Origin of the sequence: Paenibacillus sp. MAEPY2, from assembly GCF_000499205.1 — a bacterium.
GTDB lineage: Bacteria > Bacillota > Bacilli > Paenibacillales > Paenibacillaceae > Paenibacillus > Paenibacillus vandeheii.
In genome coordinates, this window is sequence record NZ_AWUK01000024.1 from 1 (window position 1) to 57,671 (window position 57,671).

Annotated in this window: 43 protein-coding genes (1 of these 43 running past the window's edge); 8 read left to right on the forward strand and 35 right to left on the reverse strand. The window is 46.3% G+C overall.

Going from position 1 to position 57,671, the window contains the following annotated elements; all coding sequences use genetic code 11:
• From P364_RS35460 to P364_RS0118445, 6 genes are all read right to left on the reverse strand, one after another.
• The coding region (locus tag P364_RS35460) for a hypothetical protein (protein ID WP_036694898.1) at positions 1-428 on the reverse strand (428 nt) is incomplete at its 3' end.
• A gap of 11 nt (positions 429-439) precedes the next feature.
• Positions 440-973: a hypothetical protein gene (locus P364_RS0118425; protein WP_024631553.1), complete on the reverse strand. Its 534-nt coding sequence runs from the start codon at positions 971-973 to the stop codon at positions 440-442.
• Positions 945-2,081: an acyltransferase family protein gene (locus tag P364_RS0118430; RefSeq protein ID WP_024631554.1), complete on the reverse strand. Its 1,137-nt coding sequence runs from the start codon at positions 2,079-2,081 to the stop codon at positions 945-947. The genes P364_RS0118425 and P364_RS0118430 overlap by 29 nt, the downstream gene beginning before the upstream one ends.
• Before the next feature lie 119 nt (positions 2,082-2,200).
• Positions 2,201-3,709 carry a class I SAM-dependent methyltransferase gene (locus P364_RS0118435; RefSeq protein WP_024634552.1) on the reverse strand — a complete coding sequence of 503 codons (1,509 nt, stop codon included), beginning with the start codon at positions 3,707-3,709 and terminating at the stop codon, positions 2,201-2,203.
• A 5-nt stretch (positions 3,710-3,714) separates the two neighbouring features.
• Positions 3,715-4,908: an ABC transporter ATP-binding protein gene (locus P364_RS0118440; protein ID WP_024631556.1), complete on the reverse strand. Its 1,194-nt coding sequence runs from the start codon at positions 4,906-4,908 to the stop codon at positions 3,715-3,717.
• Positions 4,898-5,677, reverse strand: a complete 780-nt coding sequence (locus tag P364_RS0118445) for an ABC transporter permease (RefSeq protein WP_024631557.1) — start codon at positions 5,675-5,677, stop codon at positions 4,898-4,900. The genes P364_RS0118440 and P364_RS0118445 overlap by 11 nt, the downstream gene beginning before the upstream one ends.
• 181 nt (positions 5,678-5,858) lie before the next feature.
• Here P364_RS0118445 and P364_RS0118450 point away from each other — a divergent pair, with 181 nt between their 5' ends.
• Positions 5,859-8,327, forward strand: a complete 2,469-nt coding sequence (locus P364_RS0118450; protein ID WP_024631558.1) for an O-antigen ligase family protein — start codon at positions 5,859-5,861, stop codon at positions 8,325-8,327.
• A gap of 104 nt (positions 8,328-8,431) precedes the next feature.
• Here the strand turns inward: P364_RS0118450 and galU are convergent, their stop codons facing one another.
• The 9 genes from galU to uvrB all read right to left on the reverse strand — a co-directional run bounded on the left by galU (position 8,432) and on the right by uvrB (position 26,109).
• A complete protein-coding gene (gene galU, locus P364_RS0118455; protein WP_024631559.1) occupies positions 8,432-9,310 on the reverse strand; it encodes a UTP--glucose-1-phosphate uridylyltransferase GalU in 879 nt (292 codons plus the stop codon).
• A 275-nt stretch (positions 9,311-9,585) separates the two neighbouring features.
• Positions 9,586-13,275, reverse strand: a complete 3,690-nt coding sequence (locus P364_RS36945; RefSeq protein WP_024631560.1) for a DEAD/DEAH box helicase — start codon at positions 13,273-13,275, stop codon at positions 9,586-9,588.
• A 175-nt stretch (positions 13,276-13,450) separates the two neighbouring features.
• Complete coding sequence (locus P364_RS0118465; RefSeq protein ID WP_024631561.1) at positions 13,451-15,964, reverse strand: U32 family peptidase; 2,514 nt, start codon at positions 15,962-15,964, stop codon at positions 13,451-13,453.
• Between the two features lie 578 nt (positions 15,965-16,542).
• A complete protein-coding gene (locus tag P364_RS0118470) occupies positions 16,543-18,441 on the reverse strand; it encodes a stalk domain-containing protein (RefSeq protein ID WP_328285963.1) in 1,899 nt (632 codons plus the stop codon).
• A 43-nt stretch (positions 18,442-18,484) separates the two neighbouring features.
• A complete protein-coding gene (locus P364_RS0118475; RefSeq protein WP_024631563.1) occupies positions 18,485-19,651 on the reverse strand; it encodes a S1C family serine protease in 1,167 nt (388 codons plus the stop codon).
• A 274-nt stretch (positions 19,652-19,925) separates the two neighbouring features.
• Entirely contained in the window at positions 19,926-20,138 is a 213-nt protein-coding gene (locus tag P364_RS0118480; RefSeq protein WP_024631564.1) for a hypothetical protein, read from the reverse strand.
• A 526-nt stretch (positions 20,139-20,664) separates the two neighbouring features.
• Positions 20,665-23,523, reverse strand: a complete 2,859-nt coding sequence (uvrA, locus tag P364_RS0118490; RefSeq protein WP_024631566.1) for an excinuclease ABC subunit UvrA — start codon at positions 23,521-23,523, stop codon at positions 20,665-20,667.
• Between the two features lie 148 nt (positions 23,524-23,671).
• Positions 23,672-23,887, reverse strand: a complete 216-nt coding sequence (locus P364_RS0118495) for a hypothetical protein (protein ID WP_152532722.1) — start codon at positions 23,885-23,887, stop codon at positions 23,672-23,674.
• 230 nt (positions 23,888-24,117) lie between these two features.
• On the reverse strand, positions 24,118-26,109 hold the full coding sequence (uvrB, locus tag P364_RS0118500; RefSeq protein WP_024631568.1) for an excinuclease ABC subunit UvrB: 1,992 nt from the start codon (positions 26,107-26,109) through the stop codon (positions 24,118-24,120).
• Positions 26,110-26,278: 169 nt separating this feature from the next.
• On the opposite strand from uvrB, the gene P364_RS0118505 reads away from it, so the two are divergent.
• Both P364_RS0118505 and P364_RS0118510 read left to right on the forward strand, forming a co-directional pair.
• Complete coding sequence (locus P364_RS0118505; protein WP_024631569.1) at positions 26,279-27,076, forward strand: flagellar motor protein; 798 nt, start codon at positions 26,279-26,281, stop codon at positions 27,074-27,076.
• A complete protein-coding gene (locus tag P364_RS0118510) occupies positions 27,060-27,902 on the forward strand; it encodes a flagellar motor protein MotB (protein ID WP_024631570.1) in 843 nt (280 codons plus the stop codon). Before P364_RS0118505 ends, P364_RS0118510 begins: the two co-directional genes overlap by 17 nt.
• Positions 27,903-28,089: 187 nt before the next feature.
• Here P364_RS0118510 and P364_RS0118515 read toward each other — a convergent pair whose 3' ends face one another.
• Genes P364_RS0118515 through P364_RS0118525 form a run of 3 tightly spaced genes read right to left on the reverse strand, consistent with a single transcriptional unit; the run spans position 28,090 to position 31,398 of the window.
• Complete coding sequence (locus P364_RS0118515; RefSeq protein ID WP_024631571.1) at positions 28,090-29,268, reverse strand: ABC transporter permease; 1,179 nt, start codon at positions 29,266-29,268, stop codon at positions 28,090-28,092.
• Entirely contained in the window at positions 29,261-30,451 is a 1,191-nt protein-coding gene (locus tag P364_RS0118520) for an ABC transporter permease (protein WP_024631572.1), read from the reverse strand. The genes P364_RS0118515 and P364_RS0118520 overlap by 8 nt, the downstream gene beginning before the upstream one ends.
• A gap of 11 nt (positions 30,452-30,462) precedes the next feature.
• On the reverse strand, positions 30,463-31,398 hold the full coding sequence (locus tag P364_RS0118525) for an ABC transporter ATP-binding protein (RefSeq protein WP_024631573.1): 936 nt from the start codon (positions 31,396-31,398) through the stop codon (positions 30,463-30,465).
• 208 nt (positions 31,399-31,606) lie between these two features.
• On the opposite strand from P364_RS0118525, the gene P364_RS0118530 reads away from it, so the two are divergent.
• The gene (locus tag P364_RS0118530) at positions 31,607-32,881 is read left to right on the forward strand and encodes a sensor histidine kinase (protein ID WP_024631574.1); all 1,275 of its coding nucleotides are present in this window, start codon (positions 31,607-31,609) and stop codon (positions 32,879-32,881) included.
• Positions 32,882-32,900: 19 nt separating this feature from the next.
• Positions 32,901-33,593, forward strand: coding sequence for a response regulator (locus tag P364_RS0118535; RefSeq protein WP_052016680.1), 693 nt, complete (start codon positions 32,901-32,903; stop codon positions 33,591-33,593).
• 52 nt (positions 33,594-33,645) lie between these two features.
• Here the strand turns inward: P364_RS0118535 and P364_RS0118540 are convergent, their stop codons facing one another.
• The 5 genes from P364_RS0118540 to ftsE all read right to left on the reverse strand — a co-directional run bounded on the left by P364_RS0118540 (position 33,646) and on the right by ftsE (position 39,673).
• A complete protein-coding gene (locus tag P364_RS0118540) occupies positions 33,646-34,971 on the reverse strand; it encodes a PDZ domain-containing protein (protein WP_024631576.1) in 1,326 nt (441 codons plus the stop codon).
• 64 nt (positions 34,972-35,035) lie between these two features.
• The gene (locus P364_RS0118545; RefSeq protein ID WP_024631577.1) at positions 35,036-36,505 is read right to left on the reverse strand and encodes a S41 family peptidase; all 1,470 of its coding nucleotides are present in this window, start codon (positions 36,503-36,505) and stop codon (positions 35,036-35,038) included.
• 133 nt (positions 36,506-36,638) lie between these two features.
• Positions 36,639-37,925, reverse strand: coding sequence for a murein hydrolase activator EnvC family protein (locus P364_RS0118550; protein WP_024631578.1), 1,287 nt, complete (start codon positions 37,923-37,925; stop codon positions 36,639-36,641).
• Positions 37,926-38,079: 154 nt separating this feature from the next.
• Positions 38,080-38,997 carry a permease-like cell division protein FtsX gene (gene ftsX, locus P364_RS0118560; protein ID WP_024631579.1) on the reverse strand — a complete coding sequence of 306 codons (918 nt, stop codon included), beginning with the start codon at positions 38,995-38,997 and terminating at the stop codon, positions 38,080-38,082.
• Positions 38,987-39,673 carry a cell division ATP-binding protein FtsE gene (gene ftsE, locus P364_RS0118565; protein ID WP_024631580.1) on the reverse strand — a complete coding sequence of 229 codons (687 nt, stop codon included), beginning with the start codon at positions 39,671-39,673 and terminating at the stop codon, positions 38,987-38,989. The genes ftsX and ftsE overlap by 11 nt, the downstream gene beginning before the upstream one ends.
• Positions 39,674-39,925: 252 nt before the next feature.
• Between ftsE and P364_RS0118570 the strand changes: the two genes are divergently transcribed.
• Positions 39,926-41,359 (forward strand): VanW family protein, encoded by a 1,434-nt coding sequence (locus P364_RS0118570; protein ID WP_024631581.1) that lies wholly within the window; start codon positions 39,926-39,928, stop codon positions 41,357-41,359.
• A 182-nt stretch (positions 41,360-41,541) separates the two neighbouring features.
• On the opposite strand, the gene P364_RS0118575 is transcribed toward P364_RS0118570, so the two are convergent.
• The 4 genes from P364_RS0118575 to P364_RS0118590 all read right to left on the reverse strand — a co-directional run bounded on the left by P364_RS0118575 (position 41,542) and on the right by P364_RS0118590 (position 45,266).
• On the reverse strand, positions 41,542-43,101 hold the full coding sequence (locus tag P364_RS0118575) for an MDR family MFS transporter (RefSeq protein ID WP_024631582.1): 1,560 nt from the start codon (positions 43,099-43,101) through the stop codon (positions 41,542-41,544).
• 73 nt (positions 43,102-43,174) lie between these two features.
• Positions 43,175-43,870 carry a hypothetical protein gene (locus tag P364_RS36265; RefSeq protein ID WP_024631583.1) on the reverse strand — a complete coding sequence of 232 codons (696 nt, stop codon included), beginning with the start codon at positions 43,868-43,870 and terminating at the stop codon, positions 43,175-43,177.
• Positions 43,871-43,902: 32 nt separating this feature from the next.
• Positions 43,903-44,628: a polymer-forming cytoskeletal protein gene (locus tag P364_RS0118585; RefSeq protein WP_024631584.1), complete on the reverse strand. Its 726-nt coding sequence runs from the start codon at positions 44,626-44,628 to the stop codon at positions 43,903-43,905.
• Positions 44,629-44,642: 14 nt separating this feature from the next.
• The gene (locus P364_RS0118590) at positions 44,643-45,266 is read right to left on the reverse strand and encodes a YhbD family protein (RefSeq protein ID WP_024631585.1); all 624 of its coding nucleotides are present in this window, start codon (positions 45,264-45,266) and stop codon (positions 44,643-44,645) included.
• Positions 45,267-45,571: 305 nt separating this feature from the next.
• Here P364_RS0118590 and P364_RS0118595 point away from each other — a divergent pair, with 305 nt between their 5' ends.
• Entirely contained in the window at positions 45,572-46,360 is a 789-nt protein-coding gene (locus P364_RS0118595) for an alpha/beta hydrolase (RefSeq protein ID WP_024631586.1), read from the forward strand.
• Between the two features lie 219 nt (positions 46,361-46,579).
• Here P364_RS0118595 and argH read toward each other — a convergent pair whose 3' ends face one another.
• The 7 genes from argH to argC all read right to left on the reverse strand — a co-directional run bounded on the left by argH (position 46,580) and on the right by argC (position 55,658).
• Positions 46,580-47,983: an argininosuccinate lyase gene (argH, locus tag P364_RS0118600; protein ID WP_024631587.1), complete on the reverse strand. Its 1,404-nt coding sequence runs from the start codon at positions 47,981-47,983 to the stop codon at positions 46,580-46,582.
• 104 nt (positions 47,984-48,087) lie between these two features.
• Positions 48,088-49,323, reverse strand: a complete 1,236-nt coding sequence (locus P364_RS0118605) for an argininosuccinate synthase (RefSeq protein ID WP_024631588.1) — start codon at positions 49,321-49,323, stop codon at positions 48,088-48,090.
• An 85-nt stretch (positions 49,324-49,408) separates the two neighbouring features.
• On the reverse strand, positions 49,409-50,377 hold the full coding sequence (gene argF / locus P364_RS0118610) for an ornithine carbamoyltransferase (protein WP_024631589.1): 969 nt from the start codon (positions 50,375-50,377) through the stop codon (positions 49,409-49,411).
• A gap of 192 nt (positions 50,378-50,569) precedes the next feature.
• Entirely contained in the window at positions 50,570-51,826 is a 1,257-nt protein-coding gene (locus tag P364_RS0118615; RefSeq protein WP_024631590.1) for an acetylornithine transaminase, read from the reverse strand.
• Between the two features lie 266 nt (positions 51,827-52,092).
• Positions 52,093-52,932, reverse strand: a complete 840-nt coding sequence (gene argB / locus P364_RS0118620) for an acetylglutamate kinase (protein WP_024631591.1) — start codon at positions 52,930-52,932, stop codon at positions 52,093-52,095.
• Between the two features lie 321 nt (positions 52,933-53,253).
• Positions 53,254-54,492 (reverse strand): bifunctional glutamate N-acetyltransferase/amino-acid acetyltransferase ArgJ, encoded by a 1,239-nt coding sequence (argJ, locus tag P364_RS0118625; protein ID WP_173405234.1) that lies wholly within the window; start codon positions 54,490-54,492, stop codon positions 53,254-53,256.
• Between the two features lie 116 nt (positions 54,493-54,608).
• A complete protein-coding gene (argC, locus tag P364_RS0118630; protein WP_024631593.1) occupies positions 54,609-55,658 on the reverse strand; it encodes an N-acetyl-gamma-glutamyl-phosphate reductase in 1,050 nt (349 codons plus the stop codon).
• 331 nt (positions 55,659-55,989) lie between these two features.
• Here argC and cls point away from each other — a divergent pair, with 331 nt between their 5' ends.
• The gene (gene cls, locus P364_RS0118635) at positions 55,990-57,438 is read left to right on the forward strand and encodes a cardiolipin synthase (protein WP_024631594.1); all 1,449 of its coding nucleotides are present in this window, start codon (positions 55,990-55,992) and stop codon (positions 57,436-57,438) included.
• Positions 57,439-57,659: 221 nt separating this feature from the next.
• Here cls and P364_RS0118640 read toward each other — a convergent pair whose 3' ends face one another.
• On the reverse strand, positions 57,660-57,671 hold the 3' end of the coding sequence (locus P364_RS0118640) for a YitT family protein (RefSeq protein ID WP_024631595.1). 894 nt of this gene lie beyond the right edge of the window; only the last 12 of its 906 coding nucleotides appear in the window; its start codon lies beyond the right edge, outside the window; the stop codon is at positions 57,660-57,662.

Below are 57,671 nucleotides of genomic sequence, written 5' to 3' on the forward strand. Positions count from 1 at the left end.
AAAATCACCTTTGCTTGAAAAGCCCACTGAGAGTATTCATCGGGTTGATACACTTTAACAGAGATGCTATGAGATAATATTGCTATAAATTCGACTAATACTATAAACAAAACAAAAATATATAGGAATATTTCCCTTTTATTCCTAAACAACACACTTTTCTTTATTTTATAAAAAAAATTATTCTTAAGAATGTATCTATTAACAATAATGAGTAACAAACTTCCAACAATAAGAGGGACATAAATAACTGTAAAGCTATAATCGACTTCAAAAATTGATAGCCCCCAACAATATAAGGTTATAACACTTGCCCCTACAGGGAAAGAAAGAGAGGTTATCCCATAATAAGAATTAATTTTAATAAATGATAAAACAGAAAAACCTATCATACTAATTGTCATTACAAACAACAAAAGATTAATCATTCTGTGTTCTCCTATTTCTGAAGTTGAGAGAGCAGGTTAGTAGCTGATTTATTATTAACTTCAATGATTATATCTTCCCTATCTTTATAGTCATCTCCTAAATACTCTAGAATACCATTATTCTTATGAATAAGAATGTAGTCTACGTCAAACTCCTGAATCAATTTCACATATAACTCCTCATTAAAGTCTTCATATCCATAATATTGATATTTTATGCTTTTAAACGGCAATAGGGCATATCTCATTCTGTAATAGTTCATAGTCCCTGCATCATCAGAGAGATCAATATACAAGTAGGTACTATCCCTATCTTTAAATTGAGCTTTAGCCTGTTTAATCAGTGAATCTAATTGTACATCATCTCTAATAACATTTTTATAATTGCTTGAATCAGCACTTGTTATAATTGGTATGCGGTCTGCAATCAAATTTATTTTATCTATGAATGTAGGCACAGCTTGAAAAACAAAAATGCCCATTAGCAGTAATATAGTTGATCGCAAAGAAGTCATTTTAAAAAAACTGATCCAATTTTTTTTCATTTCTCCTCCAAGTAATTCTCTTCAAATAAAGAGCCTTTTTCTCAATGTAATGCCATGAAAAATACGATAATACAAGAGTTATTAACGCACTAAACAAAAAAAAGCTAAAAACATTTAATTTTTCTTTAAATAATAAGACAATAGTTTGTTGAACTGGAAAAGCATAAATGTATAATCCGTATGAAAAATCACCGTACTTACGAAAACTTGATAATTTAAATGATGAACAGAGAGCAAGAGTTATATAAGGAAGTGTCAGAAGCAATATTATGTTTAAGATCCCAGTTTTTAAACCTATCAAAGTAATTAATAGAAAAAATATGATCATACGAGGATGGATTATTATCTTATCTTTATAAAGAAAAAATAATGAGCCGAACAGAAAGTACGCTGCTAGCTTTATAAAATTACTATATTCATTGGAGCTTAGCACCCATAAAAATTTATTACCGCTTGTTATGAGTTGATAACCATATAATATATTTAAGGCACTTAATAAAGTAATGGTTCCTACCAAAAATATCATCATTTTTCTTACTCTCAACACTAAGAAGGCACCTAAAATTGGGAGAGACAAATACATTGCGAACTCATGCTTGAGAGTCCACATTGAACCATTCGCTGAGCCCACAAAAGGGGTGTTTGAAAACAAATCCCTAACTGTCCAAGCATAGCCAAAAAGATTAAAGGTAAGATTAAAAAAAACAAATTCATAGGGACTTCCGCTTTTTGTTGAGAAATATTCAGGAAGAGCATTATTAGTCATTAAAGGTCCAAGAATAAAAGCAATTAATAAAAGAGAAAGAAAAAAGGCTGGAAATATCCTCAGGAATCTATTTAATAAATAATTTAGAAATGACTTTTGAGATATTAAACTTTGAGTAATCAAAAATCCGCTAATTACAAAAAAACAGTTTACCGCAATTGTCCCCGCAGATATCTGATAATTTGTAATATTAATCACCGGATCTCCTTCACTACCGTTCAATAAAACGAATGAATGTGAAAAAATCACAATCAAAGCAAGTATGAACCTCACTATATCAAATGCATTATTTTTAGGATCGTAAATCTTGTCTAGAGATTGAATTCCACTATACTTCCCCATCTTGTTATCTTCTCCTGTATCTCATAAAACAGAGACAATCATTATTTTCATATACATATTTCCCCATATTTAAAAGCAAATCACTTCTATGATTCCTACTGACACGATTAAATTAGATATTATTTAATCGATTTTCTTTTATTTGCAAGATATCGAAAAATGGATGTCGCCCGCCAGGACTTTGAATTTAGTATTTGTGAAAGTGTATGATTTGTTTCCTGTAAGTTTCTTTCAGCTGATAACAAATCATCTTCCAATTTACATATATTTTCTAAAAGTTTTTCTCTTTCAGTATAAAGTTTTTCTTTCACGTCCTTTATTTCATCATTTGTTTGCTCAATGTCATTAAGTAACATTTCATTGTTTCTGCACAGTTCCTCACATTTATGATTAAGTTCATTGATTAAGCTATCTTTTGAAGTGAGCATTTGCTTTTTAGAAAAAACCTCTTTCTTGAGTTGTTCACTCTCATGCGTGAGCAACTCCAAAATATACTCTTTATTGTTGTTTACACTCATCTCAATTTCAAGTGATAAGCCTTGGCTTTTAGTAATACCAGGCATGTGCAGAAGGATACCAGGATCATTATTTATACTTAAAAGCCTTAATTCTTCCTTTCCGTCCAATAGATACATATTATTTTTTGATAGAATTCCATCGAACCCGTTATTCATATCACAATTAAATAGCAATTCGCCTTGATTATTATATATTCTTATATATTTAATCCGAATGATTGCTTGAGAATTACATGGATCAATCCTAATTTCTTCTTCCCTGTAATCTTCCGGCAGTGAGAATTGAATTATTCTCAATTCATTATCGTATTGAATTTTTTCTAACAATGAGTTTACCTCATCAAAAATCCCATCTTTTCTTAAATATATCTGGCAGTGATCTGCATCTAAATAATTTTGGGAATCTCTCTTATCTATACTTACATCTTGGTGAGATTCATGCTTATATTTAGATATAGTTATAAATTGATAAACATCTCCATCCTCTCTCTCTTCCAAGAAATTAGACAATGCAGCTGGAAAATGTTCATACTTTTGCTCAAACTCTGTACTCTCTGGCCTTCTCATTGTTGAGAGCCACTCAATAGGCTTCAAATCACATTTCGCTAAAAGTTCCAGAATACTTTTTTTTGTAAAAAAATGTACGTGCGTGTCGTCTAAAAGACCTGTTGGACGATAGTCAAACCTCCCTTGTAAAAGCTCCATGATCACTGCATTATGAGCAATGTTTGGAACAGAGGTCATAATGGTCCCATTAGTATCCAGAAAGGTAACTGCCCGCCTTAAAACTTCATCAGGATTTCTCAAATGCTCCAAAACATCTGCAAAAAGTATATAATCAAACCGAGATTCGCTTACTTCATTAGACCATGTGTTTAAATCTTCAATATTTGCAACTATCATCTTTTCAGAAAAACCCCTACCTTTATAGGCAGCTTCTGCATCAATTTCAATACAAGTTACATTGCATTTTAATTGTTCTTTCATATACTTTGTCATATAACCTGAAGCAGAACCGAATTCTAGAACTTTAGAACCTGGCTTTACACGCTTTAACATCAAGGCGTGGGAAGTATTTTCGTTTATATCTAAATCCAAATCATACTTCAATAGATTTACCTCACTTCCCATGTATGTGGCAAATAAGAAATTCCTTCTGCCATATATTTATCTGATTGAACATAGAAGGAGGCACCTTTTGTTTTGTAATCATATCTAGCAAGACCTGATGTTTCAAAAAAACCTGCATCAATATAATAAGTACCTGGTAATAAAGTTAAATTCTCATAATTACAAATCAACTTATGATGCCCTAGATCTGAACTTATTGGGAAGTTATCAAGTTTAGTATTCAAACCGCAGATATAAGTATCCCTTTGATCAATTATTGCCAATCCACCTATAATATCGTCAATTTCTTTATGAATAGTATAACCTACCTCAATATTCATTTTTTCTCCATAGTACACATTTTGTACAGGATCACCCTGAACATTCTTCACTATTATGCTATCTATTGTAAGATGGGCATTATTATTCACTTCTTCTTTAGTACTAATTTCTTCTTTGATTTCTTTAGACTTCATGAAATCTTCATATTCATTAGTGACTGACAATACATCACCTCTTCTATATATTGACCCATCTTTTAGCCAGATTGCCTCATCGCAAAAATTTTTCACAGAATATGTGTCATGACTTACAAAGAGAATTGTTTTGCCCGACTCCTTAAACCTCTTCATTTTATCCATGCACTTTAATTGAAATTGCATATCTCCTACTGCGAGTGCCTCATCAACAATCAATATATCCGGGTCAACATTGATCGCACATGCAAATGCCAATCTGACATACATCCCTGATGAATAAAGCTTAACGGGCTGATCGATAAACTCTCCTATCTCTGCAAATTCTTCTATTGTGCTAATTTTCTCATCCATTTCCTTCTTTGAAAGTCCAAGTATACTTCCATTCAGGTATACATTTTCTCTTCCCGTAAACTCCGGGTTAAATCCACTTCCTAATTCTAGTAAGGCAGCAACACGCCCGTTTATACTCACTTCTCCCGAGGAAGGTAGAAGAGTTCCAGTTATAAGCTGCAACAGTGTGCTTTTACCAGAACCATTTTTACCGATTATCCCCACCGTTTTACCTTTAGATATATTAAACGAAATATTGCTCAGAGCAGAAAATTCTCTGTAGTATGACTTATTTTTAAAGAGAAACTGTTTTAATCTATCTTTTGGATTACTATACATCTTGTAAATTTTTGAGATGTTAGTAACTGAAATCGCTTTATCATAGTACATCTGCAAATCCACCTCTAGTTTTTTTAAGCCAATAGAAACCCGAAACCACCATCAACAAACCAATTCCTGTCCCTATTAAAATCCAAGTAAAGTCGGGTAGTTGACCCCATATAATGATCTTTCTCATATCCTCTACAGTATGAGCAATAGGATTTATATTGTAGATAAATCTCAGCTCTACTGGAACAGTATTTACCGAATAAAAAATAGGACTTAAAAACATTAACGCACTTGTAAAAACAGAAATAATATGACTAATATCCCTTACATATACACCTAAAGATGCCAGAAACCAACTTGCACCTAGAGTCATTAATGTAATAGGTAAGCATACCAATGGCAGATAAATCGCACTAAAATGTATCCCATCACCAAAAAACACCAAACCCACAAATAGAATGAACAAACTAATCAGAGCATGTATGAGTGCAGTTAACAGCGCGGAAATAGATAAGAGCTCTAGCGGAAAAACAATTTTCTTCACGTAGTTACTATTCCCTATTATCAATGACGGTGAGCGATTGATGACTTCTGAAAAAAAGTTGAACACAGTAATTCCAGAAAAGATAATTAATGCAAACTCTAAATGATTATTCGATTCGACACTCCATCTTCCTTTAAAGACAACGCTAAAAACAAATGTATATACTACTAACATTAGTATAGGAATAATAAAAGACCATAATATCCCTAGAAAAGAACCTTTATATCGTGAAAATACATCTCTTTTCACAAGTTGTTTTAACAAATACAAATCGCTGCGTTTCATTGTATTGATACTCCCTTATCAAATATTATTGACTCATAATTATATATTAATCATGGGTCTTCTAAATGGTGATTCCATATTAAAATCATAGATTTTCGGATTACCATTATATTGGTTTTGTCTCAACGTTCCATATTATGCTAAACTAATGTCGTATCTACATGCAAAGGAGACTTAAACCTTGTCGAATCCAGTATACGGGAAAGCCAAGAAAACGTCGAGCAAGATTCATTCCAGTTCGACCTCACCGCTACTATGGACTCTTACCATAGGACTCATCTTATTTTTACTCTGGTCCTCTTTCCAAGTTGCGTTATTTAACGGACAATTGCTTCAATTTGAAGGACCCATTTATTGGGCGGTTGCCATTACAACCCTCCTGTTCATTGTGTGGGTTGCTGTTTATTTCAAACAGATTAAGTTAGAAACTCAGCAAGATTGGCTTAAGATCGCGGTGATATTGCTACCACTTACCTATGTCCTGTCACTCATCAGTGCGGCATCTGAATATTTGGCAGTCAACATGATTCTCATCCAGTGCATTTACGCCATGATCTTTATAATGACTATGTACCTGCTGCAAAACAACAAAACCAATCATATCATACAATCTTCCTTAATAGGAATTGCATATGTTACTGTCGGATTTGGTTTGTTAAACTGGCTGGGGGCCTTCAGTTTCGCAGGCAAGCTTGTCGGGTGGTTCTCGGCCGGCGTCGTGAATGGAGTCTATAACCAGGCCATCTGGAACGATTCAAACGGTCCACGGCTTGCATCGGTGTTTCAGTATCCCAATACATACGCCGCTTTCCTGATGGCATTTCTGTTTATTACCATTTTTAGTATGATCCGTTCCAAAAAAGTGTACACGCAGCTACTACATGGTTTCATGCTTGTGCCGATCATCCTATCCCTGCTGCTGACACTCTCCCGGACAGGGCTTGTCATGCTGCCAATTGTGTTTGTCATTCTGTTGCTCCTGTTGAAACCTGCAAAGCAAATTTTGTGGTTTATCTATTGTGGGTTAGCAGGAATCGGTACAATTATCGTTTTAAATCCGATAAATACAGCTGGACTGGAATTACAAAAGCAATACTCTGGCTCACTCGCAGCCAAGGGTTGGATTTACCTGATTGCTGCATCCGTAGTTGTGACATTGTTATGTTGGATTATCCAGCGCTGGGTTGCACCTCGTCTTGAGAGCAAGCTTCAATCCTGGTCTGCTCGGAAAAGATCAAGTTTGTGGATCCCCCTGGGCTCAGTCGTTCTTACGGCCGTTGTTGCCATGCTTCTACTTGGAACAAGTGTGCGAAATATTTTACCGGATAGCATTAGTACACGGCTTGAAAATATCAATTTCCAACAGCACAGTGTGCTAGAACGGATTACATTTTATAAAGATGCTACGAAACTATTTGCAGATTATCCAGTCATTGGTGCGGGCGGTGGCGCCTGGACTGTTTTGTATGAAAAGTACCAAAACAACCCTTATATTAGCGCCCAGGCCCACAACTTCTTCATGCAATATCTGGTTGAGGTCGGGATCATAGGCTTTATCATATTTATGGCATTTATTCTCTTTGTCTTCTATCAATATGTGCGTGCTTACTTAAAACGAAGTGAGGAAGAACGCGAATCGCATTTTGTGTACTTCATTCTATCGATGTCCATTCTGGTATTGAGTCTCCTCGATTTCAATATGAGTTATGTGTTTATCGGAATCTTGGTATTCCTTGGACTCGGTGGTATGGCTGCTGCGATGGACCCGAAGCCGATTTGTCGATTGAAGATGAGTGACTCCACCGCATGCGGAATCTACGGTTCAATTGCGGGAGTAGCGGTAATCGTCCTGCTCATTATGTCTATTCGTTTCCTGCAAGCGAATCATTATGCGTACGAGGCTAAAGAGGTAGCTCAAACCAGCCAAGATTTTCAGGAGATCAAAGCCCCACTGGAGAAAGATCTATCGATTCGCAATACACATTCAGATTCTTTGATGATGCTGGCTTCCCTGTATCAGCAAGGCTATGAGCAAACGAAAGAGGATCAGTTCTACACTGCCTCTGCTCAGTTGCTCCAGCTTGGTCTTGAAGCAGAACCATTTAACAAAGGTATGGTTAAGCAACTCATAAGTCTAGACGAATTGAAGGGTGCGTTTGACCAAGCGTATGCACTTCAAAAAGAATATGCTGCCAATTACGTCTGGGATATGGCTTGGTATGAGACATTGATCAGCCGTTCGTTCGATCTTGGGTACCAAGCACTTGGGCAAGGCGATACGGCTAAGAAGGAATCTTATTTCACTTCAGGTCTCAATGCTTATCAGCACGTTGTAGATGGCGTAGAACATCTGAAGACTCTCCCTGAAGGACAACTTCAAGGACAACCATTCGAGCTCACTCCAACAATGATTCTGAATGCAGGCAAAATGAAATATATGTTAAACGACTCGGCTGGAGCTGCTGCGATCCTGAGAGGTGGAATCGCAGTGGATCTAACCGATGCAACCAACCGTGAAATTGCTCGTTGGTACCTTGCCGCTCTGACGAAGGACGGACAACAGGATCAAGCAACATATGACAAACTGATTGCTGTTGAACCTAATGAAGCGGGAGAGATTAAAAAAATCGCCGAATTGAGTTATAATTAACCCACACTATAATGATTCTTTATACATTAATTCACAACAAAAAGGTTTGTCCCTCATATACACGGGGCAAACCTTTTTTGGTCTATCTATTTCAAACTTATCTGTTAATTTGATGCTACAATCTTCTTGAGATAATCCAACAAATCCTCCCGCAGATCTGGGCGCTGAAGGGCATAATGAATCGTAGTTTCAATGAAGCCAAGCTTCTCCCCGACATCATGACGCAGGCCATCAAAATGATAAGCCAGAATCTGACGTTGTTCATTTAAACGGGACAAGGCATCGGTGAGTTGGATTTCTCCGCCGACGCCTACGGATTGTTGACCTAGAATCTCAAAGATATCCGGCGTGAGAATATAACGACCCATAATGGCTAAATTAGAAGGAGCGTCTTCAGACTTCGGCTTTTCCACCAACCGTTTGGAACGGAATATTCGATCATTCGTTTTCAAAATTTGCTCACCGTCTACAATGCCATAACGGGATACTTCTTTCCAATCAACTGGCTGTACACCTACAATTGGAGATTCGTATTCGTCAAAGACTTCCACCATCTGCTGCAAGCAAGGCTTCTCTGCCTCTACGATGTCGTCTCCAAGCAACACAGCGAAAGGTTCATCACCAATAAACTTGCGCGCACACCAAATCGCATGGCCAAGCCCTTTGGGTTCCTTTTGCCGAATATAATGTATATCTGCCATCTCTGAGGACTTGCGAACCGCATTTAGCAGATCCCACTTCTGTTTGTCAACCAAATTTTGCTCCAGCTCAAAAGAATAATCAAAATGGTCTTCGATTGCCCGCTTGCCTTTACCTGTCACGATAATAATATCCTCGATGCCTGATGCTACAGCCTCTTCAATAATGTACTGGATCGTTGGCTTATCCACGATAGGTAACATTTCCTTGGGCATAGCCTTGGTGGCAGGCAGAAACCGGGTACCGAGCCCTGCTGCTGGAATAATGGCTTTACGAATTCTCATAATTTAAATCTCCCTTATTTTATAAAATTAGATGATATGTAAATACATTCTTTCATTTCATTGAAATTGGAAAATACCATAATCATCAGGATATGTATTTATATAATAATAGTATATCAAATATGTGACTGTATGTTTTGAATGGTTACGACTACTTTACTAGTATTCTATTCATGCTGTATGTACCACGTTGTACTTCTCACCATATCAATCCTTGGTTTTAAAAACATTCGGGTGATACAAATCAAACATTTTGTACCACCCTCCTAGTATATCTATACCATCAACAATTCCCGAATATCCTGCTCGGATAAGGTGGTCGATCCTCCATCTCCGGGTTCAATGACTTCGGCAATCAGATCTTTTTTGCGCTGTTGCAGCTCCAGAATCTTCTCTTCAATCGTCCCTACCGTAACGAGACGAATAACCTGTACGACTTGTTTCTGCCCCATGCGATGGGCACGTCCGATGGCCTGTTCTTCCACGGCGGGATTCCACCACAAATCATATAAAATAACCGTATCTGCACCCGTTAAGTTCAATCCGGTTCCGCCAGCCTTCAACGAGATCAGAAACAGCTCAGCTTCACCCTCGTTGAATCTGCGGCACATTTCCACCCGACTCTGTGCAGGTGTCTGACCATCCAGGTAGAACAAATCTCTACCCTGTGCTGCCAACGTCTGTCGGATCAGATTCAGCATGCTTGCGAACTGGGAGAAAATGAGGATACGTTTACCAGCAGCCAGACAATCCTGAACCGTCTCCAGCAGCTGCTCCATTTTCCCGGAATCACCCTGATAACCCTCCACAAAGAGAGCGGGATGACAGCACAACTGGCGCAGGCGTGTAATGCCAGCCAGTATTTTGATACGGTTCTTCTGAAAACCGTTCTCTTCCATATCCTTGGATGTCTCATCCTGAAGCTGGGACAGATAGGCGGCATACAGTTTCTTCTGTTCGTCCTTCAGCTCGGAGCGCTGTACGGTTTCAATGCGATCCGGCAGTTCTTCCAGTACGTCTTTCTTCAGACGACGGAGAATAAACGGACGGACCATTCGTGCGATTCGCTCAGGCGGCAGATCCCGGAATCTGCGATAGCTAGGGAACAACCCCGGGAATACCGCTTCAAAGATCGACCACAGCTCATCCAATGAGTTCTCCACAGGTGTTCCTGTAAGAGCGAAGCGACGTGGTGCCTGAATCTGTTTAACTGCCTGAGCCGTTTGCGAAGAAGAATTCTTGATCGCCTGGGCTTCATCCAAAATAAGCGTATGAAACGTTCTTCCGAGATATGTGTCCAGATCGCGGCGCAATAGCGGGTAGGAGGTCACAATAACATCTGCCTCATCCATGCCTGAGAGCATACTGGCTCGTTCATCTTTTTGACCTGCTGCAATCAGAACTCGCAAATGCGGGGCAAATCGGGCAAATTCATTCGCCCAGTTGTACGTTAATGAAGCTGGTGCAACGACGAGTACCGGAGGATGAGCAGCTTGTTGGTCCAACAATCCGGCCTGTACTTCATCCGGGATGTTACTCCCGAAAGTTCCACCATCAACAATGTGATTAGCATCATCAAGATTGCTATGGTGCTGTTGCGGCTTTTCTTTCAGTTCTGCCGCGATATAGGCAATACTTTGCAGCGTTTTGCCAAGCCCCATATCATCGGCCAAAATGCCGCCAAATCGGTAAAATGCGAGTGTACGCAGCCACTGATATCCACTAGCCTGATAATCACGCAGCACAGGAGCAAGCGCATCCGGCAGTGCAAAATCCATCCGTTCAGGATCACGAAGGTCATCCAGGAAACGTTTCAGGGAACCGCCCCACTTCACATGTCCCGAAACCTCGTCCCGGCCGGGGAGCTGCAGTGCCCGAACGGCAGGCAGGCGAATATGACTGCTCTTGATGTCGCCCGAAGCAAGTCCAAGCGAATCCGCCATGTGTGCGAAGCTGTCCGCCCCTTCATTTTCGAGAGAGACAAACACACCGCTGCGCAAACGGAAATACGGTTTCTTTTCCACAATATTACGCATCATTTCCTGAAGCTCCTGCTCGTCTACACCTTCCATCTCGAATGAGATCTCCAGCCAGTCCAACCCTTTACCCAGATCTGCCCGCACTTTCGGCGGTGTCGGATAGGATTGCGCCATAGCCTTCACGGCATTCGGGATATAGATATCTACCTGCTTCTCAAGCTCCGGCAGCAGATGATACATCACATCATATATCGCGTCTTCTCGTTCACTTGCCCATACACTTCCATCCCGTTCCAGGAAAGAGCGATCTAGCCGGTCGATCAGGTTACGCTCTGCATGGCGGTCACGTACCAAAATCACCTTTTTTTCTTCTTCATCAATCAAATATTCAGCCAGCGGATTAATCACCATTACACCATAATCAAACTCCAGACGCGCTGTAATCCGTTCCCGGTAGAAATCGATATACAACTTTGGTGCAAGCTCCGGCTCTGCGATTCGTTCTCTCACCTGGGAGTCGATGGACAGATGCCCAAGTGTACGCAGTTCCGGCACAACATGCTGAACGAATTCGTCCACCTGCTGAGCGGAAATATCGATACTTTCCTTGATCCCATAAGAAGTGAGCGCTCTGCTCAGATCCTCCAGACTTCGCATCTGCATCGGCTCCAACATATGCAATTGCCCTTCCACCACGGCAGCATCATAGGCTGGGAGAAGAATCAGCTCACGCAATCCGGAAATTTCAAGCTGATACCCTTCATTAGCGCCCTGAGCAATACGGTAAAATAAAGGCAGTGCCCCCTCACCCAAAGTGAGCGGTCCATTCGCTAACCCCGTTCCCTCCATCCGGCTATCTGCCTGAAGCAGCAAATCCAGTAGAGGCTTCCAGACCAGTGGAGCAATCAATATATCTCTGCCGTCTGAAGCTCCCAAGTAACCCGAGATGGACTCACGGTATGCTTCCTCACTCTGCCTCATCCGAATAAGCATAGACAGGATCGCCTGATCCTGGGGACTAAAATAATGCATTGAAGGATCGTAGAAAAACAGCTTGGTAAACGACATGGGTTCACCATTCTCAATGCAGTTCAGGAATTGCTTCACTTTCTGAACGACATACAGGCGTTTATTTCCGACCTTCAGTTCAAGCGCGAGTTTGGCTCCGCCTTTGTGAACCTGCACAAGCTTGCATATAAATTGGAGCTGCAGCTCCTCCCGCAATGAAGACCGGGTTACAGGCGCAGTGTATTTACGCTCATTTGCATGCAAGGGGCTGCGTTCTTTGGCAAACATGGAAAGAATCTGATCCGCTGTGCGGTACGAAGGTTTATCTGCTGATTTTCCCCATCCAGGGGCAGAACTTGGCCGACCTGCTTGAGCAAAATGAATAGAAGGACGATCCACATCCAAATGGTCATCAAGCTTGGAATCGGAAGGCAAAGGCTCCGTTGCAAAGGCATGAGCAGATGAATTCGAATGAGACCCCACATTCATTACTGAGTCCGTGTTTGAAATAGAGTTTGGGCGCTCCCAAACATTCTCCTCCACCAACGTTCCTACTCTGGAACTGGAGCCACGATCAGGTTTAGATATGGGTTTTAATGACGTTTGAGAACCTGTACGAGAAACAATACTTGCATCCCTCTTGTCGTTCCCTTTAATCCCCTCTTCTCCACTTCCAGACTTACGGTCACGCTGTTCTCCCCATTCATGGATCGCTAGCAGGACTGCAGCGACGTGCTTGCAATAGTCATAATATCTCCCATCGCCCGGACAACTGCATCCGGCAACAACCTCACCTGCATCATCCAGATCAACTGTTACTTTGTATCGTTCTGTACCTCGGACCACAGCTTCGTAATGACGTTCATCCTGACTGGCGACCAGATTAGTCACCCTGCCAGATTGGTTATACGCTTCTCCCCGTTTGAATGCCGTGACTCCGCACAGCAATTTGATATCCATCATCGTGAATGGCGCCACGGTTCTTCGCCTCCTATATTTCTCTGACAACTAAGATACCACATACGAATCTGAACTCGGTATAGTTCAAGTCTCTTTTATAGAAAAAACCCCAAGAGCTCCGTAAAGCAGAGATTGGGGTTACCACATAGTTCATAGTTCATGCTTGTTGCCTGTTTATTTCCGTATCGGTCTATTATTTCACCAGTTGACCACGTGTTACGCCAAGCTGGTTGGTTGCTTTCAGTGTTTTCCATACTTGTGTTCCACTGATCTCGCCACGCAGTGCACGGTTGTACAGATCAATAACCTCGCGCACCTGCTCTGGAGTTTCCTCCAGGAATTCCACACGGTAACGGGATACACCAAGATCCATAAAGTTGGTCAGATATTCAGCACCAGATTGCTCCACCGCATTATACACGGTATTGCGGCAGCCTTCGTCCACACGTACCGGGTGGGACATGCCGATCCGGTCTTGCAAAGAAGCCCGATGATCTTCACATGGACGTCCACAGTTCGTAAAGTCCGTTCCTTCACTCATAAACGTACAATACACACAGTGCTCGGTATGGAACATCGGCAGATGCTGATGAATAACCACTTCGGTCTGACTTGTACGGGAGTGTCCCAGCAAATCAACCATTTGCTGAATGTTCAGGTCATAAGAAGGCGTAATCCAGTCGCAACCCGCTTCCAGGAACAGTTCCACTGCCTTGTGGTTGGCGATGTTCAGTGAGAAGTCACCGATCAATTCCGGGTGCTTCGCATCCGGGTTCTCCATCCGATGGCGCAAGTAGAAGTACAATGCCCCCGTATTACGTACAAGCACAGCATCCGGCTGCAAACGCAGGATGTTGTTGTGATACCCGTTCTCCCCAGGCATATGAATGCGTGGTGTTGCCAACGCAATCTTGCGGCCTGCGGCACGAACGGCTTCCACTGCTGCCGGGAACTGCTTGATAAACTCAAAGTCGGCGTAGATCATGCCGACGCCTGCTTCCAGCGCTGCCTCTACTTGTGGCAGGCTGCGGCAGAGCGCGGTCAGCTCCGCTTGACCGCGAGCGACTGGCGATGCCGGTTTAACCGCATCGCCGTATACTTCCACCGCCCGTTTCACGTAGACGGGCGGTTTAGGGCGCTCACCCGCGAGTTGTTCCACCGCCTGACGGCGAATGTTATTCAACTCGCGCATCGGAATGATGACGTCACCGTGCAGGTTGACGTCCAGCTCTTCCAGCTGGAACACAGTGCCGCCCAGACGTCCGAATTGCTCTTCGAGCAGTTCGTGCGTCATAGGACGCTTCTGGGCAATATCCAGTTCCATCTCGGAATTCACACGGACCGTCGTACCCTTCTGTACGTCCGTCCACCAAGTGCTAAGCGGCTGCCCTGGGCTGCCGATGACTTTCACGTTTACCGGGAAGATACGATAAGGCTTCTCGATTTCAAAGCTCTGACGCAGACGTTTGTCCAGCGCCGGATCATTCGTTTTCCACACTTTGTCGCCAACTTTCACGCGGCGCAGATCCACGTCACTACGTCCTGGTACGACGTCCACAATCCAGCCTTCCTCTCCTTCGCCTTCAAGCTTAACGCCTTTGCGACGAACATCGTAGACACGTCCGCCTTCTTCCTTCTTCGTCGGATCTCCGGCATCAAATACGATTCCGTCTCCACGTTTAACTGGTGCATCCAGCTTCAGGACGACACCATCACGTAATACTTGGTCTACACGACCCAGATAGACGCCACGGCTTTTCGGGAACGTACCGTCAACCAGTTGTTTATTGTTCGTTCCGTCCAGGAAACCGTGCGTGAATCCACGCGAGAAGCTCTGCTGCAATTCACGAACTTCCTCTTTACTCGGCGGAGTGTTATCTCCGTCAAAGTAACGGTCGATCGCTTTGCGATATTTACTAACCACGTTGGCCACGTATTCCGGCGTTTTGAGTCGTCCTTCGATTTTGAAAGAAGTTACGCCCGCTTCGATCAGTTCCGGCATCAAGTCAATCGCAGCCAGATCCTTCGGAGACAGCAGATACGCTACATCGCCCATTGGTTTATGCTCACCATCCACCATCAGGTCGTAAGGCAGACGACAAGCCTGTGCACATTCCCCACGGTTGGCGGAGCGTCCGCCCCACATTTCAGAAGTCAAACATTGCCCGGAATAGGACACACACAGCGCACCGTGCACGAATACTTCCATTGGCAACTTCGCCTGTTCTCCGATCTTCTGAATCTGCTTCAGGTTGTTCTCCCGTCCAAGCACGACACGTTCCATATCAAACGGCTTCGTAAACTCCACCGCTTCCGGTGACGTAATCGTCATTTGGGTTGAACCGTGAATCGGGAAGTCCGGTGAGATCTCGCGGATCATTTTGACCAGACCCAGATCCTGTACAATCACGGCGTCCACACCTGCATCGACACAAGCGTCGATCAGTTCTTTGGCATCCGTCAATTCATTTTCAAAAATCAATATATTAAAGGTCAAAAAACCTTTTACGCCATAACTGTGCAAAAACGCCATAATCTCCGGCAGCTCGTCCATACGGAAATTGTTCGCCCGTGCCCGTGCATTAAATTTTTCGACTCCGAAGAAAATCGCATCCGCGCCGTTGGCTACCGCCGAACGCATACAGTCCCAGTCACCTGCAGGTGCCAGAAGCTCAACGTCTTCTCTTCGTATTGTTGCTGTTTTCATGTGTATCCTCCCCATAACCGGCATAGCCGGATTTCATCCCTATACCCTGTACGTTAAATCCTGGACCTTGATTCCATACGCCTGCATTGTCACTGTATCGCTATATCTATACATTATGTCTGTATTGCCTGATTCCCAAGCCTACAGTCATTCTTATTTTTCAGAACAGCAGTCATAACTCCTGAACTAGTATAGTGTACCACTTCTGCAACGACTCTTCTACGCTTTCCTGAAAAAACCGTTTATCATTTTCATTTCCATCTCTACAACAATAGATGCACACTATATACATTGGTCTAAAAATATTTTACACTCGGCACTCCGATGACAGAACAACCTTCCGATCGCTGTTATCCCCAGATTTTTTTGATTCCTTTTTAAGGTGAAAATCCGGGGATAAAGGCGAGCGCTTATGCTTCTTCAGGTTATTTCTGTCCTCTCCGTTATCGTGTAAATGTTTGGTCCAGTTTACATAGACCACTTCAGTTGAAGGATCTATATAGATATAGAAATCAAATAAACCGGAAGGTCTAATGACCCTCCGGTAACATGTATCTCTGTTATTTCAACATTTTGCATTATTTAATAAATGTAAATGAGTTCACGGCTTTTTCCAGCGCTGCTGCCTGGACTTCCGTCTTGTTGGCGTCATTCAGCCCACTTGTTATCGTATACGTCGTACCGTTCTGTTCAAACACAATCTGACGTCCGGTATATGGCACGCCATTGTCCACTTCATGATAGATGAAGGAAAACGCAGGCACACCGGCAAACGTCATCTCCTCACTGCTAATCAATTTGAAGTTTTTACGTGTTTTGGTTGCTTCCGCATACGCCTCTCGAAGTTGACTGACCGTCATTTCAATCGATTTGTCCTCACTCGCGGCAATGGAGAATTGACCACCTGTGAAGGTATATACGACGGGAGAATATTCAAATCGGTCATTGTACGGCGTCCAGTAACGTGGAATATCCACACTGTAATGATAACGTTTGGATGTTCGTGTGACGGATTTTGTTTTATCTGTCAAATACGGGTCTTCATCCAGCTGTCCGAAATTATCGGCTACCGTATCAAAGTCAATCTCAACACTCTTCATGATACTCTTAAACCATTCACGGTCCTTCGTCTGCTCCTCAGGGAATGTATACTCTGCATAGTAACGATACCCGTTTTTTTGCAAAAGAACATCGAACTCCGTCTGCCATCCATCGCCAAAGTTATAACGGAATTCATTCACCTCGGCAGTCTCGCCTGATACCTCCATCTTGTACGATCCTATCGGCTCATAACTTTCCGGTGTGAACGTCTCACGCATCCACTTGTCCAGTTGGCCGCTCCACTCTTGGACCGTCGCACCCTTCGGTGCAGATGTAACACGCAGCTGCAGATATGCACCATCCTTGGCTTCGTATATCATCTGGGTGCTGTCCATAGACCAGCCTGCTGGAATCTTCAGTTCAATGCCATAATCGTCATTCCAGGTGGAACGCATGCCCTCATCCACGGTTGAAAGATCCTTAATCGTACGATCCGACTGAACATACGTAGGTTGGAAGGAGTTGAGCAGCGCTGCACGTTTGCCCAGATCCTTGTAATTCAGAGCTCCATAATCCGCGAGGTATACATCATATTGGCGACCATCCTTGATATATTGACGCATTTCCCATAAAACACCATCCGCATCTTTAACCACTATCCGGGCATACGGGGTTTTCCCTTTGGCAATCGATTCCCGATCAAGCACTGTATCTCCGGCCTCTTTGGCTTCCTGAACAAGCTGCTGTAACAAATCATCCGAATCCAGATTGACATCCTGGTCACTCACATACACTTCAAGATAATAACTGCTGTCCTCTGCGCCAAAAGTCATCATACGCTCCTGCTCACCCGTTTGCAGAATCATGAGGTCAGATGGATAATTCATGGACCAGCCATAATAACTGTTACCAATTCTTGTTTTGCCTTCATCCAGATTAATGCTGCCCTCGTCGTCATCCGTCGATCCATCCGTTTGCAATAAACGAATGACCATCTCTGCTGAGCTGCTTGGGGCAAGTGTAGCGCCAATCCCCGCAGCTACCGGGCGGAGTGGCACCATGAGCACCCCGTTCATCATTTTTGGGGCTGCGCCCATCTCTTTTTTGACACCATCCACCCAGGCAATCGAACTGCCAATCGTTAAGGTGACGGTATGCGGACCTTCTTTGACTTTGACCACATCATTCTTCTCCAGTCGAATTTCGCTGCCAAAAGCTTTCTTGAATACACCGACGGGAACCATCGTAACCCCTTTGAATTTATATGGTTTAGCGATTGTCTGCTTGCTGCCATTGATGTAGGCACTCGTACTACCTGCGGTGATCCGCAGCTCGCTTGTCGTAAGATCGGATGCCCATGCAGGCAATGCCGCTCCAATACTCAGCATCCCGGCTAACATACCTGTGCTCAGCACACGTAAAAAAGATTTCTTCATTCCGTTCATTCGTCCTCTCTGGATCCGGATTACTCGCCGGGCTTTATTGGTCTTCATCTACAGCGAACTGCTCATCTTCATCGTCTTGGATATCCGCTCGATCAGCAAGGACCACCGTACGAGTGACAATATCACCTTCCGTTTGCATCACCAGTTTGACCTTCTGTCCCGGCACATACTTTTTGAGCAGCTCATTAATATCCACCACAGAGGACACACGTGTGCCTGCCACACTGTATAACACATCCCCCTCTTTGATTTTCGCTTTCTTCGCTTGGGCTGACAGTACGCCGGTAATCGTCAAAGGATCATCTGTAGGCAGGCCCACAATCGCTGACCAGCTCTCTTCCAGTTGCAGGCCAAGGCTTGCACGCTTGATTTTCCCGTATTCAAAGAACTGATTGATAATATATTGAACGGTATCTACTGGAATCGAAAATCCCATACTCTCGATACCCACTGCTGAAAATTTCATAGAGTTAATACCGACGACCTCACCTTTGAGGTTGACCAGTGGTCCGCCGCTGTTGCCTGGGTTTATGGCTGTATCTGTTTGAATTAACCGATAGGTGGCCTCCACTCCCCGATTAAGACCACTGATTACGCCTACTGTCGCCGAGTTACGCAAAGAGAAGGATATCGGTGTACCGATAGCAATAACAGTTTCTCCAACGGTTGTCTGTGAAGCTTTGGCGAAGGTCGCCGGCTTAAGAGACTTGGCATTAATTTTGATCAAAGCGATATCGCTTAACGGGTCACTGTATGTTTTGGTGATTTTATATGTATTGCCATCGGTCGTCACAACCAGCGGATCGGTTAACCCATCAACCACATGGGCATTCGTCACAATCCAGCCGTTGGAGCGGATGATCACGCCAGTACCATGAGCTAGATTATAGCGATCGGATGTGACGCCATCCTGTGATTCAGTAGATTTGCCGATGATGCCTACAACAGACGGAGATACTTTTTCAATTACTTTCGGGACTGCTTCACTGCCCTTATACTGAAACGTTCCGGATTTGGCATCATATTGACCACTTCCTCCGAGTGCTTTGACCAGATCCGTTGAACTAACATATACTTGTCCATCTACCACTTTGGCTTGCATTCCTGATGAAGACTCCGCTGCGCCAGCCGTTGCTGCAACACTGATCGAGAGTACAGCAGCCATCAGCGTGGCTACGCCCTTTTTCCCCAACACTCTCATTCTCTCACCTAACCCTCTCTATATATCTTCCGTTATGCAACCGAACCATATGACTCATTGCTGAATCTCTTTCTCTACCATCTGCAATACCGGTATCCTTCAATTTAACATACAAATTATTCCTGTACAATCGCTTCAAGCCCTATTTTTTAACAGAAAAAACCCGCATATTTCCACACATTCTGTAAACACAAAAAAACACCCTCCTAAACTCCCCTGGAAAGTGTTTGTCTGTTCTTCTATTTGCTGTTTTCAAATAAGTTCAGCGGTGTCTCTACGAACCAAACCAACCGGTAATCATGGCATAGTCGGTCAACAGAAATACCAGCAGACTGACTACTGCAAATCCGATAGCAAATAAATTTTTCTTCGGTGCACGAATAAGGCGTACCACTCCGATGAAAATCAGGATCGTAAATAAGATGACAAAAATATCAAACGCATTAAAATTTGAAGTACTCGCCGTGGCAGCTTCTGCAAACAGCATGGATAGACAGACCTCCTCACCATAGTTGAACATGCATTTTGCAACAACCCAATCATTGAATTCCAATCAGCAGGATGTAAATTGAAATGAGACTCTCATTTACAACTTGTATCCAGAACCGATTCAAGTGATGCAAAATACAGAATGCTAACGCATACCCTAATATCTTCCTCTATGTTATCTGTACCCTGCCTGTAATGCAAGCCCTATCATCCAGAAAAATGAAAAAAATCCAGTTTGGCAGTAGATTGATGGAATGCTTGCTCTATCGCATATGTAAACACTTTCACCGATGTCATATTGAGATTGGCCAAACGCCACAATATCAGAAAACCCTTCTCTTGGGAAGACGAGAACATCAGATGATACATTGATGCCTCACACTTCGCAATAAGAAGGGTTAGATAATATTTTATTCCTATAGCCATACTACATAGCTTTGCAGCTAGTTTGAATGAACCACCACAGATGACTATTCTGAAAAGGTAGATCCATGTCCACTTTCTCAGGATAGCCTTGGGCAGCATTACTCCGTCAATTGTAGCGTCTTGCTTCGTTCTGTATCCCGCTCCAATACTGGCTTCAAGTACTTGCCTGTATAAGAAGCTTCCACTTTAATAATATCCTCTGGCGTACCTGTCGCAACAATGGTTCCACCACCGCTTCCGCCCTCAGGACCCAGATCAATGACATAATCGGCTGTTTTGATTACATCCAGATTATGCTCGATCACCAGTACTGACTCTCCGGAATCCACCAGACGATGCAATACGGTCAGCAGGCGATCAATATCATCGACGTGCAGACCTGTGGTTGGCTCATCCAGAATGTAGATGGTTTTACCCGTACTGCGACGATACAGCTCAGAAGCAAGTTTCACACGTTGTGCTTCACCACCGGACAAGGTTGTTGCAGGCTGCCCAATGTTAATGTAGCCTAGACCCACGTCAAGCAAGGTTTGCATTTTGCGATGAATTTTAGGAATGTTCTCGAAGAATTGTGTTGCATCCTCTACTGTCATTCCCAGCACATCTGCAATATTTTTATTTTTGTATTTGACTTCAAGGGTTTCGCGATTGTACCGTTTGCCTTTGCAGACCTCGCAAGGGACATAGACATCTGGCAGGAAGTGCATTTCGATCTTGATAATGCCGTCCCCGCGACAAGCTTCACAACGTCCACCTTTAATATTGAAACTGAACCGGCCTTTTTTGTATCCGCGCACTTTGGCTTCATTGGTCTGTGCAAACAGATCACGGATGTCATCAAAGACGCCCGTATAGGTAGCCGGGTTGGAACGTGGTGTGCGTCCGATTGGCGACTGGTCAATATCAATGACCTTATCGATATGCTCCAGACCCCGAATCTCCTTGTGCTGACCTGGGCGCACCCGTGCGCGGTTCAAGTCGCGAGCCAGCGTTTTATACAAAATCTCATTAATTAGTGTCGATTTACCTGAGCCGGATACACCCGTTACAGCCGTGAATACACCCACCGGAATTTTTACATTCAGGTTTTTCAGGTTGTTTTCCTTCGCTCCGCGCACTTCCAGCCAGCGGTCCCCGACACTACGGCGCTCGGTACGTACCGGAATAAACTTACGCCCACTCAGATATTGACCTGTTAACGAGTTCTCGTCATTCATGATTTCTTCCGGTGTTCCCTGGGACATCACAGTGCCGCCGTGGATACCTGCACCCGGACCAATATCGATGATATAGTCGGCAGCAAGCATCGTATCTTCATCATGTTCAACCACGATCAGGGTGTTACCGATATCCCGCATATGAGCGAGTGTAGAAATTAGACGATCATTATCCCGTTGATGCAGACCTATACTTGGCTCGTCCAGAATGTACAGTACACCCATCAGACTGGAACCAATTTGTGTCGCTAGCCTGATCCGTTGGGCTTCACCACCGGACAACGTTCCGGCAGCACGGCTAAGGGTCAAATAATCCAGACCTACGTTTACCAGGAAGCCAAGACGGCTGTTGATTTCTTTTAAAATCAGTTTGGCAATGGTTTGCTCTTTTTCACTCAATTGCAGTGAGTCGAAGAAACGACCTGCTTCTCCAATGGACAAGCTTGTCACATACGCCATATTGTGATCGTTAATTGTAACGGCAAGACTCTCACGCTTCAGTCTGTGCCCTTTGCAAGAACCACACGGCTTCGCACTCATATAACCTTCAATGAATTCTCGGATACCCTCGGATGCTGTCTCACGGTAACGACGCTCCAAGTTATTCACAATACCTTCAAAGGTAACCATTGCTTCTTTCCGTTGCCCAAAGTCATTCTCGTACCGGAAACGAACTTTCTCCGTACCTGTACCCTGCAGCAGCTTGTTCATCTGCTCTGCAGGAAGATCCTCTACAGGCACATTCTGCGGGATGTTGAAGTGTTCACATACCGACTTCAGGAATTGCGGATAATAGGTGGATGTACCGCCTGTCCAAGCGTCAAACGCACCCTCTTCAATCGTTTTACTTCGATCCGGTACTAATAGATCCGGGTCAACAATCATTTTAACGCCCAATCCATCACAATCGGGACAAGCCCCAAATGGACTGTTGAAAGAAAACATCCGTGGCGCCAGCTCTTCAATGCTAAATCCGCACACTGGGCAGGCAAAGTTGGAACTGAAACGCAGTTCTTCTTCACCCATAATATCTACCAGCAGCTGTCCACCGGACAGATTAAGTGCAGTCTCAATCGAATCGGCCAAACGTGATTGCACATCTTCCTTAATCACGATCCGGTCAACGACGACTTCAATCGTGTGTTTCTTATTCTTTTCCAATTGGATATCTTCAGACAGGTCACGTAATTCCCCATTCACCCGAACACGGACAAAGCCTTGTTTGGAAATATCGGAAAACACACTTTTGTGTTCACCCTTACGGCCTGAAACGATCGGTGCCAAAATCTGCAGCCGGGTCCGTTCAGGATATTGCATCACGCGGTCTACCATCTGCTCTACGGTCTGGGAGGTGATCTCCACGCCATGATCCGGACAATGGGGATGTCCCACACGTGCAAATAACAGACGCAGGTAATCATAGATTTCCGTAACGGTTCCGACGGTAGAACGCGGGTTACGACTTGTCGTTTTCTGATCTATGGAAATAGCCGGCGACAATCCTTCAATGGAATCGACATCCGGTTTCTCCATTTGCCCCAGAAACTGTCGTGCATATGCCGATAATGATTCCACGTAACGTCGTTGTCCTTCGGCATAGATTGTATCAAAAGCCAGCGAGGACTTGCCTGAGCCACTCAGACCGGTCAATACGACAAAACGGTCACGCGGGATGGTGATATCAATGTTTTTGAGGTTATGCGCTCGCGCGCCTTTGATGACAATGTTCTCGCTCGCCAATAGTATTCATCCTCTCAATGTTGTAATTCCAACCTTTATTAAAGGCTTTTCGATCCCTCCCAAACCCTCCCTTCCAAGGGAGGGCCCCAGAGGGCGCAGCCCTCTGGACACCCGAAACAGGCGGTGCGTGGTGAATGGTCGGGTCTTGCTATGTGAATGGTTGTTGTGTGCCCGCAGCTTCGTCCAGGATTCCGGCTCTTGCCGGTATCTTGGACGGCTGCTCTACCGTGAGAGGACGCTCACGGCTCCGCCTCGTTCGCGGAAGGTCGCCATTGCCTTTGGCTCGGCTACCCTTCAACACCGGGACGCTCACGGCTTCGCCTCGCTCGCGAAAGGTCGCCATTGCCTTCGGCTCGGCTCCCAAGGACACAACTTCCAAATGCTTTCCTATAAACCTTTTAACCAATTTCAACTTCTCTATCAGTATAGACCTGATTTTTAGTTTTCAACATGTCTAATTACCGGTAGATTACTGATTTCCTTACTCAACAAGAGAACGGCCACGCGGCCGTTCTCTTGTTGAAAATCTATCCTTGCAGCGAAATATTCACTATCTGTGCCTCTACTTATCTCTAAACAACCAGCCCTTACGAGCTATTCCGCGCGCAGTTCCAACAATGCATCGCGAAGCTCAGCCGCACGCTCAAACTGCAAGTTTTTGGCTGCATCCTTCATCTCTACCTCGAGGCGCTGAATAAGCGCCTGGCGGTCCTTCTTCGACATCTTCTCGGCAGCGCCTGTAAGATAGTCTTTTTTGGATTCGGCAACTTTGGTTGCTTCAATCACATCACGCACTTTTTTGCGAATCGTCTGTGGTGTAATACCATGCTTTTCGTTATATTCAATCTGGATTGCGCGGCGGCGTTCCGTTTCCTTAATCGCCTTATCCATCGAATCCGTCACTTTGTCACCGTACAGAATAACTCGACCTTCGCTGTTCCGTGCCGCCCGGCCAATCGTTTGGATCAGTGAACGTTCGGACCGCAGGAAGCCTTCCTTGTCGGCATCCAGAATGGCTACCAGAGAAACTTCTGGAAGATCCAGACCTTCCCTCAGCAAGTTGATCCCGATCAGTACATGGAAAACCCCCAGCCTGAGATCACGCAGTATCGCCATACGCTCCAACGTCTTGATCTCGGAGTGCAAATAACGCACCTTGATTCCGATCTCCTTCAGATAATCCGTTAGATCCTCGGACATCTTCTTCGTTAATGTGGTGATCAGGACCCGCTCATCTTTCGCAATCCGGTCGTTAATCTCGCTGATCAGGTCATCGATCTGACCCTTCGTTGGACGCAGTTCAATAATTGGATCAAGCAGACCAGTTGGACGAATGATCTGTTGTACCATCGTATCCGTATGCTCAATCTCGTAGGGACCCGGTGTTGCCGATACATAGATAATCTGATCCATCTTTCCTTCAAACTCATCAAATTTGAGCGGGCGATTATCCAGAGCAGATGGCAGACGAAATCCGTGATCCACCAGTACTGTTTTTCGTGCTTGGTCACCGTTATACATCGCACGGATTTGTGGCAGAGTTACATGGGACTCATCGACCACAATCAACATATCATCCGGAAAATAGTCCATCAGTGTGTATGGTGTATCGCCGCGTTCGCGGAATGTCAGCGGACCAGAATAGTTCTCAATCCCTGAACAGAATCCGACTTCCTTCATCATCTCGATATCGTATCGTGTACGTTGCTCTAGTCGCTGAGCCTCCAGCAATTTACCCTGATCACGCAATACTTCAAGACGCTCTTCCAGTTCACGCTCAATGTTCACAAGGGCAACCTTCATAGTCTCTTCTTGGGTTACAAAGTGAGACGCCGGGAAGATGGCGATATGTTCACGTTCGCCAACAAGTTCTCCAGTTAACACATCAATCTCCGTGATTTTCTCAATCTCATCTCCGAACAATTCCACTCGAATCGCATGTTCACCCTTCGATGCCGGGAAAATCTCGATAACGTCGCCGCGAACACGGAACGTCCCCCGCACAAAGTTAATGTCATTTCGCTGATATTGAATCTCTACCAGACGAGACAAAATCTGATTGCGTGGTTTCTCCATCCCTACACGCAGGGACAAAAGCATGCTGGAATATGAATGCGGCGAACCCAAACCATAGATGCAGGATACACTCGCTACAATAATGACATCCCTGCGTTCAAACAAAGAACTTGTAGCCGCATGGCGCAACTTATCGATCTCTTCATTGATACTTGAATCCTTCTCAATATACGTATCCGAGGAAGGAATATAGGCCTCTGGCTGAAAGTAATCGTAGTAACTAACAAAATACTCAACCATATTATTCGGAAAAAAGTCTTTGAACTCACTTGCAAGCTGTGCTGCCAGCGTTTTATTGTGGGCAATAACCAGCGTGGGACGTTGCAGCTTGGCAATCGTCTGTGCAATGGTGAATGTCTTACCCGTCCCCGTTGCACCCAGCAGCGTCTGGTATCTCTTCCCCTCCTGAACACCCTTCACCAACTCTTCAATGGCTGCAGGCTGATCACCTTGGGGAGAAAACTCTGACTCGATTTCGAACGTTTTGTCGCTCATTATAATATCGCTCATTGCCGTATCTCACCCTATCGTCTAAAATAATAGTCACTATATATTGTCGAAGTTCCCCGAATCTACATATGGGAAAACTTATAGTAATAGGAATATTTGTTCCCGTTTAATTATACCAAGTCTATGCAAGTGATGCAATCGCGAAGTAAAGATAGGAGTGGGTTAATTTATGGATATTGCGACACTTATCGGCATTATTGCCGGGATTGCCGCAGTCATTAGTGGTTTTTTATGGGAAGGTGGCCAATTATCCGGTCTGATGCAAAAGACGGCTGCTCTAATTGTATTTGGTGGAACGATTGCTGCAGTCGTTGCCAGTTTCCCTGCACATCGGCTGCGTACGATTCCTGCTGCCCTCCGCATGGCCTTTGGGCGTAATAACAATGACTCAAGCCAGTGGGTTGAAGAACTTGTAGATATGTCTTCAATTGCTCGCCGCTCAGGCGTACTTGCACTGGAACGAAAAGTGATGGACCATCCGCATCCATTTTTGCAAGATGGTATTCAGATGGTTGTCGATGGCACAGATCAGGATGTTGTTCGCCAGATCATGGAGATGGAGATTGATTCCGTCGAACAAAAATATGATGGATATGCCAAAATCTTTGAATCAGCAGGCGGCTATGCTCCAACGATGGGGATCATCGGTACCGTAATGGGACTTATTCAGGTACTTGGCAGTCTGACCGATCCTACAGGACTCGGACCAGCGATTGCTGTTGCCTTTACCGCAACCCTGTACGGGGTCGCCAGTGCCAATCTTATCTTTTTACCCATTGCGTCCAAAATTAAATCCCGTGGCGCAGACGAAATTCAGACGATGGAAATGCTGCTCGAAGGAGTACTTTCTATCCAGAACGGGGAGAACCCCCAACTCGTGCGTAAACGGCTGGAGTCCTTCACACTCACTCACCGCCAGATTACACGTCCTGTAGTGAAGGAGGGATTGGATGAGTCGGCGCAGTAAACGGCGCGGAAAACGTGAACCTGGAGATCATCGAGATCGCTGGATGATTACCTATGCCGATCTCATTACCCTGCTGCTGATCTTTTTTGTGATCATGTATGCCATGAGCCATCTGGATTCTGGTAAATATGATGTGGTTACTCAATCATTGCAAAATACATTTAACCAATCCAATTCCCTGCTTGACCAAGGTGAAGGGATTGCCGGTACAGCGGGACAAGCTATTACCAAAAATCCACCTTCCCAGATTCAGGGAGAAGAACCCGGAGAAGGCGAAGGATCTTCTTCCGGCTCCGAGACAGGTACGTCAGAAGATGATAATCAGCCACTTACGGAGCGGGAAGAGCAATTCAGATCACAGGAACTGGAACTGCAAAATCTGTTCAATGTAATTACTCAGTATATCGAGGACAACAAACTGGAAAATCAGATTTTTGTTGCGGACAAGCCTCAGGGCATCTCCATTACACTCAGTGACCGCTTCCTGTTTGATCAGGGACAAGCTGCCCTCAAAGGCGATGCTGCCCCCACACTGAGCAAATTGGCAAGCCTGTTCCGTGATCTGAGCACCGTTGTCAGCATTGAAGGCCATACGGATAACGTTCCTGTCGGGGCGAATGCTACCTATAAAGACAATTGGGAGCTATCCGGTGAACGCGCACTGTCTGTATTGCGATTTTTTATCGACAAAGAAAAGCTTGACCCTGACGGTTTTCAATATGCCGGATACGCTGACACCCGCCCAACTGGGGATAATACCACCGCAGCAGGACGGCAAAAAAATAGACGTGTGGAAATCACCGTCTTGCGTCAACTCCAGCCTTAATCGCCAACATTTCGTATGAAACATCCTAGCACTATTATAAAAAGCACGTTTTACTGAATTCGATTCAGCAGAACGTGCTTTTGTTTTGAATTCTATCTCCTATTACTAAACAGCAGATCATTTATTTTCTTCGTTTTATGGCAATGGCACCTGATGGATCACCTTCATCATACAAACGAGTCACACATTATGCATCTACGCCTGGCTGGCTGGGACGAAGAATTGCAGAACCCACCGTCAGCAAGATGGCTGCCATGCCAAACAGAATCAGCAGCGGGAGTGCAATATCCGATAACGTACCGCCAGCGGAGATCGTTTCAACCGCCTGGATCGCCCATTTCTGAGGAACAAAATTAGCGAGTTTCTGCATATAATCCGGCATGATTGACAGTGGCCAGAAACAGCCGCCAATCATACACGTCGGCGTGATGATTAGCGAATTCAGCATGTTTGCATTTTTGGATTCACGAATCAATCCGGCAACCGTACTCGCAATCCCCATCGAAACCAGCATAAACGCAGCCAGAATGAGAAGATGGATACCAAATGGAATTCCCGCATCGTAATGAAGCACCCATCGGCTAATCCCCAGCACCAAGACTATTTGGATCAAACCGATCGCAAAACTTCCCAGAAAATTGCCCAGCGCGATTTCATAGGCGTGGACCGGAGCTGTGTAGACTCGTGCCATCGTACGCTGCCTGCGGTCCTCCATTATGACGGCTACTGCACTTGTAAGCAAACCCATCATGAACATGATTGTAAATCCCGTCACATTGTTCAGACCCGGTTTCGGATAAATTTGAAGATCGGTTGCTTCACCCGAAATTTGATGTTTGCTCGTTTCCTGTAGCAACTGTTCGAATTTCTCTTGGTTTAAAACAGAATCAGGGGTCGCACCAGCAGGACTACCTGTTGTAGTCAACACTGCTGTTGCAGACTGTTTCAGCCCGGCTGCCAAACCTTCAACCGCGGCTCTTAATGTATAGGAACTTTCACTTACACGAAGTTCTACCAGTTGTACTTTCGTTTGTTTGCCTTGCAGCAGATCATCGGTATAATGCGCCGGAATGATGATGCCGGAACTCCCCTTTTGCTGGGCGATGGCTTCTTTAAGCTCCGCTACATCATCCATTGGCTTGAGCAGATACTCCGCCTTGTGGGCAAGTTCATCCACAATCATCGCACCCGCCGCACCATGATCCTCGTTTATATAGGGAATAATTACACGCGTTTCATGCTGCCCCCCAAATAGCGAAACTGCCCCTGTGACGACTAAACAAGGAAGAAGGAGAAATGTGATGAAGCCCCACTTACGTCCAAGTGTGCGTCTAATCATTAACCAGGCAATATTCAGACTATTCATAGCGGTATCCCGCCTTTCTGTAGATCAATGCCGCAAGTGCCAATAATACTGCACCTACCGTACCAAGCATCATGATATTGTACATAATCTGACTTAGTGAAGCATCAAGCATCATTTGCAAAAAACTCTGAAGAGCCCAATGATTTACCGTAAATTGGCTAATCTGCTGTACAAAATCGGACGCTATGGGTGTGAAGCCACCACTGATAAACGTCATCGCAATGATTATGCCCTGTAGAGCAGCACTTGCCGAAGCAGCATTTTTGCAGACCAAGGCGACAATCACACCTAGAGTCATGGAAGCCAGCGTGATCAGCACACAGCTCAAAACAAGGAGCCATGGATGTGTACCCCAATTCACGCCGTATAACCAGTGTGTCATCAGTACAATAATGATGGCCTGCATAAAGGCAAGCAGGCTGTTGCCTGCAATTTTCCCTGCAAAGATAACGCCATTGCCTATTGGGGCAGCCTGCAGACGGGTTAATGTTTTTTTATCACGCTCGCCGAAGAGGCTGTTGCTGGTCGTCAGTCCAGAATATAGCATGAACATAGCCAGCATAGAAGCTGCATAATATTGGGAGGCACTGTATGATGTCCCGGCCTTTCCGGGGCTGCTTATAGCAATATAGGAGGAATTGGCAGCATCTAATTCAGAAGAGGAAGCCATGGCAGCGACCACTTCGGGACCAAATACGTTTACCATAGCGACCTGCCTGTTCAGTTCATCCGTAAACCGGGTAAACAATGTTTCACCCACGACATTGAGCGTGCCATCTCTCCCCAGTATCCATTGCAACCTCGCCTCTTCCCCATTCATGATCTGCTCCTCCAGATTGGATGGGACTATTACGGCAAAATCCAGGTCACCACGTCGCAGTGCACTTACAGCCTCTTCCTCTGTAGCAATGTTCTGAACCTTCATCATGTCGGCTACCGCCGGGGATGTCACAAATGTATTTAAAGCTTCGCTGATCGCACCGGAACCGGAATTTTCTTCAGCCTGAATGATTCCTACTCTCACCGGGTCAGGAATGGCTTCTTTTGCCGTGCCCATTGTACTGGAAAGTGCAGTACCCAATATAAAGATGAGCAGCAGCGGCAGAATAAACAGATTTAGCAGAACCGAGCGAATTTTCAGAATCCGTCTCAGCTCAAAGATGCAAATATGCCATATGTTCATCTGAGATCCTCCTAGTCCCGAAGCGTACGTCCGGTCAGATTGAGGAACAACGTTTCCAGATCAGGCTCTTCGACCTTGAGCGATTGGATGGAAATTTCATGTTTGCTGCAAATGAAAAGCATATCCTGGAGATCCTGCTGGGCGGATGGCAGCGTAATGGTCAATATATTGTCTGATACTTCTACCGCCCGGACACGGGGGTGAAGCTTTAACTCCTCCACAACAGCGGGACCGACGCCTAAAGTGGTCAGAACGATTTTTTCCTCGGATGCAACCCGTTCTCTCAGCTCTGCTTCGGTGCCGCAGGCAATGATATGTCCCTGATCCATAATCGCTACCCGGTGGCTGATTGCAGCTACTTCCTCCATGTAATGACTTGTATAAATGATGGTTGATCCCATCTGATTAAGCGTGCGGACAGACTCCAAAATATGATTGCGCGATTGCGGGTCAATACCCACTGTTGGTTCATCCATGATGATTAAATCCGGGCGATGCATAATGGCACACGCAATGTTCAGCCTGCGTTTCATCCCGCCAGAGAACGTGGATGGGGCATCCTTCGCTTTGTCCTGCAAACCTACAAATTCGAGGGATTCCTGCACTCTTTCTTTAAGCATCTTTCCACGAAGTCCGTACAACCGGGCAAAAAAAGTTACATTCTCCGCAGCGGTCATCGTTTCGTATAAAGCCAGATCCTGTGGTACCAGCCCGATTTTGCGTTTCACTTCAAGCGGCCGTTCCTTGACCGATATGCCATCCAACCGAATTTCACCTTGATCAATCTTTAAAAGACCGGCAATCATGCTAATAGTGGTACTTTTCCCTGCTCCATTCGGTCCAAGCAATCCAAAAATTTCACCTTTACCGACACTCAGATTCAAATGATCCACCGAGAGCTTGCTGCCGTATCGTTTTACTACATGGTCCACTTCAAGCATAGCCATAGATTATACACTCCTCTTCCGTCCAGCTTCCTGCCATTGGATTATATATCTGTATTGTAACGAATTGTGATCTCCTGCGAAGGTACGAAAGGTCATGAAACAAAGGTGACTTAAGTCATCTTCGGACGGGGAAACTGCCTATGATATAATCGACATAGATTACCGGAAGGTATACCTTCACTTCTAAAATAAAGGATGTCTCTGACATATGCCGATGCGGTTGTTGCAGTACGGTTTACTTCTAGTTCCCTCGGTCCTGTACATTCTAATGCTGCCCCTGGAACAAGAAGATAGCTATACGCTGTATATTATCATTGCACTTGGACTCGCGGTGTGGAAAGACTTCACTCGTTCAGGTATGCAGCGTTTGCTTCTTGTGGCCGAAATCCTTTTCAGCTGCTGGCTGATCGCTCTATATGGCCCATTTATGTTTTTCCTCTCCTTATCTGCGCTTTATGTGTACATGTACAGACTGGATGGGGCCCAGCGCTGGTTAATGCTCGCAATTCAGCTTATCGCCAGCAATATCGCGTTACATTGGTATTACGCCCCACCACAGGGCCTTCATGCATGGCTCATACTTCACACAAACACTGCCATTCCGTTTACCTTCACCCAAGAGACAATGGCTCGGGTTGCAGGTAACTTGCTCCTGCTCATCACCGCAACACTCTCTTGGCAGGGGTCTAGAACTGCGAGCAGCCGGGGACAGCTTGAACAGGTGTATGATGAGCTGCGCAGTAAACATTACGAGCTTCAGGACGCACGAGAGCAATTGCTGCAATTCACGAAGCAACTTGAAGGAGCTGCACAGGTTGAGGAGCGTACCCGAATATCCCGGCAGCTTCATGATGATATTGGTCACCGCCTGATTCGCACCAAAATGATGTCTGACGCAGCCCTCCTGACCCTCCCTATACATCCGGAACAGGGCACGGAAATGGTGAGACAGATTCGGGATCAATTGGCCGCCAGTATGGATGACATGCGAACCACGCTCCACAAATTGCGGCCAAACTCTTATATATCCGATGCCTACGCACTAGATCGTCTGCTGGAAGACGTTGGCCGGGAAACGGGTGTGAAGACGCGTTACGAAGTGCGTGGGCATTCACATGTACTCTATCCCAGCATACAGATCGTCTTGTACAAAAATGCTAAAGAGGCCCTGACCAATGCCCTCCGTCATGGAAATGCCACTACGATTACGGTGGAACTGGAATTTGGAGAAAGAGAGATCTGTATGTCTATCAGCAATGATGGGAAGGGACATCCCCTTTCCGCGAAGGAACAAACAAAAGGAAGCAATGAAGGATCTCGTGCTAACCCGAGTGTAAAAGCAGCGTTTACAGAGCTCGGTATGGGGCTTGAAGGAATGCGTCTACGCACACAGTTGATTGGAGGGAAACTGGAAATCAAGTCGGACTATCCCTATACGGTGATTACACGTCTGCCCATAACGAACAAAGCTGAACTGATCTGAAAAAGGAAGTGATTTGCTCATGTCTGACCTGAATGAATTAAATAACTCAAGCCATTCTGTCCAACCTCAGTCCATTCGGCTGATCCTTGCGGATGATGATTCCTTTATCCGTGAAAGTCTTAAAGTCCTGCTTGGACTCGATCCCGGTATTAGCGTTACAGGTACAGCTTCAAACGGACGTGAAGCTCTCGAACTGCTGGAGTCAGGAACACCTGCCGACGTTGTACTTATGGATATTCGCATGCCCGATGGTGACGGAGTCGGAGGTACCCGAATCGTTAAGACACGCTTCCCTGACGTGCGTGTACTGATGCTTACCACGTTTGACGATGATGAGTATATTATTCAGGCTTTGCAAAACGGGGCCAGCGGTTATTTGCTCAAAAATGTGCCACCTGACCGAATCATTCAAGGCATCAAGACTGTACATAACGGGGATATGTTGATTCATCCTGATATTGCTCGTAAGCTAGCGACTCTGCTCCGCCCTGCTGCAGCGGCTCAGACCCATGAACACATTGACTCTTACGGCCTAACTCGTATGGAACTGGCTGTTGCAGAGGCTATCTCGGAAGGACTGTCCAATAAAGAAATCGCTGCAAAGCTATTTCTGAGCGAAGGTACGGTCAAAAACTATGTTACTGATATTCTCGGCAAGCTTAGTTTGCGAGATCGGACACAAATCGCCATTTTCATGTTGAAAAATAAGTAGCAAAAAGGGTATCTCCCCTGCCTGATTAGGCGGAGAAAATACCCTTTAATTATTACATCTCTATCGACCTTTGCTCTCCCACAGGAGCTGGCGGCAGTGCCAGTGGAGCTTCAACCTCATGCTTGTCTTTCCGACGTCTTGCAAACAATTTGAGAGTTACAATATGAAACAGGGTTAGCGGACGCAACCGGAGCGCCCAGGCTTCATGATTGTCCGGAGCCATGAGGACGCCAAGTTGATGATGCTCGCCTTCATAGATCGCTCGTTGCATGAACTTGCTCTCTCCCTGATGATTGCGTACCTCCAGCTTGCAAAAAGCCGGATTCATGCGCAAGGCGCGATGTAATTGCTCAGGCGAATGTACCAGCACGCCATTCACCTTGTACAGGGTCTCCCCTGCTTCAATCCCCAGGTCTTCCGCAGGACTATCGGGAATGACACCCAGCACCTTCAAGCCGTGCTCAGGGTGAACAAACAGCGGGCTGCGGTTTTGTTCTTCGAAGCCACTATACCAAACCAGGAACTCATGTCCGATGAAAGCAGCCAAGGCTGCGACAATCATGAGTGGAGACCACCACGCAGCCAGAAGGCTGAGCACAAGCAGCCCTGTCCCATATAACAGCAATCGCTTTGCAGAAATCTGGACTTTTCTCCCCGGGAGCATACTTTGAGTAACCTCTCCGAATCCAAGCATAATCGGCATTGCAACCAGCATGTAGCCATTTCCTCCGCTGATTAAGGCGGTCCATGGTAATGCTGCCCCGCCCGTAACTGGAACAAGAATCAGTAACGGAATCGGCCAGAAATGCTGCAGCTGGTACCCTCCGACAAGCTTGCCGCGTTTACCTTCGAAGAGAAGCGGCGATGCCATAGATACCCCTTGCATACGTACCATCAGTGCTTCACCGATATGTAATACTGCTGCGAGCACAAGAAGTGCAGGCATATCCAGTGCACGTAAGGCTTCTGTGACCGTTCCTATCCATCCTTCGGGCTGCCAGCCCGAAGCCATATTTAAACCAAACTGCAACACACCGAGCAAACCTGCAGCATAAGCAAAACATAAGTATCGGATACGGAATAAGGCCAGAAATAACGTTGCTGCCCATATACAGATCAGACTGCCCAGTGTAAGATGTGCCCCGAGAAACAGCGACACGATGGAGACCATTACACCGATCAGAATACCTCCGAGCACTGCACGAATGGTCTGTGTTATCGAGCTTTGCAGACGAACGTGAAACAATTTACGTTCCTGCAATAGTTGTCGATGATAAACGAGCGCAATCAAGATTACCGCAATATAATAAAACGGCTGAATAAACAACTGCAACAATGCTTCCCCTAATGTAGTTAACCATGGCCAAGCCCATTCCATTGTGGATGGTCACTCCTCTCTTTCAGCCGGTTCAGAAAAAAAGAAGGCTGAAAATCAGCCTTCTTTATGGTTTCGACACAGCGGATGAAATATCCTTTGAGACATTTTCAATCGCGCGCTTCAGCTGTGCATCATATTGAGGATTGGCAATGCGTTCAATCAGAGCCGCTTCCAGTGATTCCGCGGTTTTCTCGTCAATCTGGCCTGTTGCCTGAATGCCTTTTTGTTTCTGGAATGCTTTGACCGCTTCTTCTGTCTTCTGGTCATAGTATCCGTCCACACGATCCGGATTGAAGTCAAGTCCTCTCAGCATCGTCTGCGCACTTTTCACATCCGTGCTATTGCTGTCGTATTTCAAAGGTAATTTTTCTTTATTAATTGGTGCCACCGAGAAGTAATCCGGCTGGTTCACCGCAATATCCGGTTTGATGCCTTTTTCATGAATCCAGTCTCCATTCGGAGTCAGCCATTTCGCGATGGTGATTTTCAGCAAGCTGCCATCACCCATCTGCTTATCATAACTTGTCTGTACGGTTCCTTTACCAAAGGAGTTTTCTCCAACCAACGTTGCGCCTGCCGACTGTTGCAATGCACCAGCCAAAATTTCTGACGCACTCGCGCTGCCCTTGTTCATCAAAACCGTAATTGGATAGGATTTACCTGATCCGTTTGATTTGCTTTGTTCCTTTTTACCGTTCTTATCTTCGACTTGAACAATAACCTTGCCTTTGGGAACAAATTGTTCTGCAATATCAATAACGACCTGCAAAACACCACCCGGGTCATTCCGTACATCAATGATCAGGCCCTTCATGTTCTGCTTCTCCAGCTTCGCCAGTTCTTCCTTAAAGCGTTCGCCAGTATTCAGCGAGAATTGAGTGATGCTAATCACACCAACTCCGTTATCCTCCATGTGGGCGTACACCGTTTCCAAATCAATATCAGCACGCACGATGACAAATTCAATTAGCTCGGAAGATCCGGCACGTTTAACCTGCACCTTCGCTTCACTGCCTTTTGGACCTCTGATTTTGTTAACGGCTTTGTTCAGTTCCAAACCTTGCAGGGATTCACCATTCACGGACATGATCATGTCTTTCGCACGAATACCCGCTTTTTCGGCAGGTGATCCTTTGATCGGCGATACCACGACGACATTCCCGTCTTGAGAGGATACCTCTGCACCGATTCCGGTAAACGAACCTTCAATCGACTCCTCGAACTGGGCTGCTGTTTCCTGTCCCATATAGTTGGAGTACGGATCACCAAGGGATTCCATCATGCCGTTGATCGCACCATCAATGAGTTTGGTTCGATCCACGTCTTTATAATAGTTGCTTGAGATCAAATCCATCGCGGTTTCAATCTTCTTTAAATCGTTCTTCTGCTGTGCCGTGCCAGTTACACTGGCAAGCAATCCTTCGCCCGGTGCCGTCTTTGCCAGGCCTGGGGAACTCATTAGCACCAGCGTAAGCAGGCTACCTCCAAGAAGGGCTACAATGACAAGCAGCAGGGCCGATCTTTTCTTCATCATCCGTTTGTCACCGCCTTTAGTATTGAAGCGTGTCAAATTCAATTGTTCCGTGAAACATTCCCTGAACATGCCAGCTTAGTATATGCCTAGCTTGTACGGAATATGTTTATTCCATTCCCTTGCAATCCATCTATTATAGATAATTCATTGGGTTGACTGCCGTACCATTATCCCGAACTTCAAAGTGCAAGTGAGGTCCCGTAGAGTTGCCTGTATTTCCTGATTCGGCAATAAGATCGCCTTTGCTGACCGTATCTCCCTTGCTCACCTTAAATCCGCCTTCACGCAGGTGACCATACAATGTCCAAAGACCGCCACCATGGTCTACAATAACGGTATAGCCATATCCAGTGTACCACTCAGCCATGATTACGATACCGCCTGATGCAGCATGAACTGAGGTACCCACAGGAACAGCGAAATCAACACCATTATGCATTTTTCCCACTTCCCCCGTAATAGGGTGTGTACGGCGACCGAATGGAGAAGAAATACGTCCACCGGATACGGGTTTGGAGAAAATGCCATTACCAGCTGAATACGTGGTCTCACTGGTCTCACTGCTGCCTGTGCTTACCCTGGTCGGCGCCTTCGCTGCTGCCGCCGCACGTGCAGCTGCTGCTGCTTTTGCTTTGGCGGCCGCGGCCGCTTGCTGCTCACGCAATTTATTTTTTTCTTGCAGAAGTGCTGAACGTTTGCTTGCAATCTGCATCAATACGTCTTCCTGTTCCTGCGTCAGCTCTTCCGATTCTTCAATTTTAGCATCATAGGAAGCGAGAAGCACTTGCTTCTCCTGTTCCTTCTCGTTCAATTGGGACTTGCGCTGTTTCTTCTGCGCATATAGACTCTTAGCTTCTGCATATTGCACGTCCAGCTCTGCCTTTTTGTCCACGACGAGCTGCTTGTCCTTTTTGTGTTCATCCAGCAGATGCTGATCCTGATCCACAATCGTTTTTAGTGAATCGGCACGAGTCAGGAAATCAGAGAAGCTTGTTGAAGTTAACAACACATCGAGATATGAAACGGCACCGTCTGTATACATCAGCCGTACACGAGATTCAAGCAATTTCTCTCTTGCAACGATACGTTCTTCTGCGGCTTGCAGATCTTTTTTCGTTGTCCGGAGATCCTCTTCCGTATTTTCAATCTGCAAGGATACGTTTGCCAGCTCATCACTAACCACATTGATCTGCTCCATGACGACTTTCAAATAAGCATTGGTCTTGTTCTTGTAATGCTGGGCTTCCTTTTTGTTGCTGGCAGCCTTTTGCTGCTCCTTTTTGGCCGAAGCCGCCTTGCTCTCCAGTTGCTGAATCTGCTGATCAATGTCGCTAATGCTACTCTTGGCATATCCGTCAGAAGGTTGAAGCGTCAAACTGGCCAATAACGTTAAAGCCAGCAGCGAAGCTGTTTTTTTCAAAATGTGATCCCCCATCCTATGATTTCACAAGAAAGCAACCTGCACAGGTGGTGAACAGCATGTTCTTTGCTTTCTTTACACTTAAAGACTCCGTCTTTACTACATATCGTCAAACAGCGTTCAGTAGTGAACCTGCTTTGCCATTCTTTTTCGATTAAACGTTAAGAGACTTGCGTATGGACAATGTACTTCCCAAAATACCAACCAGCACACCAAGTCCAATCAAGAGTGTTCCAAACAGCAGCCAAATATCGCCGAGTGGAATCAGATTAAGCATCTGCATGAATACATCCTGACCAATTGTTGCCATCAGTCGGCTGTAGCCGAAGAACAGTACCGCTACCGTAATCGCCGAACCGATCAATCCAATCAATGCCCCTTCAACAAAGAAAGGCCAGCGAATGAACGTGTTGGTGGCTCCAACCAGTTTCATAATACCAATCTCCCGGCGCCGGGCCAGAATCGTTACGCGAATCGTATTCGAGATCAGGAACATGGACATCAAACCCAGTCCCCCGACAAAAATAAATCCGATATTCCGAACAAGTTTCGTAAATTTGAACAACACTTCCACCGTTTCTTTGCCGTAGTTCACTTTCATGATCGGCTTCTCCGGGTGTGTATCGTTCAATGCTTCGATTTTTTGCGCCACAAAAGTGACGGTTTCCGGTTCAATGACCTCTACTTCAATCGTCTCCGGCAGTGGATTGTTATCCACATCGAAACCGCTCAGCACGTTGTCTGCACTTGCTCCCAGACGTTCACGGAACTCCTTGAGTCCTTCTTCTTTGGAGACAAAACGAATTTCACTGACTTCAGGCATGGCACTGATTTCCTGCTCCAGCGTGTTACGCAGGTTCTCATCCACGTTCAGTTCGAGATACGTACTGATCTCGACCTGGCTGTCCACCTGGTTGGCCATGGAATTCACGTTAAGCACCAGCAGCATGAACACACCCAGAATAAGCAGTGACACGATAATGGACATGATGGAGGCTACGGACATCCAGCCGTTGCGGAATACATTTTTGAATCCCTCCCGCAAATGGCGCAAGAGAGTACTAAAATTCATAACCGTATTCCCCTCTCATCTGATCCCGTACAATCTGTCCGCGTTCAATCGCAATAACCCGTTTACGCATCGTATTAACGATATCTTTGTTATGGGTCGCCATCACAATGGTTGTCCCGCGAAAATTAATTTCATCCAGCAGCTGCATAATGCCCCATGACGTCTCCGGATCAAGGTTCCCCGTAGGCTCGTCCGCGATAATAACAGACGGATTGTTCACAATAGCACGCGCGATGGCAATACGCTGCTGTTCCCCACCCGATAACTGCGAAGGTTCACGGTTCGCCTTGCTGCGCAGTCCTACCAGATCAAGCACTTCCATCACTCGCTTCTTGATGTGACGCTTCGGCGCTTCGATAACTTCCATGGCAAATGCCACATTCTCAAATGCGGTCATGCGTGGCAGCAATCTGAAATCCTGGAACACAACGCCGATATTCCGGCGTACATAAGGAATTTTGCGTGGCTTTAACTTCCCGATATTAAATCCGTTAATGGATATTTGTCCTTTGGTCGGAACTTCTTCACGGTACATCAATTTCATAAATGTCGATTTGCCTGCGCCGGACGGACCGACGATATAGACAAATTCATTGCGGTCGATCTTCACCGACACCCCTTGTAATGCGTGGGTACCATTGGCGTAGGTCTTCCACACGTCCTGCATTTCTATCACATCATCACTTCCCGTTGCATAGTTAGCCATTATCATTTCGACACAATCCCGGCATTTCCTTTAAAAAGACCTGAATTTCATCAGGAGAAATCCATTTCGCCCTGTTTTTGATGGTGAAGCTTGGATTCATATGAGTTTTATTGTAACAAATTTGTTACCTATTGAGTACCCGAAAGTTTTCCATCATAGGATCATATATATGGAAAGTGTTACGAATTGCGGAACAACAGAAGTACAAAGGAGTGTACGGATATGAAAAAAATACATTTGACGGTCATTATTCTGTTCTCTATCCTCTTGATCGGTTCCGCGTCCTATGGATTGCTGTATATGTACGTGAACCAGCCTGCTCTACCGAAAGATGTGCGTGTTGGGGAATGGTCGTTGGAAGGAATGAATCGCAAGGAGGTGCAGCAAGCACTGGATGCGCGATTGAAACAACTGAAAGAGTGGCCAGTCACTCTTAAGGTGGAGGATCCGGCAGCCAAAACGATGACGTTCACCGCCGCCCAGACGGGTGCAAATTACAGCGCTGACGACTTCCGGGCTGCCGTACAGCAGCTGGACGAAGGCAATCTGTGGGAGCGAGCTTACGCCCGATATCATTTCACCAAGGAATGGTCCCTGAAGCTGACGTATAATTCAAAATCACTGCAAGAACAACTTAATCCTGCCTGGGAAAAGGAAACCTTCGGTTCACCTGCGGACGCTGTCCGCCGCATTACCGCAAGTGACAAAGTTCAATACATCCCTGAAAAAGGCGTCCGCAGGATCGCCTGGGATGAACTCGCAAACCTGATGCAGGCTAAACTGCACCGGGATTTCGCTGCACTGGATCATGATGTGAAGCCGAACCCTCTACTGATTCAGCTGCCACTTTATACGCTGCAACCTGAAGTGACCCTTAAATCGCTGCGCCAGGAGGGAATTGATCGAAAAATCATTCAGTTCTCCACTAGCCTCGGAAACAGTAGTGAAGGCCGGATACATAACGTCAGCGCAGCAGCGCAAGCGGTTAACGGCTTGATTTTACCGCCAAATGGTACATTTGATTATGAGAAGGTCATCCGTAAAGCCGAAAAAGAATACGGTTTCCGGGAAGCCCCGGTCATCGTAAACGGGCAGCTGACCCCTGGCATTGGGGGCGGCATCTGCCAGGTATCGAGTACAGTCTATAACGCAGCTCTCTTAACCGGACTGGACATTGTAGAGCGTCGCAATCACTCCCTGCCCGTCAAATATTTGCCAAAGGGGCTGGATGCCACGTTCGCCTCAGGTTCAATCAATTTTCGGTTCAAAAACAATACCGGCAAGTCCCTGCTCATTCATGCCAAAGTGGAGGGTGGAAGGTTAACAGTTAAATTTTTCGGCACCTTCCCGGAAAACGTCAGTTATGCACTGGAATCCCGTACGATTGAGACGTTAAGTGTTCCCGTGAAATATGTATCGAGCAATGTGCTGCCTGACGGTGCCCAGCAGGTGCTCCAGAATGGTCAGCCCGGATATATTGTGGAGACAATGCGCACCAAAAGGGTGGATGGCAAAATCGTCGAATCTAAGACCATTACACGTGACACGTACAAAGCACAGAATCGCCTGATTGCCCGCTCTGGTCATGCCAACCTCCCTGATCCCAAGGAGCCTTCTGTTGTAGAGGATGGGATTAGCGACACGAAGCAGCCTTAAACTTTCTTCCACTGGAGTGCCACCACACATACACATGGATAGGTCCAACTCAGCAAAATAATAACAAACAGAAAAAGACACATCTCCCGTTCCCCATACTGGGGCTCCTAAGAGATGTGTCTTAATTAGTTCTATAGATTGTTCTACAGATTCATATTGTGTATGGATCAGACGAGAACTTTTTAATGTCCGCCTGTGTACTCTCCCTGCTCTTCACCTATAACCATCTTCTCCTTACCCATGAAGAATGCAGCAATCAACGCCAGTGCAGCCGGGATCGCAGCCCAGGCAAAGAGCTGCACGATGGATGATGACAGCGCGTGCGTAATGGCGTCCAGCACCTGAGGCGGAATCGCCTTTCTCAGCTCTGGCGACAGCAACGCATGTGGATCGCTCAGATTCACTCCCTGAGGCACGCCGCCTGCAGGAGCACCCGTTCCACCCGCTTCCGCCGCTGATCCGGCGAGGGCATCATTCATTTTGCGTGTAAATACTTGGCTTTGCACGATACCAAAGATCGTAATGCCCATCGTCATCCCCAGCGAACGCAGGAAGTTAAGTGTGGAGCTCGCTGCTCCGCGTCTTTGCGGTTCAAACGCGTTCATGGCTGCATTGCTGAGTACCGAGAATGAAGCTCCGACACCAAGACCAACCATCACCATATATATACGTATCGTCCATAAAGATGAACTTTCATCCAGCGTTGTCAGCAAGCCAAGACCAACCACCAGCAAGGCCAGCGTAGGAATCATAATGCTGCGATATTTGATTTTGGTCATCAGGACCCCACCCAAGGACGCCGTCACAACGGATCCAAGCATCATTGGCAACAGCACGAGACCAGAGTTGGTCGCCTTGCCACCAAGAACACCCTGAATGAAGATCGGAATGTACACGGATGCGGTAATAAACGCCGCACCACTGAACATGCCAATGACGTTACTGGACCAGTACACCCGGTTGCGGAACATGCCGAACGAGATGATGGGTTCCTTGGCTCTCGTTTCTGCAAACAGGAATAGCAGTGCAAGCACCACGAATCCGGCAAACAAACCGAGGATCTGCCACGAGCCCCAAGCATACGTTTTGCCACCCAGTTCAAGCCCGAAGATGAGACAGACCACCGCACCAATCAGTGTGATTGCACCCAGCCAGTCAATCTGTTGGGATTGATGCTGATGCGATTCCTTATAGAAGAATGCAATAAACACAAACGCGATCAGACCAAGCGGCAGGTTGATATAAAATACCCATTCCCATGTCGCATACTGCGTAATGTAAGCACCCAGCAGTGGGCCAAATACGCTGGACAAGCCGAACACAGCTCCAAACAAACCGCCCAATTTGCCTCGTGATTCTGGTGCGACCACATCAAACATAATCGTAAAGGCAATCGGCACCAGTGCACCTGCACCAATACCTTGAATAGCTCTGTACATCGTCAGCTCGACGATTGTTGTTGCCGTTCCACATAATGCGGAGCCAAGCATAAATACCAGTATTCCGAAAACAAAAAACTTCTTCCTTCCATACATGTCGGATAACTTACCGAAGATTGGCATACCCGCCATCTCGGCTACCATATACGCAGAAGTAACCCATACGAACTTGTCGAGCCCACCCAGCTTCCCGACAATGTCGCCCATAGCTGTTGCCACGATGGTATTGTCCATCGAAGCCATCAGTATGCTCAGCAGCAGCCCTGCCAGCACCAATCCAATATTATTTTTACGTGTAGCCATTCTACTCAATCTCTCCCATTCACAACCGATTCATATGACTGAATTAGTATATCCGAAAAGTTACGGTGGATAATCAGTCCAAGGACCGATTGCTTTGCACCAAAACTTCCGATAGCGGATGAATTTGCAGAGAAGAGCGGTATTCCACCGTGCCGATCCGGCAGCCGGGGCCAATTTTTATTTTATCCCCTCGAACAACTTCTGCCTCTGTATACTCCAATTCGATATCGTCGCCTTCGATCATCCCTGCCTTAAGTACCGACTTCTGCCCCGAAAATAGACCTTCGAACAGTTTGCCCTTGCCGCTCTTCACTGAAATGATGGATCCGCCCATTTCCCTGACCTCGGATGGACCCATGATTTTGAGTGTCATTTGTTCAGCGCTGAGCATACCCGCTATCGTAAAACGGCCGTTCAGCTTCATATCCTCCACCTGACAATCGCCTGATACATGAAGCTCCCCTACCACTTTCATATGTTCAGCTTTTGCATACAAGTTAGAAGCATAATGCCCCTCCTGATCTTCATTATCAGCAGCAGCCTGGTCTTTCAGGGAAAGGGTTCCCGTAATTTTGATATCGGTCGATTCAAGAGACCCGTGTATGACCGATGTGCCGGTACATTTGAATTGATCACAGATCAGATTATCAGTAAACGAGGAATCCCCCACTACCTTGACCTTTCCGTATACACCACCAGAAGAACTGCCGTCGCCGATGATGCTAATGTCATGTTTTTTATCCATTGAACTAGCAAAATTATTATTCATGTCGGTCACATCCCTTTCACTCCAAATCAAAATTAAATTCGCTGACTGCTGCCCACCTTGGCATCTGGATCAACCTCTAGTTCACCCGAATATTCGACCACACTGATGTTACATCCGCGACCGATATGAACCTTGTTGCCACGAACAATGTCTGCCTCGGTATCTTCCAGCACGATTTCATCCCCCTCAATTAAGGATGTCTTAAATGAGGGTGTACCGCCCAGTCCAATACTTTTCCAAAAACCAGTCTGTTCCTTACGACGGATATCAATGCGCTCGCCACCAATCTCTTTGGCCGAAGAGGATGTATGCAGCCTGATCTCTACCGTTCCCGCATTCAGGAAGCCACTGATTTTAATATTTCCCTGAACGTTCAGGGACTCACATTGTACGTCACCTTCAATATCAATCACGCCGCCAATATCGATTCGTTCCCCATTCACTCGTCCGCGTACGGTACATTTTCCGTTAACTTCAAGCTCAGGGCTATGGAGGTCTCCATTAATCGTAGTCAAGCCATCCACACGAACACGAGAACTGTTCAAAGGGCCATTCAGCGTGCACATGCCGTTAATCGTTGCACTTTCTGCACTCAAAGCTCCATGCATCTTCAATGTTCCATTCACATTAAGGGAGGTACAGTCCAGGTTACCGTTTACCTTAGCCATGCCATCAATGGATACCCGGTGAAATTCCCCACCTGCCGTTTGGCTCAAGCCTGCTACGTTCAGATCATTGCACAAATTACGTTCCTCCATATATGACCCACTCCTTATCCCAATTTGAGTTTTAGCTCTTCCATAAACGTTCCCATGGGCTGTCTAAGAACAACCTTCACACCATTGTCAAAATAAAGCTCCGTCCCTGCCGTTACCAGCATGAATAAAGGGACACCCATCTTGCGAATAAGAACCAGCTCGCTTGGTTTGCCTGTGAAACGATAATAATGCTCCGACATGACGTCGATGAGCAGCGTACCCTCCTGGCGGGTAATATCCCCGCTCATTAGCAGCTTGTCAAGGACATAGAGCATCATGATCTGATCCAATGCATACAACGGCCGCTCCCGGCCTGCTTCATTCAACAGCTCGAGCGAAATGTTCGAAACAATGTTTCGCTCCAATAGCTGCTCAGCGGACATTTCCACTTCACCCAAAGTTGGTGAAAACACGTCTGCCAGTTCATCCAGCGACAATCCGTCCTTCATATTGAGAATCTTGTCAATCCGCAGTAATATCTGTTGCTTTGGAAAAAAAGTCTCTTGTCCGGTATAGGACGACTTCCGAATAAACCATTCCTCTGGAATGAGATTCTTCCGCTTCCAGCGGTATAACTGGCCATAGGAGATGCCCGTCAGGTCCAGCAATTCTTTTTTGGAGATCAAATCATCCGTCATATATGGTCCCCCTTTACGTTGAAAACAGTGTAACATAACATTGTTACGCTGTAAAGAGAGCGAACAACATGGTGAATGGAATCTCCGATTTTTGTTCATATCTACTGCTCCCACATAAAAATCCATATGCTTTTGGAAGCGCTTATTTTCTTTGTTCCTACAGTGGATCTTGTTATTGCGTCGAAAGAGATTTACGTATAACCTGTTTACTACAGATACTTTGGAGCCATTTCCACTCCAGACCCATCCTCTCGTTTCAATTCAGAACCTTCATCAATGAATTATGAAAGGGGTTACTTTAACACATGGCACTTATTCAATGTAATTTTTACTCGGACACGCTTGGTCTAAGCACCAGCATGCATGTTATTCTGCCACAACAAACCCAAAATCAGATTGGTATGGAGAGCGTAGCGGGCCAAGGACTGCATCCCACACTGTATCTGCTGCACGGTCTATCGGACGATGACTCCATCTGGCTGCGCCGTACATCCATCGAACGATATGTTGCCGACCTTGGTATTGCCGTTGTGATGCCTCAGGTTCATCGCAGCTTCTATACGGATATGGCTGAAGGTGGACGTTATTGGACATTCATTAGCGAAGAGCTGCCTGCACTCGCTCGTTCCTTCTTCCCGCTATCTCACCAACGTGAAGACAACTATGTTGCCGGATTGTCCATGGGTGGCTACGGGGCATTCAAGCTTGCGCTTCGGAAACCGGATCAATACGCTGCCGCGGCAAGTTTGTCGGGAGCGCTCGACATGGTAGCGCATTTGGATAATATGAATTCCAGCCCACTCTGGCGGGCCGAAATGGAACGTATCTTTGGGCCGAAGATTGCAGGCTCGGAGAACGATCTGCTGCAACTACTGAAGGAGAACCAAGCGAGCAGTGGACCTAGGCCATTGCTCTATCAATGCTGTGGTACGGAAGACTTCCTGTATGAGCAGAACCAGTCCTTCCGTGAAGCCTGTTCCCAGACTGATCTCCAATTGACCTATGAGGAGGAACCCGGTGAACATGAGTGGGGCTATTGGGACAAGAAGATTCAGAATGTATTGAAATGGTTGCCTTTACCTAAACGCGTCTAGTCGAGAAATTTAAATGTAGCAACAACTGCATTTTACATGGATATGTACAGGGAATAACTATATAAGTTTTATAAGTTCAACTAATGAATATTTACACTAGCACTCCAATGACCAGAACAAGCTTCTGATCTCTGTAATATACAAAAAGCAGGCCCTTGAGAATAAATCTCTGGCCTGCTTTTACATTTCATACTCTTTTTCACTATAGTAAATGTGACATTAACCTCGATTGGTAATCCATTGCTCTGTCATTTCAAGCACCTTCTCACTACGTGCAATCGCCTCAGCTACCTGGTTCGAAGCTGTTCCGCCGTATACGTTACGAGCATTTACAACCGCTTCCGGTTGCAGTACATCGTAAATACGCTCATCGAATAGCGGAGAGAATTGACGGAATTCATCAATTGTCAGATCCAGCAGGTACTTGCCGTTTTGGATACAGTACAATACGGTTTTACCGATAACCTCATGCGCTTGGCGGAACGGCAAACCTTCGCCCACGAGGAAGTCCGCAATATCCGTAGCGTTTGAGAAATCCTGATTGACCGCTTGACGCATCCGTCCTTTGTTGACCGTCATCGTTGCGATCATCGGTGCGAACAATTGAAGTGCACCCTCCAGCGTCGCCACAGTGTCAAACATGCCTTCCTTGTCTTCCTGCATGTCCTTGTTGTAAGCAAGCGGCAGAGATTTCAGCACGGTCAGCAAACCGATCAGGTTGCCGTACACACGTCCTGTTTTACCACGAACAAGTTCAGGAACGTCCGGATTTTTCTTCTGTGGCATAATGCTGCTGCCCGTGCAGAATGCATCGTCCAGTTCAACAAAACCAAACTCCGTGCTGCTCCACAGGACCAACTCTTCGCTCAGACGGGATAAATGAGTCATGATCAGCGATGCAGCTGCCAGGAACTCCACGATAAAGTCACGGTCGCTGACCGCGTCCAGACTGTTCTCGTAGACACCGTCGAAGCCCAATTGTTCCGCCACAAAATGACGATCAATCGGGAACGTTGTGCCTGCAAGGGCACCTGCACCCAGTGGCAAGACGTTAATGCGTTTGTAGCTGTCCATAAGACGCTCCGCATCCCGTTGGAACATGGATACATACGCCATCAGGTGATGGGCGAACAGAATCGGTTGTGCACGTTGAAGATGCGTATATCCCGGTACGATCGTATCGAGATTATCTTTGGCTTGTCCGATCAGCGCTTCCTGCAACGAGTGCAGCATGCCAACAAATCCAACCACGCGCTCACGCAAGTACAAATGCATATCCGTTGCTACCTGATCATTCCGGCTGCGTCCTGTATGTAATTTGCCACCTACAGGGCCGATGGTATCGATCAGATTTTTCTCAATGTTCATGTGGATGTCTTCATCCGATACGGAGAATTCCACTTCGCCTGCGCGGATTTTATGCAGAACGGTGATCAAACCTTCCTTGATCGTCTCTACATCCTCTGCCGGAAGAATGCCGCATTTGCCCAGCATCGTTACATGAGCCAGACTTCCTTGAATATCTTCCTCGGCCAACGCTTTATCAAAATTGATTGACGCTGTGTATTCCTCAACCAGGTGATTGGTTTGTTTGGTAAAACGTCCTCCCCACAGCTTGCTCACAGTGAGTACTCCCCTTTCGCTCATGGACAAAGCCGCTCCTGCCAGATGTGCAAGAACGGCCCGCCTTGTCAGTTATAATCGTGATGCTCTATATGCAGATGAAATTAGTTTTTGTTTTGCTCCACACCGGAGTTTACTTTCAAACGCAATGCATTCAGGCGGATAAAGCCCGTTGCATCCCCTTGATCGTATGCTTGTGTAGGATCAGCTTCCATTGTGGCAATGTCCGGGTTGTACAGGCTGACAGGGCTTTTCACACCTGCGCCAATGATGTTGCCTTTATACAGTTTCACACGAACGGTACCTGTTACATTTTTCTGGCTTTCCGTTACCAGTGCTTGCAGCGCCAGACGTTCCGGTGCGAACCAGAAGCCGTTGTAAACGAGTGTGCTGTAACGTGTGATCAGACTGTCACGCAGGTTCATGACTTCACGGTCCATCGTGATGGATTCCATTTTGCGGTGTGCCGTGAATAGAATAGTTCCACCCGGTGTCTCGTATACGCCACGACTCTTCATGCCGACAAAGCGGTTCTCAACCATGTCCACACGACCGATACCATGTTTACCACCAAGTTCGTTCAGTTGCTCCATCACTTGCAGTGGGCTTAAACGCTCACCATTCAGTGCAACACAATTACCTTGTTCAAAATCAAGTACAACATATTCCGCTTGATCCGGTGCATCTTCAGGTGCGCTGCTGAGCAGGAACATGTCTTTGTTCTCGTCCGTACTTGGATCGAACCAAGGATCTTCAAGCACACCGCTCTCATAACTGATATGCAGCAGGTTACGGTCTGTGGAGTACGGCTTAGCTGCCGACGCCGTTACCGGAATGCCGTGTTCTTCAGCATAAGCAATCATCTCAGCACGTCCCGGGAACTGGTTGCGGAATTCTTCCAGACGCCAAGGTGCGATGACTTGAATGTCTGGTGTAAGCGCAGCTGCGTTCAACTCAAAACGAACCTGGTCATTCCCTTTACCCGTAGCGCCGTGAGCAATCGCAGTAGCGCCTTCTGCACGAGCGATATCGACCATACGTTTAGCGATCAGTGGACGTGCGATGCTTGTACCGAGCAGGTATTGTCCTTCATAAAGGGCACCTGCCTGGAACATTGGATAGATGAAATCTTTGGCGAACTCGTCGCGCAGATCGTCGATGTACACTTTGGAAGCGCCTGTAGCGAGAGCTTTTTCCTCAAGGCCGTCCAGTTCATCCTTTTGTCCGATATCTGCCGTAAATGCGATAATCTCCGCATCATATGTTTCTTTCAACCATTTCAAAATTACAGATGTGTCCAACCCGCCAGAATAAGCGAGTACGATTTTTTCCTTAGCCATGTTCAATGGTCCTCCCCAAGTTCAGTTGCTTAATCTATCATCGCGAAATCTGTGCCTAAAATCAACCCATTCAGGCAAACAGCGTCTATTCGCTCATTAACGCAGCCATTAACGCTTTCTGCGCATGCAGCCGGTTCTCCGCCTGATCAAAGATCAGGGAGTTTGGACCGTCAATCACTCCGGCACTCACTTCTTCTCCACGGTGAGCTGGCAGGCAGTGCAGAAACATATAATCCGGCTTCGCGCCTTTCATCAGTTCCTCATCCACCTGATACGCGGCGAATGCTTGTTCACGAACCTTCTGCTCTTCTTCAAAACCCATGCTTGCCCATACATCTGTATACACGATATCTGCATCTTTCACAGCTTCCTGTGCACTGTACGTTACAGTCACTTGTGAGCCGCTCTCCTGTGCAATGCTGCGCGCCTGCTCTACCACTGCGCTGTCAGGCTCATAACCTTCCGGAGTCGCTACTGCTACATTCATACCCATCTTCGCTGCACCAAGCATCAGAGAATGGGCCATGTTATTGCCGTCTCCGACATAAGCCATTTTCAGACCTTCCAGCTTGCCTTTGTGCTCCAGCACGGTTTGGAAGTCTGCGAGTACCTGGCATGGATGCGCTGCATCACTCAAGCCGTTAATAACTGGAACATCTGCATGTTGTGCCAGTTCAGTCACATTATGGTGTCCAAAGGTCCGAATCATGATGCCATCCAGGTAACGTGACAAGACTTTAGCTGTATCATGTGTCGTTTCGCCGCGACCGAGTTGAATATCGTTTTTGCTCAAGAAGAGCGCGTGACCACCTAGTTGGAACATGCCTACTTCAAAGGATACACGTGTACGCGTAGATGATTTTTCAAAAATGAGTCCGATCGTTTTGCCTTGGAGTGGCTGATACGGTACGCCGTTTTTTTGTTTGCCTTTAATCTCAATCGCAAGGTCCAGCAAATAGCGAATTTCCTCCGCTGTATAATCTGTAAACTCAATAAAATCACGACCTCTAAGATCGACCTTCTGGACCTTCACCGTCTGTTGTGTTTGTGTCATGTTCATTTTGTCCTCCTTATTTCCGGTTCCCTGCACCCGCATGGGCAGAAGAGTGTAGAAGCTTGAGCTCTTGCCATCCGGCTGCTCACTTTCATCTTCTGCTAATTTACCGCGCGGCTACAGGGATTCATCATCTTGTTCTGCTTCGAGGCCAGTAAAGGCCCCGAGTCAGAAAGGTTCTATAAAGTCTTATTAAGCGTTCTTCGCCGCCACATGCTCTTCAATTAACGTAGCTACCAAGGATACCGCCTCATCGATCTCTTCCTTGCTCACATACAAGTTTGGAAGCAGACGAATGACATTCGGTCCTGCGGAAACAAAGAGAATGCCTCGCTTCTGACCAGCGAGCACGATGTCTCCCACCGCTTCAGCACATTCGATCCCAACAAGCAGACCCAGACCCCGAACTTCTTTTACAAACGACTTACCAGCTAAACGCTCCCGCAGAGAGTTCATCAGGTATTCGCCCATTTCAGCTGCACGCTCTGGCAGTTGATCTTCGAGCATCGTTTCAATCGTTGCAATGACAACCGAGGAAGCGAGTGGTGTACCGCCAAAAGTCGTTGCATGGCTGCCCGCAGTAAACGCATCTTTCAAATAACCTTTACCCAGCATCGCACCTACAGGGAATCCACTACCAATACCTTTAGCTACGGTGAAAATGTCCGGCTCAATGCCATAATGCTCGTGCGCAAACAGTTTGCCTGTACGTCCCATTCCTGTCTGAACCTCGTCTACGATCAACAGCAGTCCGTGCTCTTCACACATTTTCCGAACGTGATGGACAAACTCCGGTTTGACCGGATGTACTCCACCCTCGGCCTGCACCATCTCCAGCATAATCGCTGCTGTATTGGGTCCGATCGCCGCTTCGAGTGCCGCTGTGTCATGCAAAGGAACCGTTACGAATCCGGCTGGCAATGGCAAAAATCCTTCTTTCACCTTATCCTGCCCAGTTGCTGTCAAGGTTGCGAGTGTCCGTCCGTGGAAGGATTGGGCAAATGTAATAACTTCGTACCGACCTGTGCCTTTTACCTTCTGGTGATAGCGACGAGCCAGTTTAATTGCCGCTTCATTCGCTTCTGCACCACTGTTACAAAAGAACACCGCGTCTGCGCATGTATTTGCTGTCAACAAAGCCGCTGCTTTTTCCTGACCCGGAATCTGGAACAGGTTGGATACATGCCACAGCTCATCAATCTGCGCTTTCAGCTTGGCTCCGACTTTCTCCGGTGCATGGCCCAGACTCGTTACAGCCAACCCGCACATGAAATCAAGATAACGATTGCCCTGATCATCCCATAGCCAGCTGCCTTTACCCTTGACCAGGCTGATTGGATAACGCGCATACGTTTGGAAAAGAGAGCTATCTGTCTGTGCCGCTGCACCTGTCGCCGCTACGCCCGCTACTGCTGTGCCAGAACCTGGTTGTTCATTGCCTTTTGCCATCACCTATCACACTCCTATTCCTTTGTATGAGTACACTTATAAGGTGAATAAAACATAACACTAGACCCTCCGATTGCAGTACCATCTTCCGATCGCTGTTATCCCCAGATTTCTTTGACTCCCTGTTCAACGGGAGAAATCCCGGGGATAAAGGCGCACGCTTCGCTTCTTCAGATTGGTTCTGCACTCTTCGTTATCGTGTTATGCACCCCTTCACAAAACTTCATGTACAAAATGTTGATTCCACTGGTTATCACAAGTTCGCATTATTGCATACGCATAATTCGGGTTCCGATCGTTTCTCCGCCAAGCACACGGCTCAGGATCTGTGGTTCGCTGCCGTCTACGATTACGACCTCACGCACTTTGCCGTGAATACAAGCAATCGCTGCACGCACCTTTGGAATCATGCCGCCATAGATTTCTCCAGTTTGAATCATATCCTCAATCTCCTGTACGGAGACAGTTGCCAATACTTTTTTCTTGCCGCCTGCGGTCTTCATGATGCCAGGGACATCGGTTACTACAATCATCCGGCTAACTCCAAGATGGGAAGCTACGGCACCTGCGGCTGTATCCGCGTTGATGTTATAGCGCTGACCAGTTGCATCTACACCAACCGGCGCGATAACTGGCATATAACCCATATTTACAATTCCTTGAATAATCTCCGCGTTAACGCCCGTTACGTCACCTACCCAGCCAATCTCTGCATGGTTGCTAACCGGTTTCGCCTGGATCAGACCACCGTCTACACCCGACAAACCCAGCGCACGTCCACCAACACGTTGGATCAGACGTACGATTTGTTTGTTAATACTCCCTGCAAGAACCATCTCCACGACGTCCAGCACGGGTTCCGTCGTCTTCCGCAATCCGTTCACGAACTCGGTCTCAATGCCCAGCTTCGCTAAATTATCCGAGATTGCAGGGCCGCCGCCATGCACGATGACCGGCTGAGTTCCCTGGGACTGCAAGTCACGCAGATCTGCAAAAAAGGAGTCAGGCAACGCCGCCAGCGTGCTGCCTCCGCATTTCATAACAAACGTCTGCTTCTCGGCACCTGCCTCAGCTCCGGTACTCTCATTTTGCAATGTTGAATTCATGAGGGCACTCCTTTCGTTTAAAAAGTTCTAAAGGGCTTAACACTTATTTAATGCGATATTCGTTGGCTGACCGTTCCGAATCCGGATCGTTCTTTCGATCGCTGTTGTCTCCAAGTTTTTGGGATTCCCCTTCTCTAAGGGGAAAACTCGGAGACAAAGGCGAACGCTACGCTTCTACAGAATCGATTCCGACTTCTCCACTGCCTTCGCCAGGTATCAGCAACCACATAAAGTTCAATCCTTATACATTTTCTATATATTTACGAAACAGCTTCTTATAGGGAAGCTGTTAGCTTCAATAAAATTAATTCAAAATATTAATTACGTGCGGTATGCCGCGTTAATTCGTACATAGTCATACGTCAGGTCACAGCCCCAAGCGATGGCTGTTCCCTCGCCGTGGTACAGATCGACTACAATACGTACGGTATCGGTCTGCAAGTAGGCCAGTGCCGCTTCTTCGTCAAATACAACAGGACGTGATTGAGCAAGTACAGAAATGTCTCCCAGACGGATATCAACCGTCTCCGGGTTCACCGGCTGTCCTGCGCGCCCTACAGCTGCAATAATTCGTCCCCAGTTGGCATCCGCGCCAAACATGGCGGATTTCACGAGACTCGATCCAATGACAGTCTTCGCAATGGCTTGCGCGGATTCATCACTTACCGCACCTGTTACCTGTACCTCAACCAGTTTTGTTGCTCCTTCACCATCACGCGCAATGGCTTTGGCGAGTACTTCGCACACATAGGTAAATCCAGCAGCAAAAGCTTCCCAATCCGGATGCTCCGTGGTCAGCTCTTCGTTGTCTGCCAGACCGCTGGACATTGCCACCAGCATGTCGTTCGTGCTCGTATCTCCATCTACCGTAATCATGTTGAATGTATGATTGGTCGCCTGGCGCAATAGGCGCTGCAACGCTTCTGCGCCAATGACTGCGTCCGAGGTCATAAAGGCCAGCATGGTCGCCATATTCGGATGAATCATCCCCGATCCTTTGGCAGCACCTGCAATTGTAATCGTTTTGCCGTTCACCTCAACGGCGACGCAGGCTTCTTTTTTCACCAGATCAGTTGTCAGAATAGCTTGGGAAAAATGCTCTGCTTCTCCTGCTTCCTTGCCCAAGCGTGCCGGAAGTCCGCTAATCCCCGAGTGCACAGCGTCCATCTTCAGCAATTCACCAATGACACCTGTGGAAGCGACAGCAACATCCTCTTCCGCTACGCCCAATTCACGTGCAGCCGCCGTACGCATGGCGTAGGCATCCTCTTCCCCCTGTTGTCCGGTACAGGCATTGGCATTCCCGCTGTTCACGATGACTGCCTGAAGGCATCCATTGCTCAAGCTCTCACGCGTGACTTTCAAAGGTGCGGCCTGGAATACGTTCGTTGTATACACCGCAGCTGCAGTTGCCGGTACGTCACAGCGGATCGCTCCGATGTCGTTGCGAGATGTTTTTTTCAAACCACAATGCAATCCGCCAGCACTGAACCCGCGCGGGGTTACAATCGTTCCGTTCTCAACTATCGTAAAAGCCTTTTGCTCCACATTCGTTTCCATATGTTATCCCCCGTTATGCGTTCGGCTGCATGCCGATTGTCCGCTTGCTTTGCCTGATCCGTCTTCCCCACATGGTTTCGGAATTGCGTCTGGACGCTCCCCCAATAATTCAACCCTTATGGATATACCGGCGTCATGTTCAGCCCGAGGTTCTCCTCCCATCCCATCATCAGGTTCATATTTTGAATGGCTTGCCCGGATGCACCTTTCACCAGGTTGTCAATGACCGAAATAATCGTCAAACGACCTGTACGAGGATCAGCTGCAAATCCGATATCACAATAGTTCGATCCGTACACTTCCTTCGTTGAAGGCCAGATCCCCGGCTCACGCACACGCACAAAAGGACGATTCTCATAATATTTGCGGTACAGATCAACGATTTCACGGTCACTGTGTTCGCCAATTAGATTGGCATACATCGTACTCATGATCCCACGCGTCATTGGCACCAGCTGCGTTGTGAATGTTACTGTGACTGGAGTTCCAGTGATATTGCCCAGCACTTGCTCAATTTCGGGAATATGCTGATGTTTATTGAGTTTGTATGCTTTGAAATTCTCATTCATTTCTGCATAATGATTCGTCAGACTTGTTCCCCGTCCCGCACCCGATACTCCGGATTTGGCATCAATAATGATACTGGTAGGATCAATCCATCCTGCCTCAACAGCTGGAATTAATCCAAGTAACGTCGCCGTTGGGTAGCAGCCTGGGTTGGAAATAAAGTTCTTGCCCTTCACTTCGTCTCCATACACCTCTGCCATGCCATATACCGCTTGTTCCAACAATGAAGCAGATGGTGCAGGATGTTTATACCACTCTTCATACACCGTTCCATCCTTGAGTCTGAAATCTCCAGAGAGATCAATGACCTTAAGACCTTCTTCAAGCAGGCTTGGAACGATCTTCGCACTTACACCAGACGGGGTTGCTGTGAACACCAGATCTGCACGACTTGCGATCTCAGCCGGATCTACGCCGTCGAGTGGCCTCAGAATCACGTCCGTCAAATGCGGGAATCCATCTGCGATGGACTCACCACTGCTGGATGAAGAGATTACCGAAGTAATTTCTACCTGCGGATGGTTCTGGAAAAAACGAATCAGTTCCACCCCGCCGTAGCCGGTGGAACCGACGATTGCCACTTTTAATTTGTTATTCACTCTCGCTCCCCCAATCCTGTTGTATGCGCTACTTATAACTGTTCTCCTGCCCTCAAGGGACGTTCATACAGCAATTCCGTCGCTTCTATGCATATTTGTGTATTATTATACAACTCTAGTTATATAAATACAACACTCTACCATCAATTTAACACGGATAATGTTGTATCCTGAACATATCTTTCCAACATCTGCGGACGAACCCGTATACTTCTGCTAAAATACGTATTATAGGAAACATTACAACCAGGGTCTATTTCATAATCAATCTATACGAGGAAGGGTTTATGAATGGATTCATGATGGTCATTATGAGACATGGGGGACTACAGTGCATATCGAATCCATTTTACTTGTTGTACTCCTGGGCCTGAATATTATTTTCGCAGCAGCGGTCGTTTTCTTCGAACGAAAGGATGCAAGTGCATCCTGGGCTTGGCTGCTCGTCTTGAACTTTATTCCGGTTTTCGGGTTTGTACTCTATCTATTAACAGGGCAAAATCTGACGCGCTACCGGCTTTTCCAGTGGAAAGAGCGCAAGAAGCTCGGGCTTGAAGAACGTATTGCCGCCCAGCTTGAACAACTGCAAGACAACCGAACACCATTCCGTAATCAAGCGACAGAGAGCAGTCAGGACATGATTTATATGAACCTGAAGCAGAACGATGCTTTGTTGACCGAGGACAATGCGGTCGAGATTATTACCGACGGGACAGACAAATTCCAGCGGTTACTCGATGATATCGAAGCAGCGCAAGATCATGTTCATGTGCAATATTACATTTATAGGGGCGACCGACTCGGCAAAAGAATCCGGGATGCACTCATCCGCAAAGCGCGGGAAGGTGTCAAAGTTCGTTTGCTGTATGACGCGCTGGGCTCGCGGCGGGTATCCAAACGATTTTTCAAAGAATTACGCGAAGCAGGCGGTTTGGTTGAAGTCTTTTTCCCATCCAAATTCAGTCTGATTAACCTACGTATGAATTACCGAAATCATCGTAAAATCGTTATTATTGACGGTAACCTTGGATATACAGGCGGGTTTAATGTAGGGGATGAATATCTCGGCTTGAATTCCAAGTTCGGATACTGGCGCGATACGCATTTGCGTATTCAGGGTAATGCTGTTCATGCTCTTCAGACCCGTTTTCTTCTCGATTGGAATGAAGCGTCCAAGCAGCATGATACCCCTTATGTTCCGGCGCATTTCCCTCATATTGAGGGGACAGGAACAACTGCGATGCAGATTGTATCCAGCGGACCAGATGCTGAGACAGAGCACATCAAAAACAGTTATCTGAAAATGATCAATGGTGCCAAACACTCCATTCTCATACAGACGCCTTATTTTATCCCGGACGCCAGTGTATTCGAAGCCATTCGTCTTGCGTGCCTGTCAGGGATTGATGTTCGCATTATGATTCCCAATAAACCGGATCACGCCTTCGTATACTGGGCCACGCTGTCTTATATCGGTGAGTTGTTAAAAGTGGGGGCAACTGTATTTATATACGATAACGGCTTTATTCATGCCAAAACGCTCATTATCGACAGTATGGTCGCATCCGTGGGAACCGCTAATATTGATTACCGCAGCTTCCGCCTGAACTTTGAGGTAAATGCATTTATGTATGACGAAGCAATTGCGACTGCTCTTGTGCAGACGTTTGAGCATGATCTTCTTGTATCCCGTGAGATGACGCTTGATGAATACAATAAACGCAGTGTGAAGATCAAATTTAAAGAAGCGATTTCTCGTCTGCTGTCTCCGATTCTGTAGATATAATAGTGATAGTAGATATACAGTAAGTAGTACAGTGATTTTCGTTCAAAAGACAAAACAAAAAGCAAGTACTTCCTTTCCAGCCATGTCTGGTGGAGAAGTACCTGCTTTTTTTAGATTTATATGCTTACTCTTGTTAGTTAAACGAACTGCTTAAACTGCTCTCTGTTATCACGTGAATGTTAAGTTTAATTTATAAATTGCCTACTCGCTGTACCTCACACTTCCTC

What these genes read in the sequence shown, in the direction of transcription:
- P364_RS0118425 (WP_024631553.1), bottom strand. Translation starts at nt 973, where the DNA reads ATGAAAAAAAATTGGATCAGTTTTTTTAAAATGACTTCTTTGCGATCA.
- P364_RS0118430 (WP_024631554.1), bottom strand. Translation starts at nt 2,081, where the DNA reads ATGGGGAAGTATAGTGGAATTCAATCTCTAGACAAGATTTACGATCCT.
- P364_RS0118440 (WP_024631556.1), bottom strand. Translation starts at nt 4,908, where the DNA reads ATGTACTATGATAAAGCGATTTCAGTTACTAACATCTCAAAAATTTAC.
- P364_RS0118445 (WP_024631557.1), bottom strand. Translation starts at nt 5,677, where the DNA reads ATGAAACGCAGCGATTTGTATTTGTTAAAACAACTTGTGAAAAGAGAT.
- galU (WP_024631559.1), bottom strand. Translation starts at nt 9,310, where the DNA reads ATGAGAATTCGTAAAGCCATTATTCCAGCAGCAGGGCTCGGTACCCGG.
- P364_RS0118465 (WP_024631561.1), bottom strand. Translation starts at nt 15,964, where the DNA reads ATGAAAACAGCAACAATACGAAGAGAAGACGTTGAGCTTCTGGCACCT.
- P364_RS0118470 (WP_328285963.1), bottom strand. Translation starts at nt 18,441, where the DNA reads ATGAAGAAATCTTTTTTACGTGTGCTGAGCACAGGTATGTTAGCCGGG.
- P364_RS0118475 (WP_024631563.1), bottom strand. Translation starts at nt 19,651, where the DNA reads ATGAGAGTGTTGGGGAAAAAGGGCGTAGCCACGCTGATGGCTGCTGTA.
- P364_RS0118480 (WP_024631564.1), bottom strand. Translation starts at nt 20,138, where the DNA reads ATGCTGTTTGCAGAAGCTGCCACGGCGAGTACTTCAAATTTTAATGCG.
- uvrB (WP_024631568.1), bottom strand. Translation starts at nt 26,109, where the DNA reads ATGAGCGATATTATAATGAGCGACAAAACGTTCGAAATCGAGTCAGAG.
- P364_RS0118505 (WP_024631569.1), top strand. Translation starts at nt 26,279, where the DNA reads ATGGATATTGCGACACTTATCGGCATTATTGCCGGGATTGCCGCAGTC.
- P364_RS0118510 (WP_024631570.1), top strand. Translation starts at nt 27,060, where the DNA reads ATGAGTCGGCGCAGTAAACGGCGCGGAAAACGTGAACCTGGAGATCAT.
- P364_RS0118515 (WP_024631571.1), bottom strand. Translation starts at nt 29,268, where the DNA reads ATGAATAGTCTGAATATTGCCTGGTTAATGATTAGACGCACACTTGGA.
- P364_RS0118520 (WP_024631572.1), bottom strand. Translation starts at nt 30,451, where the DNA reads ATGAACATATGGCATATTTGCATCTTTGAGCTGAGACGGATTCTGAAA.
- P364_RS0118525 (WP_024631573.1), bottom strand. Translation starts at nt 31,398, where the DNA reads ATGGCTATGCTTGAAGTGGACCATGTAGTAAAACGATACGGCAGCAAG.
- P364_RS0118530 (WP_024631574.1), top strand. Translation starts at nt 31,607, where the DNA reads ATGCCGATGCGGTTGTTGCAGTACGGTTTACTTCTAGTTCCCTCGGTC.
- P364_RS0118535 (WP_052016680.1), top strand. Translation starts at nt 32,901, where the DNA reads ATGTCTGACCTGAATGAATTAAATAACTCAAGCCATTCTGTCCAACCT.
- P364_RS0118540 (WP_024631576.1), bottom strand. Translation starts at nt 34,971, where the DNA reads ATGGAATGGGCTTGGCCATGGTTAACTACATTAGGGGAAGCATTGTTG.
- P364_RS0118545 (WP_024631577.1), bottom strand. Translation starts at nt 36,505, where the DNA reads ATGATGAAGAAAAGATCGGCCCTGCTGCTTGTCATTGTAGCCCTTCTT.
- ftsX (WP_024631579.1), bottom strand. Translation starts at nt 38,997, where the DNA reads ATGAATTTTAGTACTCTCTTGCGCCATTTGCGGGAGGGATTCAAAAAT.
- P364_RS0118570 (WP_024631581.1), top strand. Translation starts at nt 39,926, where the DNA reads ATGAAAAAAATACATTTGACGGTCATTATTCTGTTCTCTATCCTCTTG.
- P364_RS0118575 (WP_024631582.1), bottom strand. Translation starts at nt 43,101, where the DNA reads ATGGCTACACGTAAAAATAATATTGGATTGGTGCTGGCAGGGCTGCTG.
- P364_RS36265 (WP_024631583.1), bottom strand. Translation starts at nt 43,870, where the DNA reads ATGAATAATAATTTTGCTAGTTCAATGGATAAAAAACATGACATTAGC.
- P364_RS0118585 (WP_024631584.1), bottom strand. Translation starts at nt 44,628, where the DNA reads ATGGAGGAACGTAATTTGTGCAATGATCTGAACGTAGCAGGCTTGAGC.
- P364_RS0118590 (WP_024631585.1), bottom strand. Translation starts at nt 45,266, where the DNA reads ATGACGGATGATTTGATCTCCAAAAAAGAATTGCTGGACCTGACGGGC.
- P364_RS0118595 (WP_024631586.1), top strand. Translation starts at nt 45,572, where the DNA reads ATGGCACTTATTCAATGTAATTTTTACTCGGACACGCTTGGTCTAAGC.
- P364_RS0118605 (WP_024631588.1), bottom strand. Translation starts at nt 49,323, where the DNA reads ATGGCTAAGGAAAAAATCGTACTCGCTTATTCTGGCGGGTTGGACACA.
- argF (WP_024631589.1), bottom strand. Translation starts at nt 50,377, where the DNA reads ATGACACAAACACAACAGACGGTGAAGGTCCAGAAGGTCGATCTTAGA.
- P364_RS0118615 (WP_024631590.1), bottom strand. Translation starts at nt 51,826, where the DNA reads ATGGCAAAAGGCAATGAACAACCAGGTTCTGGCACAGCAGTAGCGGGC.
- argB (WP_024631591.1), bottom strand. Translation starts at nt 52,932, where the DNA reads ATGAATTCAACATTGCAAAATGAGAGTACCGGAGCTGAGGCAGGTGCC.
- argJ (WP_173405234.1), bottom strand. Translation starts at nt 54,492, where the DNA reads ATGGAAACGAATGTGGAGCAAAAGGCTTTTACGATAGTTGAGAACGGA.